The following is a 56579-nucleotide window of genomic DNA, read 5'->3' as shown; positions in this document are numbered from 1 at the left end:
CCTTCGATCGTCCGGGAGCCTCACTGACCTGGAACGGCGAACCCGACCTCGGCTTCCTCTTCTGAGGAAACCCGTGCGTTCTGGGTGGGGTGGGCAGGCCCTCGGAGGCGGGTGGGCGTCCGGGGGCCTGCGGGTGGGTGTCAGAGGACGGTGAACTGCTGGGTGGGCAGGCCGCTGCAGCGGAGCTGGACGAGGGGGATGTCGTCGATCGGGATGTTGCCCTTCATCGTCAGGCACTTGTGGGCGAAGGTGGTGATCGGGCCGATCACGTGGAGCGGGCCGAGGCGGAAGTGCTGGTTCCAGCGGCCGTTGCAGTGGTACTGGACGATGGTCGCGTTGTCGGCGTTCGAGCGTTGCCGCACGTCCAGGCACTTGCCCGCGAAGGTGCGGATCTGGACCCGGCCGTGAGCGAGGCGCCGGAGGTGGAACCGCTGGTTGTTCTGGCCGTTGCAGCGGTACTGGACGATGGGTGCGTCATTGTGGCGGGACGCGCCCTTGACGTCCAGGCACTTGCCGGCGAAGGTGCGGATGCTCACGGTCTGCGCCGCGTCGGCGGCCGGTGAACCGAGCGCGACGGGCGCGACGGCGAGGACGGCGGCAGCGGGCAGGCCGGTCGCCAGCCAGGCAAGCGGACGTTTCATGGCAACTCCTCCAGTGTTGGTACTTCGCCTGCCTTCTTCCCAAGTCGCACGCTCTGTAATCAGTTGAGTGCACATCGTCATGATGGTTCCAGCGTGCCGTGGAGGTGGTCGACGGCGATGTTCGCGTGGAGGCGGACGCCGGTGGCCAGGACCGTGTCGTCGGCGTAGAAGGCGGGGTTGTGGTTGAAGACCATGCCGCGTCCGCCCGGGGACGGGACGATCCCGTCGGCGGTGAGGTCCAGGTCCTGGCAGCCGAGCAGGACGTAGAGGCCGCCGTAGGCGTTGACGAAGACCGAGACGTCGTCGTACCCGAGGGTCGGCGGGGTCGTGACGACGTTCTGCGGGCCGGCCACGCGCCGGAGCGTCGGGAGGGCGGCGTCCACCCATTCCGGCTCGTTGTGGACGGCCGGGACGTCCTGGAGGAATTCGGTGGTCGCGGTGCAGCCGTAGGCCCGCGCGATGTTCTCGGCCGTGCGCCGGACGATGTCCTGCAATCGGGTCATGTCGGACTCGATCGAGCAGCGGAGCGTGCCGAGCAGCGCGACACGCCGGCCGATGATGTTGAAGCGGCCGACGTCCTGGACGTGCCCGATGGTGACGGTGAACGGGTGCGAGGCGTCCAGTTGCCGGTACATCTGGCCGGTGGCGGTGATGATCTCGGCCGCCGGGGGCAGCGGGTCGACGCCCTCCCAGGGGGTGGAGCCGTGCACCTGCCTGCCGGTCACGACGATCCGGACCACGCAGGACGCGCCGAACTGGTTGCCGACGCGGTAGCCGACGCAGCCCTTCGGCAGCGGGGCGACGTGCATGCCGTAGACCATGGTCGGGGACGGGTCGTCCAGCGCGCCCTCGGCCCGCATCTCGGCCGCGCCGCCCTTCTCGGCGGTGCCGTCGGCGTCGATCGGCGGCCCTTCCTCGGCGGGCTGGAAGACGAACAGGACGGTTCCGGGAAGCCGATCGCGGACGTCCGCCAGGACGGTCGCGGCTCCCATCAGCATCGCGGTGTGGCAGTCGTGCCCGCACGCGTGCGCGACCGGGAACGGGCCGCCCGGGTACGTCTCGTCCACGACGGTGGAGGCGAAGTCGACGCCCGAGGTCTCCTTGACCGGAAGGGCGTCGAAGTCCGCGCGCAGCGCCATCACCCGGTCGCCCGCCCGGCCGCCTTCGAGGACGCCGACGACACCGTGTCCCGCGATGCCGGTGCGGATCTCGTCCAGGTTCAGCGTTTCGAGGTGGTCGGTGATGAACCGGGCGGTGTTCTTCTCCCGGTTCGACAGTTCCGGATGCCGGTGCAGGTGGTGCCGCCACTCGATGACGCGCGGCTCGATGCGCGCGGCCAGCTCGTCCAGCGTGGCGTACAGCTCCGTCCCGGCCTGCGTCATCGCGCCGCTCCCCCCTCGGGGGGTGATCTTCCCCGCGGCCGGACTCCGGATCCTCCCGGGACGTCCTCGGACCGCCCGCCAATCGGCAAAGTGTTCCCGCTGCGCGGGAGGCGCGCGCCGGGCGGAACTCGCAGCTCGGCTCGCACGCTCGGGGTTTCTTGTTGGACGGGACGTCGGATAGGTTCCGAATCGGATTCTAGAGCGATGTGGAGGCGCGGTCGTGGCAGAGGACCAGTGGAGCACGCCCGAACGGGTGGCCCTGCGCAAGATGGTGCGGGACTTCACCGAGCGGGAGGTGCTCCCCCACCTGGACGAGTGGGAGGAGGCCGGGGAGCTGCCGCGCGCGCTGCACCGCAGGGCCGCCGAGGCGGGGCTGCTCGGGGTCGGGTTCCCCGAGTCGGCGGGCGGGCAGGGCGGGTCGGTGGTCGACGCGCTGATCGCGACCGAGGAGATGATCCTCGCGGGCGGCTCGGGCGGGCTGGTCGCGTCCTTGTTCACGCACGGCATCGCGATCCCGCACATCGTCCTGTCGGGCGACGCCGACCTGATCGCGCGGTTCGCCGCCCCGACGCTGGCCGGGGAGAAGATCGGCGCGCTCGGCGTCACCGAGCCGGACGCCGGGTCGGACGTGGCGAACCTGCGCACGACGGCCGTCCGCGACGGGGACTCGTACGTGGTGAACGGGTCGAAGCTGTACATCACCTCCGGTGTGCGGGCCGACTTCGTGACGACGGCCGTGCGGACGGGCGGGCCGGGTTTCGGCGGCATCTCGCTGCTGGTCATCGAGAAGGGCACGCCCGGATTCACCGTCTCCCGGTCGCTGCGGAAGATGGGCTGGCTCTGCTCCGACACCGCCGAACTGTCGTTCAGCGACGTCCGCGTTCCGGTGGCGAACCTCGTCGGCGAGGAGAACAGCGGCTTCGTGCAGATCGTGCAGAACTTCGTCGCCGAGCGGCTCTCCTTGGCCGTCCAGGCGTACGCGCACGCGCAGCGCTGCCTCGACCTGACGATGCGGTGGGTGCGCGACCGGGAGACGTTCGGGCGCCCGCTGTCGTCGCGGCAGCTCGTCCGGCACCGGATCGCCGAGATGGCGCGGCAGGTGGACGTCGCGCGCGTCTACACCCGCCACGTCGCCGATCGGCACGCGGCGGGCGAGGACGTCTTCACCGAGATGGCCTACGCCAAGAACACCGCCGTCCTCGCCTGCGAGAACGTCGTGAACGAGGCGGTGCAGCTGCACGGCGGCATGGGGTACCTGCGCGAGTCGGAGGTCGAGCGGCACTACCGCGACGTCCGCATCCTCGGCATCGGCGGCGGCACGAACGAGATCATGAACGAGATCGTCGCCAAGCGCCTCGGCCTCTAGAGCGGACGCTCGAAGACCACGCGGTCGACGCCGGGCCCGTCGTAGTCGGGGACGGGCCCGGCGACCGCGAAGCCGAGCGCGGTGTGGAAGGCGATGGAGCCCCGGTTCGCCGGTGAGGTGATCGCCTTGACACGCGTCCGCCCCTCGGACGCGGCCAGCTCGAAGAACCGCCGGTAGAGGCTTCGCGCCAGGCCGCCTCCCCGGAGCCGTGGCGCGACGCCGACGAAGTGAATGTAGGCGTCGTCCGGTTCGGACGGCGACAGGAAGCCGATGACGAACCCGGCCAGGCCGTCGCCGTCCTCGGCGACCAGGCTGGTCCGGTGGAAGTGGTCCAGGAACAGGCGCGGCAGGACGGCCGCGATGGGGCGCCCCCACCAGTCGTCCACCACGCCGATGATCCGTTCGTAATCGCCTGGTTCAGCCGGTCTCGTCCGTATGTCCACGGTAGGGAACCTAGTGCCCTCCTGGTGTGAACCCGGCAGCGGGGGCTACTATGAGTTTAGGCCTAAAGTCATATTCAGGAGGTGCGGTCATGGCACGGACGGTCGTGGTCAGCGGCGGCGGGACCGGCATCGGCAAGGCGGTGGCGCGGCGCTTCGCCGAGGACGGTGACCAGGTGGTCGTCATCGGTCGGCGGGAGGACGTCCTGGAGCGGGCGGCCAAGGAGATCGGCGGCACGGCCATCCGGGCCGACCTGAGCGAACCCGCCGACGTCGAGCGCGTGCGCGCCGAGCTGGCCGAGCGGTTCGGCGCCATCGACGTCCTGGTCAACAACGCGGGCGGCAACGTCGAACGGCACGGGGACACCGCGGACCTCGCCGAGCGCTGGACGGGAAACTTCCGCGCCAACGTGCTGACCGCGGTGCTGCCGACCGAGGCGCTGCGGGACCTCCTCAACCCGTCCGGACGCGTCGTCTTCCTCACCTCGATCGCGGCGTTCCGCGGGTCGGGCGGCAGCTCGTACGGGCCGATGAAGGCGGCGCTGCACCCGTACTCCGGCGACCTCGCCGCCGCGCTCGGCCCGCGCGGCATCACCGTGAACGTGGTCGCGCCCGGCTTCATCGACGACACCGAGTTCTTCCGCGGCACGATGGACGACGAGCGCCGCGCGATGCTCATCGGGCAGACCCACACCGGACGCGCCGGGACGCCGGAGGACGTCGCCGAGACCGTCCACTGGCTCGCCTCGCCGGGCGCCGGACACGTCACCGCGCAGATCATCCAGGTGAACGGCGGCGCCGAGCGTGGCCGCTGACCCACCCGCCTTCGCCCCCGTCCCCGGCGCCGCCGGACGCGACGGCACCGGACGCGACGGCACCGGACGCGACGGCACCGGACGCGACGGCACCGGACGCGACGGCGCGGAACGCGACAGCGCGGAACGCGACAGCGCGGAACGCGACAGCGCGGAACGCGACAGCGCGGAACGCGACAGCGCGGAACGCGACAGCGCGGGGCGCGACCGGGCCGACGACATCGCGGACGCCTGGCGGCGGGAGCTGCCGGGCGCCCCGGTGGAGTCGATCGGGGTCATCACGCGGATCTGGTGGGCGGCGAAGGCGTTCGGCGACGAGCGCCGCCGCCTGCTCGCCGACCTGGGCGTGGACGTCGCGACGCTGGACCTGCTCTCCACGCTCCGCCGCGCCGGCGCGCCGTACCGGATGAGCCCGGGCGAGCTGGCCGACGCCTGCATGGTGACGCGGGGCGCGATCACCCAGCGGGTGGAGCGGGCGGCGAAATCGGGCCTGGTCGAGCGGACCACCACCGGCTCCGGCTACCACGCCCGCGCCGTCACGCTCACCGCGGCGGGCAACGCGCTCCTCGACCGCGTCGTCGCCGACCTGCTCGCGGCCGAGGACCGGCTGATCGGCCACCTCTCCCCCGAGCGCCGCGGCCAGCTCGCCGACCTGCTCCGCGAGCTGCTGTCCGGCCTCGACACCGCACCGTCCACCGGCCAGGTCGGCGACTGACCCGGGCCGGCCCCTCGACGGGTCCGCGGGGCGTGCGAGACCATGCGCGCGCGACTTCGGCACCGGCGGCATGGATCGGGCCAAGCGTGGAATGGTTCAGGACGTTCTGGTTCGTCCTCCGGGCGGAGAGCCATGAGAGAGCCCGTCGACGGTGCGCCCGTCGACCCCGAGCTGGTCGCGCGGAGCCTGCACGAGCTGACCGCGCTGCTGCTCTACGCGGTCGACCTCGACGAGGCGCTGCGGCTCGCCACCGAGGTGACCAGCAAGGCGCTGCCCGGGCGTCCGGCCGTCGGGGTCACGCTGACCCGCGACGGGAAGCAGGAGACCGTCGCCTCCACCACGCGGATCCCCGCGCTGATGCAGGAGTTCCAGCGCCGCAGCGAGGACGGCCCGTGCGTGCGCGCGATGCGCGACGGCGTCCGGGCGGCCGTCCCCGACGCCTCGACCGAGTCGCGCTGGCGGGCGCTGGCCGAGCGGCTGCTGGAGCACCGCGTCCACAGCCTCTACTGCTTTCCGCTCAATCCGGAGGGGACGGCGCCGGGCACGCTGAACCTGTACTTCGAGAGCCCGGACGGCCTGGCGGGCGGCGCCGAGCACCTGGCCGCGCTGATCGCCGACCAGACCGGGCTCCTGCTCGCGGCGGTGGAGACGCGCGCCCGGGAGACGCGGCTGATCCACCAGATGCGGCACGCGCTGGCGTCCCGGACGGTGATCGACCAGGCCGTCGGGGTGCTGATGGCGCGCCGCAAGCTGCCCGCGCCCGCGGCCTTCGAGATGCTGCGCCGCGCGTCCCAGAACGGCAACCGCAAGCTCCACGACATCGCCGCGGCGGTCGTGGCGTCCACCGGCAACCCGCCGGCGCCGCCGCGGCCGTTCGCCGAGGAGTAGTTCCGGATGTCGATCACGACAGGTTCGCCGGAGAACACCTACCAATTCCGACCGATTGGCGTTATGTTCCGTCATGAAGCGGGTCCGGAGGTGGGCCCTCCCTGACGCGCGGGCGCGTGAGGAGGGTGCCTTCGACCCGCGTCCCTGGTTTTCATGCGCTCTGTTCTCGGGAAAAGCTCCGGCCCGGAACCTACCCGCCCCTGGTCCCAGGCCGGAACCGCCCGCTGCGGCGCTGCCGCGCGGGCACCCGGCGCCCCGGGTGACGGCCTCCCCCCACGGCCCTCGGGGCGCCGGGCCGTGCGCGCATCCACGACGCCGGCGTCCTCCCTCACGATGCCTCGGGCCGGACACGCTGACAACACCCTGAAAGGACGCCGGACCCGCCTCGTGGGACCAGCCCAGGTCACCGCCGCGGTCGCGAGGCGCGCTTCTACGGCTTGCGGCCGACCCCGCAGTACGCGTCCACCTCGCCGTGGTCGCCGGACGCGTCCGGACGCCACTGCTGAAGCGGCACGACGCCCGGTTCGAGCAGCTCGAGGCCGGTGAAGAACGAACGGATCTGGTCCGGATGCCGCAGCCGGTAGGGAACCGCGCCGGTCTCGTCGTAACCCTGCTGCGCCTCCAGGAACGCCTGGTCGGTCGCCGTCCCGTCGTACAGCACGAGGTAGCTGCCGGACGGCAGCGGCTCCAGCAGCTGCGCGACGATCGACCGCGCCTCCGCGTCGTCGTTCACGTGCCCGAGGATGCCCATCAGCATCAGCGCGACGGGCCGGGAGAAGTCCAGGTGCTCGGCCGCCCGCTCGGCGATGTCCTTCGGGACGTGCAGGTCGGCCTCGATGTAGTGCGTCGCGCCCTCCGGGCGGCTCGTCAGCAACGCACGCGCGTGCACGAGGACGAGCGGGTCGTTGTCCACGTACACGATGTGGCTGCCGGGCGCGACGCCCTGCGCGACCTCGTGCGTGTTCCCCTCGGTCGGCAGGCCGGTGCCGACGTCCAGGAACTGCCGGACGCCGCACTCCCCCGCCAGGTGCCGGACGGCCCGGCCGAGGAACGCGCGCGACGCCCGCGCCAGGTCCACGATCGCCGGGTACACGGCGGTGTAGTCGTCGCCCGCCGCCTGGTCCACCGGGAAGTAGTCCTTGCCGCCCAGCCAGTAGTTCCAGATCCGGGCCGAGTGCGGGACCGTGGTGTCGATGTCGCCCATCAGGTCCCGCTCGGCCGCCGCGAGGATCTCCTGCTCGTCGCCGGTCATGGTCCGCCCTCCTTGTGCCTCCATCACAGCAGAAGCGCCCGCCCGGCGACAGCGAACCGGTGACTGAACCCGGTCGGCACCTCCGCACGCCACCCGCGCGCCATTCCTCGCAGCCGAGGCCGTGCACGCGGCCGGAGCCGTGCACGCGGCCGGAGCCGAGCATGCGGCCGGAGCCGAGCGCGCCCCCGGGTGCCGGGCGTGCCGTTCTAGCCTTCGGCCAGCAGGGATCGCAGGAGGGGGAGCGTGCGCTCCGGAGGCTCCGCCTTGATCAGCAGCCGGCCGTGCTGCGCGACGAAATGGGAGATGACGTCGGGCTCGTCCGGGTAGATGGACGTGCCGGACTGCTCGACGCGCACCAGGTCGGGACGGTCCCGGTCCGGGAACCGCATCACCGTCACCGCGCCGTCCGCCACCGCGAAGCCCGCGTCCTCGTCGGCGAGGATCTGCACGGTCACCCCCGGACGGCCCGCCATACCGATCAGATGCCGCAGCTGCGCGCGCCGGACCGCGTCGTCGCCGACGTCCAGGGCCAGCGCGCGGCGCGTGATGATCGCCCACAGCCGGGGCGGGCGCGGCCCGAACAGGACGTCCTGCCGGAACTCCAGCAGTTCGACGCGGCGGCGCAGCCGGTCCGGGTCGGTGTCGGGGGTGTCGAGCACGAACAGGTGGCGCGCGTAGTCGGCGGACAGCAGCAGGTCGGGGACGCGCGCGGGCGCGAACACGCGGATGTCGGCGAGGTCCGGCTCCAGCGTCAGGTACCGCTCGGCGTCCGGCGGGACGACGTCGTCGTAGGGCCGCCACCAGGCGCGGCGTCCGCGCAGGCCGGCGTCGGCGAGCACCTGGCCGGGGGTCCGGCGGCGGCCCGGCACCGGACGCTCCGGAGCCTCGATCAGCGCGCCCGCCGCCGTCCGGGACGCCGCGGAGGACAGCCGTCCGGGCGTCCGGTGCACCGGCGGAGCGTGCGCCGCCCGGAGCGGCGGCGACCGGTCCACGTCGCGCGACGGAGCGGGCACCCCGAAGCCGGACGCGTCGTGGGCCGGGGACGCGTCCTCGGCCCCGCCCTCCGCCGGGACGCGCCGGTCGTAGAGGTCGCGCAGTTCTTCCAGCGACACCATCGCGGACACGTCCAGGCCCTTGTCGAGCGCGTAGGCGTAGATCACCGCCCACACCGACTCGACCTTCTCCCGGCGGGGCCGCCGCGCCGGGACGAGGTTGAACAGGTCGCTGAGCGTCGAGCGCGGGACGCCGACGACCGCGACGCCGTGGACCTCGCGTCCCTCCAGGCGGCGGGACAGCCGGTCCAGGGTGTTCAGCGTCGGCCTGCCGGCGAGGCGGAGGTTGCGGCGCAGGGCCTCGACGGCCCCGCCGCAGGGGTGGCATTGACGTTCGGGTGCGGACATTCGCCGGTCCATTCGGGTGAGACGGGCGGGCGCAGGCCCATGCTCTCATCCGTCCCGCCCGCCCTCCCGGTCACCTGACACATTCACCACCGCGTGCGGCGGCCGGTTTCCCGGATACCGGCGGAATCCGGGAAAGCACGCGCAGGCTGTCCGGGATTACCCGAATGCTGCGATTCGCGGCCGGATGATGCCGCAGAGTAAGAAGCGCCGGTTTCCCCGCACCGCACCGCAATCGGAGGTTCGCCCTTGAGCGCCGCACCCTCTACGGAGGCCCCGGCGACGCCCCGCCGCACCGCCTCGGCCGACGAGGAGCAGATGGCGCTGTCCCTGGTCACCCTCTGGGCGATGCGCACGGGCCGGACGCCACCGCCCGGCCCGTACCCCTCCCTGCCCGCCGCCGAGCTGATCGACTTCTGGGCCGACCCGCACATGCCCCACCCCTCCACTCCCGACCCGCGCGCGGACGCGAACCGACCCCGCCACGAGCGCGGCGACACGCGCGGCGCCGAGTCCGCTCGCCCACGGTCGTGACGGAGCCATTCGGTGGTCGTGAGAGAAACAGCCGGGGGTCGCGAGGGGTCAGTTGGTCCGGCCGGTGGCCAGGTGCGGGCCGAGGTAGCCGACGTAGATCAGGCCGGTCTTGTCGGAGTCGTCGTAGAAGTGCAGGCGCGGCGCGGGGGGCTTGCAGCGTTCGAGCTTGATGTGCGCCGTGAAGCAGGCCCGGCCGGACGGGTGCGTCGCCGGCCGCACCGGGAACATCCGCGCCTGCCGGAACTTCTCCTGGTGCTCCACCCGGTCCGACTCCGCCAGCGCGATGATGTTCGCGCTGATCAGCGCGCCCGGCGCGCCCGACCGGACGAACGCCAGCAGGTCGGCCAGGTGCGGGCCGGGCGGGGTCCCGGCCCGGCGGGCCCGCTGCTTGGCCCGCGCGTAGGCCTCCAGGGTGGCCAGCGCGTCCCGCGCCTTGCGCCGCCACGACGCCGCCTTCGGATGCGGGTCGAGCGCGGCGGCGACCGATCCGTCCAGGTCGTCCAGGACGAGCAGCGGGCACCGCGCGGCGGCCTCCGCGATGAGCGCCTCGAACGACCCGGGCACCCGGTCCGCGACCGCCGGGGGCGGCGCGCTCGCGACCGCCGGAGCGACGTCGGCGAGCCGCGCCGCCAGGACGCCCCGGTCCCGGACGGCCGCGTCGCGCTCGGCCTCCGCGTCGTCCAGGGCCTCGGCGAACAGGTCCCGCTCGGTCAGCGCCTCCGCGAGTTGCCGGGCCAGGTGGTCGGCGTGCTGCTCGGCCTGCGTCCGCGCCTGGTGCGCGGCGGACGCCTCGTCGCGCAGCAGCGTCAGCTGCGTCCTGGAACGGCGTTCGGAGTCGGCGAGCACCGCTTCCAGTTCGGCCAGCCGGATCCGGAGCCGGTCCGCCTCGGACGGCGCGGCGGTCTCGTCCGACGGCGGCTCGGCGGGCGGCGGGACCGGGGGTCGCGGGCGCCGGGGCAACTGCTCGTCGAGCAGCGCCGCCGCCTCGGCCGCCACGCCCGCCGGGGTGGCGCCGCACCGGGCGGTCAGCGCGTCGTCGAGCAGCGCGGTGAGCAGGCCGTGCCGGTCCCGGACGGCCGAACGCGTGAACGTCGTGTCGTCCTCGGGTCTCCCGGACGGCCCGAAGTACCGCGCGCCGCCCGCCGGGATCGCCCGCTCGGGCAGCAGCCCGGCCAGCACCCGGCGGCCCTGCTCGATCACGACCGCCACGCTCAGCAGCCCCGGCCAGTGCACCCGGAACAGGGTGTCGATGCTGGCCAGCGCCTTGCGGGAGTCGAGCGACACGACCAGCACGCCGACGCTGCGCTCCGGATGCTCCAGGCTGCCCGCGACCAGCGCGAGCCGCTCGTCCTCGGCCGCGTCGTCCGCCGGCACGCCGTCCAGGGGGAACAGCTTCAGCGGCTCGCCGGTCACCGGCAGCCCGCCGGAGTCGCAGATGTGCTGGCGGTCGATGCCGAGCCGGACGCACGGCGGCACCGCCCGGTGCGTCCAGCCCCGCTCGGCGTGCGCGGCCACGCCCCATTCCACCAGCCCGCGCGGCGAGTCGCGCAGCACGACCGCCGCCTGGACCGTCCCGGCGGCCGGGTCGCTCCAGCGGGCGGTGGTGCGGGCGATCAGGCGGGGTCTGCCGCCCTCGTCGTTCTCCTCTCGGTCGAACCGCCACGGCCTGATGCCCGCGTCGTCGCCGGTGACCGGCGAGCGGGGCGGCGGCAGCGGAAGGGTGGCGGCGCGCGAGCCGAGCAGGCGGCTCTGCGGGAGCGCCGTGGCGCGCGGCGCGCACGCCTGGAGCACGTCGGTGCGGGCCGCGCCCTTCCCGAACGCCTCGAACAGGGCGTCGGCGAACGTGCGGGTGGCCCGGCGCGGGCCGGCGTCGGCGATGCCGCGCATCCAGATCACCCCGGCGCAGGCGGGGTCCGCTGGGTAGTCGATCACGGTGTGCTGCCCTCTCGTCACGGGTTCGGCACACCCCTATCCAAACCCGTAGCGGGCCCTCGCCTCCGGCGAACGGCGTATGTCGCCGTTCTGAGAGTTTTCCGACGTTCTCCGGCAGCCGTCTTTACAAAGTAAGTTCGGTCCCGGGGCGAGGCCCGGTCAGTCCGCGCTCCGCGTGGAATGCCGCAGATGAACCGGTTCCCGGACGGCTCAGCCGTGCGGGAAGTTCTGCGTGTCGGTGCGGACGGCGTAGTCGGCCGTCTCGCCCTCGGCGCCGCCCCGGCGCCGGTCGCTCCGGTGGCCGAACAGCGAGTAGTCCACGATCTCCGGGATCACGCGCGGCGCGTCCACCACCACATCGGAGAACAGGTGCACGACGCCGCACGCCACCACTCCGACGACGATCACCACGGCGCCGATCACAAAGAGCACCCAGTTGGGTCCGAGGCACAGGGCGAGGCCGCCGAGCAGGAACCCCAGGAACACGACGGCGACCGCCGCCCACGAGCCGGGACGGCCCGCATGGCTCCCGCCGCCGCCCGTATGCCCCTTCCCCGCGTCGCTTTGCCGGGCGCCGCCGTCCGGCACATCGCCCGCTTTTGAATCCGACATGACGCAACCCCCCGGTCGTTCCTGACATTCTTCCCGCGCGGTCGCGCCGCGTAACCATGGACGGCCCGCCCGCGCGGCCCTAGCATCGCCCCGTGCTTCTCTCTGGTGCCCTGCATTACTTTCGTGTCCTGCCCGAACAGTGGACGCAGCGTCTGTCGATGCTGCGCGCGATGGGCCTCGACACGGTCGAGACCTATCTCGCCTGGAACCTCCACGAGCCGGAACCGGGCCGGTTCGAGTTCGGCGGACGCGCCGACGTCGGCCGGTTCCTCGACCTCGCGGCCGAGGCCGGGCTCGACGCGATCGTCCGGCCCGGCCCGTACATCTGCGCCGAGTGGGACAACGGCGGCCTGCCGTCCTGGCTGCTGGCCGACCGGTCCGCGCGGCTGCGCTGCCACGACCCCGAGTACCTCGCGCACGTCGCGCGGTACTTCGACGCCGTGCTGCCGCCGATCGTGGAGCGGCAGCGGACGCGCGGCGGCAACGTCGTGATGGTGCAGGTCGAGAACGAGTACGGCTCGTTCGGCACCGACCGCCGCTACCTGGAGTGGGTGCGCGACGCGCTGCTCGAACGCGGCGTGGACGTGCCGCTCGTGACCTCCGACGGCCCGACCGACCACATGCTGACCGGCGGGAGCGTGCCCGGCGTCGCGGCGACGGCGAACTTCGGCTCCGACCCGGAGACCGCGTTCGCGACGCTCGCCCGCTACCGGCCGGACGACCCGCCGATGTGCATGGAGTTCTGGAACGGCTGGTTCGACCACTGGGGCGAGCGGCACGTCACCCGCGACGCGGCCGACGCCGCCGACGTGCTCGACCGGATCCTCGCGGCGGGCGCGTCGGTGAACCTGTACATGGCGCACGGCGGGACGAACTTCGGCACGACGGCGGGCGCGAACCTGGGCGGCGCCGAGTCGACCGGCGCGTACCAGCCGACCGTGACGTCCTACGACTACGACGCGCCGATCGACGAGCGCGGCGCGCCGACCGCGAAGTTCCACGCGTTCCGCGAGGTGCTCGCGAAGTACCAGCGGCGGGAGATCCCGGAGCCGGAGCCGCTGCCGCCGCTGCTGCCCGCCGGGTCCGTCCGGCTGGACGAGACGCTGCGGCTGCTGGACGTCCCGGCCGCGTCCGTGGTCGAGACGGCCGAGCCGCCGACGTTCGAGGAGATGGGGCTGCACCACGGCCTGGCGCTGTACCGGACGGAGATCCCCGGCCCCCGCCAGGCCTACGACCTGCACCTGGACGGCCTCGCCGACCGCGCGCACGTGTACGTGGACGGCTCGCTCGCCGCCGTGTTGGAACGGTCCGGCGAGACGTCCACGCCGGTGGCCGTCGAGGGCGGCAGCGCGTCGGTGGAGATCCTCGTCGAGTCGATGGGACGGGTGAACTACGGACCGCGGATCGGCGACCGCAAGGGCCTGGTCGGCGGCGTCCGGCACGAGCGGCAGTTCCTGCACGGCTGGACGACCGCGACCTACCCCGTGGACGACGTCTCCGGGCTCCCCTGGGGGGCGCCGGACACCGCCGGGCGCGGGCCGGTGTTCCATCGCGGCGTCCTCACCGTCGACGAGCCGCGCGACGGCTACCTCGTGCTGCCCGGCTGGACGAAGGGCTACGTCTGGGTCAACGGGTTCTGCCTCGGCCGCTACTGGGACCGGGGTCCGCAGCGGACGCTGTACCTGCCGTGGCCGCTGCTCCGCGCGGGCGGCAACGAGCTGGTCGTCCTGGAGCTGGACGGCGTCGCCGACCCGGTCGCCGAGATCAGGACCGCGCCCGAGCTCTGACACCCACCCGTTTCGGCGAAGCCCGCACCGGACGGTCATCTCGTGACTACGCTTCGTGCGTCATGAGGACCACGCACGGGCTCAGCGAGATCATCGTCGGCGAGGCGCTCGAACGCCGCTCCCCCGCGAGGGGGACGGGCTACCTGACGGGGGCGGGCCCCTTCCCGGACGCGCACGTCCCGCCCGTCCTCGTCGCGCCCGTCCCGGAGCTGGTGGCCGCGCTCCGCGACTGCCAGATGTACCGGATGGTGAACGCGCACATCGACTGGGCGCGGCGGGGGCGTCCGCTGGTCGCCGACGGCGACCCGCTCCCGGACGACGTGCTGGCGATCATCCGGGAGCGGCTCTCCGACGACGCGCCGCGCGGCGAGGCCCTGCGCCGGGCCGCGCGGGTGTTCTGGGACATCCTGATCAGGGCGGACATCCTGCGCCCCGACCCGTCCGCCGGGCTGCTGCGGCCCGGCGCGACCGCCGAGGCGCTGACCGGCGCGGACGAGGACGCGGCGCTCGCGGCCTGGCACCGCACGGTGATCGCCATGCTGGACGAGTGGGGCGGCGTCGGCCGGGACCGGCCCGCCGAGGCCCAGGGGCTCGCCGGCAACCTGCTGATCTCGATCTACACCTACGACCAGCCGATCCCGCGCACGAGCATCACGCCGTGGCTCGACGCGGACGGCCAGAACACCATGCGGCACCACCTGGACGCGCTGACGGAGTGCGGCCTGGTCGAGCAGGCCGCCGGGCGGGTCGGGATCACGCCGCTCGGCCGGTCGGTCGGCCGCGTCCTGCTGGAGGACGCGACCGGGATCCGGGTGCCGATGGTCGGCGACCACGCCGGCGACGACGCGGCCGGGCTGCTGGAGGCGCTGCCGTTCTACCCGTCGTTCATGGTGGACCCGGAGGCGCGGCTCTGGCTCGCGCGCGGCGGCCGGACGGCCGAGGACGGCGCGGCCGGGTTCGCGGCGGCGCTCCGGGACGTCTCCCCCAGCGCCCGCCGGGCCGGGCTGGACGTCCTGTCCGGCAAGTACGGCACGGCGTTCGGCCTGGCCGGCATGGAGGCGCTGGCGAGCCTTGCCGACGACCCCGCGCTCGGCTCGCTGGCCCGCAACCGGCTCGGCGACATGGAACGCGCCGCCCTGCCGGAGCCCGCGCCGGACGGGTCCGACATGTGGGCGCTGATCGACATGGTCGCGGCGGGGATGGAGAGCGGCGAGCACACCCCGCTCGCGATCATCACCGAGCTGGGCTACACCGGCTGGCCGGCGGACAAGTTCGCCCGGCTGCTCGGGCTGTTCGCCGAGTCCGACCATCCGTGGCGGGACCGCGTCCTGACGCTGATGGCCGAGCACCACCCCGAGCCGCCCGCCGCCGCTGCCGCCCGCGCCCTGCTCGACGAGCCGGCCTGAACCTCCGGGCGTCCCGCGGTCACAGCAGGCGGACCAGGGCCTCGACCTCCTTCCCGGTCGTGGTGAAGTTGGTGATGCAGGCCCGCAGCGCCGGACGCCCCGCCGGCCGCGTCGTCGAGATCCAGGCGCGACCGCCGCGGACGATCCGGCCGGCGATGCCTTCGAGGTCCTCCGCCGTGGCGTCCGGGCGGGTGAAGCAGACGACGGGCAGCGGGGTCGGGGCGAGGATCGTCCAGCCGGTCTCGGCGAGGCGGCGGCGCAGCAGGTCGCCGAGGGCGGTCTGGTGCTCGATGAGGTCGGCGTATCCGGTGCGTCCGGCCGCGGCGAGGGTCAGGAACAGCTTCACGCCCATGGCGCGCCGCGACCACTGCACCGAGCTGGAGTAGGGGTCGACGGTGCCGGGGAGCTCGTCCGGCATATAGGCGGTGTGGACGGAGAACGCCTCGCGCAGCCCGGACGCGTCGCGGGTCAGGAACGTTCCCGCGCCCATCGGCATCGCGAGCCACTTGTGCGCGTCGAGCGTCACCGAGTCGGCGCGTTCGATGCCGTCCAGGAGCGGGCGCAGGCGGTCCGAGAGGGCGACGGCGCCCGCCCACGCGGCGTCCACGTGGAAGCTCAGGCCCTCGGCCGCGGCGAGATCGGCGAGTTCCGGGAGCGGGTCGATGACGCCCGCGCTGGTCGTCCCGGCCGTCCCGACCAGGAGGAACGGCAGGTGGCCCGCGCGGCGGTCGTCCGCGACGAGTCCGGCGAGCGCCGCCACGTCCATGCGCAGATCAGGATCGACGGGGACGAGCCGGACGGCGTCCCGGCCCAGCCCGCACGAATGCGCGATCTTCAGCCAGGCGAGGTGGCTCTCGGCGCTCGCGTACAGGACCGGACGGCCCGGAAGGGCGCGGAGCCCGTCGCGTCCGACCTCGGGGAACGCGCGGGTGAGGGCGAGCAGCACCCCGGTCAGGTTCGCCTCGGCCCCGCCGGTGGTGAAGTGGCCGGCGGTCCCGCCGGCGTCCCAGCCGAGCCGCGCGCCGAGGAAGCCGAGCACGTGCCGCTCGATCTCGGCGGCGGCGGGCGCGTGCGACCAGGCGGCGAGCTGCGGGTTGAACGCGGCGGCCAGGGCCTCGCCGAGCACGCCCATCAGCGCCGGCGCGGGGTTGAACAGGCCGAAGTAGGACGGGTGGGCGGTGTGCACGATGCCGTCCCGCAGCATCCGGGCGGTCTCGGCCAGCGCCTCGCCGGGGTCGATCCCGTCCTCGAAGTCGAACCGCTCGAGGCCGGCGCGCAGCGCGCCCGGGGTGACGTCCGGGGTGACGCGCAGCCCGGCGAGCCCGTCCAGATGCTCCTGGACGAGCCCGACGAGCGTGTCGAACAGGTGCTGCCGCTGGTCGCGATCGGCCGCGAAGGCCGTGCCGGGAAGGATCATGGCCCGGAAGCTATCCCGATCGTTCCGGTCGGCGGCAGACGAACTTTAAGGTACTGAGCGGCTCGGACTTTAAATCTCAAGGTACGGTCGGCACATGAGTATGGACGCCACGGACTGGCGGATCCTCGCCGAGCTCCAGGAGGACGCGCGGATCAGCTTCACCGAACTCGGACGGCGGGTCGCGCTGACGTCCCCGGCGGTCGCCGAGCGGGTCCGGCGGCTCCGGGAGCGCGGCGTCGTCGAGGGGTTCACCGCGCGGGTGAACCTGGAGGCCGTCGGGCTGCCGATCCTCGCCTTCGTGCGGGTGAAGTTCCCGGGCAGCGACCACCGCGAGTACGTGGCGCGGATGCGGGCGGTGCCCGAGGTGGTCGAGTGCCACCACGTCACCGGCGAGGACTGCTTCATCGCCAAGGTCGCCGCCCGGTCGATGCGGCACCTGGAGGAGGCGGTCGCGGGCCTCGCCCGGTTCGGCACGACCGCGACGACCGTCGTCTACTCGACCACGGTCGCGGGCCGCCCGGTCACCCCCGACCTGCTCGGCGGGGCCGGCCCGGCGGAATCATGATGCTCGTTTGACCTAGGCCGGACCCCGGCGCGGGCATGAAACGATCATGGACAATCCGGAGCGGCGCGCACCCCTTCCCGGCCTCGACCCGGCCGCCTCCCGGCCGCCCGCCGGCCCGCCCGGGCGCGCCGGCGCGGGGAAACGCGGGAGGTGGCGTCCATGAACCCGGTCTTCTCCCCCGACATCGCCCTCGACCTCGGCTCGCGCAGCGTGCGGGTGCGCGTCCGGGGACGCGAGGAGGTCATGGCGCAGCCGCCCCTGCTGGCGACCTGCGTGCGCACCGGCCGGGTGCTCGCCGCCGGGGAGTCGGCCGCCGAGATGCGGCGGCGCGCCCTGCCGTGGGTGCGGTTCCAGCGGCCGTTCGAGGCGGGCGTCCCGATCGACACCGAGCCCGCCGCGCGGCTGCTGCGCCGCCTGGTCCGGTTCGCGCAGGGACGGCGTCCGTACCTGGTGAAGCCGCGGCTGGCGGTGGCCGTGCCGACCACGCTGACCGACGTGCAGGAGCGGGCCGTCCGGGAGGTGCTGTACTCGGTCGGCACGCGGCAGGCGCACCTGGTCCCGACGCCGCTGGCCGCCGCGCTCGGCGCGGACCTCCCGGTGGACGGGCCGCTGGCGACCATGGTCGTGGACGTCGGCGCGACCGCGACCAGCGTCGCCGTGCTCGCCTGCGGCGGGATGATCTGCGCGCACCACGTGCGGGTGGGCGGGGACGACCTGTCCCGCGCGATCGCGGCGCTCGTCCGCCGCCGCGACGGGCTGCTCATCGCCGAGCAGACCGCCGAGGAGGCCAAGCTCTCGGTCGGCGCGCTGCGCCCGCGCGGCCGCCAGCGCACCCGCCGGATCGTCGTGCACGGCCGCAACCTCGCGACCGGCCTGCCGGGCACGACCGTGCTGTCGGCCACCGACGTCGAGCGCGCCGTCGCGGCCCCGCTGGAGGAGATCATCGGGACGGTCCGGACCGCGCTGGCCCTGTGCCCGCCGGAGCTGTCGGCCGACATCATCCCCACCGGCATGCTGCTCACCGGCGGCGGGGCGCGGCTGAAGGGCCTGCCCGGCGTGCTGCGCGAGGCGACCGGTCTCCCGGTCTACCTCGCCGACGACGCCGAGCACGCCGTGGTCACCGGCGTGGCCCGCTACCTGGAGATCCTCCCGGCGTCGCTGCGCCGCACCAGCGCCACGTCGCCCCGGCTGTTCCGGCCCGGCTCCGAGCCCTGCTGGCTTCCGGTCTCCTGACGCCTCCCGACACCGCGCCGGCGTCGGACCAGGCGTTCCAGCAGCGTGATCGGGTTCCTCAGCCGTACTGGCGTCCGACGCGGTGCGCGCCGGCCCGCTCGCCCAGCCTGCGCAGCCGGAACGCCGCGCCGATCATCATCGCGCCCGTCACGATCGCGAACAGGCCGATCAGCCACACCACCGCGAGGGCCCCCGACGCGGGCCACACGAACAGCAGCACGCCGAAGACCACCGACACCGCGCCGGACACCCCGAACAGCCACGCGTCGTCGATCGTCCGGCGCATCCGGACCGCGCCGACGATCTCCAGGACGCCGGTGACCACCGCCCACGCCGCGATCAGCATGAGCAGGACCAGCGCGGTGGCGCCCGGCCACGCGAACGCCATCAGGCCGAGCAGGATGCCGCAGATCCCGGCGACCGCGAGCCAGGCGCGCGACTGCCCCGGCACCCCCTGGAACGCCCCGGCCAGCGAGAACACGCCGTCGACCAGCGCGTACGCGCCGAACAGGACGGTGAGCGCCCAGACCGTGATGCCGGGCCAGAAGAGGGCGAGCACCCCGAACAGCACCGCCACCGCGCCCCGGACGAGCAGGACCCACCAGTGGCGGCTGAGTTGACCGATCATGTCCGGGACACTCTCCGCGCGGGGCTCCGGCGAAGACCATGCCCGCGCCCCGGCTGAGCAAAATCCTCTGGAGCCGCCCGAGGCGCGCGGGGTCAGGCGCCGCCGGCGCCGAGCAGGTGGCCCGCGAGGTAGGTGACGGCCATCGCGATGAGGCCGCCGAGGACGTTGCGCACCACGGCCCGGCCGGGCGGCGCGTTCCCGAGCCGCGCGCTCGTCCAGCCGCACAGCGTCAACCCGAGCACCACCGCCACGACGGTGACCGGCACCCGCGCGGACGGCGGCGGCAGCACGATCGCCAGCAGCGGCAGCAGCGCGCCGACCGTGAACGCGACGAAGCTCGCGAGCGCCGCCTGCCACGGGTTGATGAGCTCCTCCGGATCCACCCCGGCCTCGACCTCGGCGTGCGCGGCGAGGGGGTCGCGGGCCGTCAGCTCGACCGCGACCTGCCTGGCCAGGCCGGCCGAGAGGCCCTTGTCCACGTAGGCCCGGGTCAGCTCGTCGAGTTCGGCGTCCGGGTCGTCCGACAGCTCGCGGCGCTCGGTGGCGAGGAACGCCCGCTCGGTGTCGCGCTGGGCGCTGACCGAGACGTACTCCCCCGCCGCCATCGACAGCGATCCGGCGAGCAGCCCGGACAGGCCCGCGAGCAGCAGCGTCCCCTCGTCGGTGGTCGCGCCGGCGACGCCGACCACGATCCCCGCCGTCGAGACGATGCCGTCGTTCGCGCCGAGCACCCCGGCGCGCAGCCAGTTGAGCCGGCCGCTGAAGCTCTCGTTCCCCACCTCGTCCTCCGCTCCGGCCGCGTCCAGGCTAGGCCGCGGGCGCACCGGCCGACCGGCCCGCGGCGTGCACGGTCGTCCGGGTGAGGGACGACCCGACCAGCACGCCGAGCGCGATCGCCACGACCGTGACCAGCGCGTTGACCAGTGTGAGCAGGCCGGTGGCCGCGTCGCTGGTCCCCGTCACCAGCGACGACACCCCGGTCAGCCCGAGCGCGCCCGGCACCAGCAGCCAGAACGCGGGCAGGAAGCTGACCTGGGCGGGCGGTCCGCCGAGCCGGCCCTGCACCGCGTAGGCGGCGGGCGTGAGCACCGCGCCGCCGAGGAAGGCGCCGAGCAGGGTGCTCCCGAAGGAGTTTCCCGCGAGCTGGACCGACCACACCACGTACATCACGAGCAGGAGCCACAGCAGCGATCTCGTCGGAGCGGCGGCGTTCAGGGCCATGCCGAGTCCGAGCACCGCGACGCCGAGCAGCGGGGCCCAGCCGCCGAGCGCCGGGACGCGGCCGCCGACCTGCTCCGGCCCGGCGAGCTGGAGCCCGGCGGCGATGCCGAACGCGAGCAGCAGCAGGGTCATCATGGCCGCGACCAGGCGGCACGCGCCGGACACGATCGCGCCGCCCGCCAGCTCGATCGTCGCGTTCGTCAGCGCGGCGCCCGGCAGGAAGGTGACCAGCGCGGGCACCAGCAGCTGGCTCGTGTCCCCCGCCGCGACGGCCCCCGACACCGCGGCGGCGATGATCGACGCGGCCATCGAGGCCGCCACCGGCAGGCTCGGCGCGAATCCGGGGAACCGGTGCGCCAGCAGCCGCAGCCCGCCGGCGACGCCGCCGAGGGCCAGGTAGCCGAACATCGCGGTCGGCACCGGGTTGCGGATCAGCCCGAGCCCGAGCGTCATCAGGATGTTCGCGGCGAGCGTCGCCCACGGCGCGAACCGCGGCGGCGACGCGAGGATCTTCTGGAGCCTCGCCTGGCCCTCGAGCGGTGACATCCGCGTCCGCTCGGCCTCGGCGACCAGGCCGTACAGCTGCGCGATCTGGTCGAGGCGCAGGTCGCCGCCCGAGATCGGCGCGAAGTCGACGGCGGAGTCCTCGCCCTCGCCGACCCGCACGAACAGGCCGGTCGGCAGGATGATGAACTTCACGCCCGGCGCGCCGTACTGCTTCGCCAGCTCGTCCAGCCGCTCGGCGATCCGGTTGGACGCGTCGCCGCTGCGGCACAGCGCCGCGCCCACGTCCCGCAGGAACACGACCAGCTCGCGGGACGGCGGCGGCGGACCGTCCGGCCCGGGCTCGGGCTCGGGTTCGGCCACGGCCCGCCCGCCGCGGAGCAGGGCCCACACCGACGCGGACCGGTGCGGACGGTCGCCGCCGCCATGCCGCCGACGCACGGGCCCGGTCAGCTCGTGGCCCGCCTGGCGTCCGGCGACGGCCCGTTCCCCGGCGCGGACGAGCCGGACGACGCGGACGACTCGCCCGTTCCGGCGGGCGGCATCGGCATCGTGCTGGAGTGTTCGCCGCCGCGGGCGACGCGGAAGTCGAGGCGGCCGTCGACGTGGTCCACGGTGACCGTGTCGCCCTCGCTGAGCTCGTCGCTCAGCAGCATCCGGGAGAGCTGGTTGTCCACCTCGCGCTGGACGGTCCGCCGCAGCGGCCGCGCCCCGAACTCGGGTTGGTGGCCCTGCTCGGCGAGGTACTCCTTGGCGGCGGTGGTGACGTCGAGGGCGACGTCCTGGCCGCGGAGCCTGCGCCGCGTGTTCTCCAGCAGCAGGTCCACGATCTGCAGCAGCTCGCCCCGGCCGAGCCGGTCGAAGATCACGACCTCGTCGATGCGGTTGAGCAGTTCGGGACGGAGCGTGTGCTGGAGCAGGTCCATGAGCCGGCCGCGCAGGGCGTCCTCGCCGCCAGTGTCGTCCAGGATGAGCTGCGCGCCGATGTTGCTGGTCATGATGACGAGCGCGTTGGAGAAGTCGACCGTGCGGCCCTGCCCGTCGGTCAGGCGGCCGTCGTCGAGGACCTGGAGCAGGATGTTCGCCACGTCCGGGTGCGCCTTCTCGATCTCGTCGAAGAGGATCACGCTGTGCGGGCGCCGCCGGACGGCCTCGGTGAGCTGCCCCGCCTCGTCGTAGCCGACGTAGCCGGGCGGCGCGCCGACCAGCCGGGCGACGGTGTGCTTCTCCTGGTACTCCGACATGTCGATGCGGATCATGTGGTCGACGCCGCCGAACAGCACGTCCGCGAGGGCGCGCGCCAGCTCGGTCTTGCCGACGCCGGTCGGGCCGAGGAACAGGAAGCTGCCGATGGGCCGGTTCGGGTCGGACAGTCCCGCGCGGGACCGGCGCACCGCCTCGGCGACCGCGTCCACCGCCCGGTCCTGGCCGATGACCCGCTCGTGCAGGTGCTCCTCCAGCCGCAGCAGCCGGTCCCGCTCCTCCTCGGTGAGCTGCGCGACCGGGATGCCGGTGCGGCGCGACACGACCTCGGCGATGTCGGTCGCGGTGACCTCCGGCGCGTCGTCGTGGCCGTGCCGGGCGTTCTCCAGTTCGGGCCGCACCCGCTCGATCTCGGCGGTCAGCTGCTTGGCCCGGTCGTAGTCCTCGGCGGAGACGGCCTGGTCCTTGTCGCGGTGCAGCCGGTCGAGCCGCTCCTCCAGCTCCCGGACGTCCTGCCGGGGCACCGCCGAGCGCAGCCGGACCCGCGCCGCCGCCTGGTCCATCAGGTCGATCGCCTTGTCCGGCAGGAACCGGTCGGAGACGTAGCGGTCGGACATGGTCGCGGCGGCGTCCAGCGCGTCGTCGGTAATCTTCACCTGGTGGTGCGCCTCGTAGGCGTCGCGGAGCCCGGCGAGGATCTCCACGGTCTGCCCGACGGTCGGCTCGGCGACCAGGACGGGCTGGAACCGGCGCTCCAGCGCGGCGTCCTTCTCGATGTTCCTGCGGTACTCATCGATCGTGGTGGCCGCGACGACGTGCAGCTCGCCGCGCGCCAGCGCGGGCTTGAGGATGTTCGCGGCGTCCATGCCGCCCTCGGCCGAGCCCGCGCCGACCAGGGTGTGCACCTCGTCGATGAAGATGATCAGGTGGTCGGAGGCGGCCCGGATCTCGTCGACGACCTTCTTGATCCGCTCCTCGAACTCGCCGCGGTACTTGGACCCGGCGACCATGCCGGTGAGGTCGAGCGCGACGACCCGCCTGCCCTTCAGCGTGTCCGGGACACTGCCGTTCACGATCCGCTGGGCGATGCCCTCCACGATCGCGGTCTTGCCGACGCCGGGCTCGCCGATCAGGCAGGGATTGTTCTTGGTGCGCCGGGACAGCACCTCGACGGCCTGCTCGATCTCGTCCTCGCGGCCGACGACCGCGTCCAGGTTCCCCTGGCGGGCCTCCTCGGTGAGATCGCGTCCGTACTCGTCCAGGGTGGGCGTCTCACCGCCGCCCCGCTGTGCCTGCCCGCCTCGCTGCGTCTGCCCGCCGGACGCGCCGGACGCGCCGGGCGATCGCTGCTGCTCTCCGGCCAGCGCGTTCTGGAGGTCGTCCACGGTGACGCCCTGCGACGCCAGCAGCTTGGCGGCGGCCCCGTCGGAGTTCGCGGCGAGCGCGAGGACTAGGTGCTCGGGCCCGATGTAGGACGATCCGAGCACCCGGGAGATCCGCTGCGCGTCCAGCAGGGCGCGCTTGGCGGACGGCGTGAACGTCGTGGGCGGCGCTCCCGGGGACCCGGCGAGCGCCTCGTCGACGGCCTTGGTCAGGCCGTCCGGGTCGGCCCCGGCCGCGCGCAGCAGCGTCCGCGCCGGGTCGGCCTGCGCGGCGGCGTTCAGCATGTCGAGGGTGTCGAGGTCGGGCGCGCCCCGCTCGGCCGCGTTCTGGACCGCGCGGACCAGCAGTTCGCGCCCCTGCTCGCTGAGCAGCCGGCCGACGTCCACGCGCTGCACGCCGGGCCGCGCGGGCGGCCACGACTCGCCCCCGAAGATCCGGCTGCCGAGCGCGTCGAAGCCGCGGAAGGGGTCGTCGAAGAACGATCCGAACGGCGAGCTGGTCACGAGGTCCTCCCCTGGACGGCGGCAAGGGGGACGTTTCCGGCGGCGACCTGCCGTAAGACCAGGTCGCGCTCCCGGTTGGGTAAACGCCCGGCATCACCGGCCAGACCAGGACGAACCGGAAGCCGCCGGGCTCAGTCCCGGGCGGCGCGGCGGCGCGAGCCCTTCGCGCGCGCCTTCTGCTTCGCCTTGTCGGCGGCGGCGCGGGCCTTGCGCAGCGCGTGCCGCGCCCAGGCGAACTCGGTGGCGAGGATCGCCAGGCCGAGGACGATGCCGAGGATGCCCGGCCCCGGCGTGACCATCATGACGATGCCCACCACCAGCACCGCGCCGCCGACGAGCAGCACGCCGCCGCGCCAGGCGAGGTGCGTCGCCCGGTTGCGGCGGACGCGGGCCTGGAAGCGCTCCAGGCGGGACGGCCGATCCTTTTCCGAGTCAATAGCCACGCTTTTACCCAAGGTCAGGGGGCGATGGCCATGATGCGCATCATGCCCGTTTTATTCGGTCCGGACGGGCCCTCTCGATCGTCACACGGCCGAGCGGGGTCCGTCGGTAGAACACAACGAACGGGGAGCGCGAAATGATCCAATTGCCCAGGTCAGCAGGCGTTTGCCGCAACGTGATTTTGATCACACGAGAGCGAGCCGGCGGAATGTTCCCACAACTCGGCCCAGTTACGCGTCATAGATCGCGGGGACATCCGTGAGAGGAGTGAAGTTCCCACCCAACGCCCGCCGCACCGCGGGACCGACGTCCGAAGGAATGGCCATGAACAGCAGCAGCACCACCGTCTCAGCAGAGCTGGGCCTCCGCCTCGTCGTCCCCGACCGCACGACCGTCCCCCTCCTCGCCGGCCTGTCCTACGCGGCCGACGACCCCTACGCGATCCGCATGGCCTTCTACGTCGGCGACGACGAGCCGGTCGAGTGGATCTTCGCGCGCGAGCTGCTCACCGTCGGCATCGTGCGCCGCGTCGGGGACGGCGACGTGGAGGTCTGGCCCTCGGCCGACGACGACGAGACCCTCGACATCGCGCTCAGCTCGCCGTTCGGCGACGCGCTGTTCGAGGCGCCGCTCAGCCCGCTCGCCGACTTCCTGCACCGCACCTACCAGGTCGTCCCCGCCGGGCAGGAGCCGCGCTTCATCGACATCGACGCGGAGCTCGCCACGCTGCTCTGGTCGTCCTGACGCGCGCCGGGACGGCCCCGTCCGCCGTTCCCGGCACGACGCCTCCGCCGACGCGGCGGGACTTCACTCCCCCGGTTCCCCGCCTTCACCGGCCGCCCCCGCGGCCGGTCCGCCGGTCAGCTCGGTCAACCGCGCTATCTGACGCATCTTGTTCATCGCGTCCAGCGCGGCGACCTTGTACGACTCGGCCAGGGTCGGATAGTTGAAGACCGCGTTGACCAGGTAGTCGACGGTGCCGCCGCAGCCCATCACGGTCTGCCCGATGTGCACCAGCTCGGTGGCGCCGGTGCCGAACACGTGCACGCCGAGCAGCGACCGGTCGTCCGGCGCCACCAGCAGCTTCAGCATCCCGTAGGAGTCGCCGATGATCTGGCCGCGGGCCAGCTCGCGGTACCTCGACACCCCGACCTCGAACGGGATCTTCGCCTCGGTCAGCTCGTCCTCGGTGCGCCCGACGAAGCTGATCTCGGGGATGGTGTAGATCCCGATGGGCTGCTGGTCCGGCATCCGGGCGGCCGGCTCGCCGCACGCGTGGTGCGCGGCGAGCCGGCCCTGCTCCATCGAGGTCGCGGCGAGGGACGGGAAGCCGATCACGTCGCCCACGGCGTAGATGTGCGGGGTCTCGGTGGCGTAGTCGCCGTCCACCCGGATCCGGCCGCGCCCGTCGGCGGTCAGGCCGGCCGCCTCCAGGTTCAGCTCGGAGGTCATCCCGTGCCTGCCGGCGGAGTACATCACGGTGTCGGCCGGGATGCGCTTGCCGCTCTCCAGCACGGTGATCGCGCCCCGGCCGCGCCGCTCGACGGCCGCGACGGTCTCCCGGAACCGGAAGGTGACCGCGAGGTCGCGCAGGTGGTACTTGAGCGCCTCGACGATCTCCAGGTCGCAGAAGTCGAGCATCCGCTCGCGCCGCTCGACCACGGTGACCTTGGTGCCGAGGGCGGCGAACATCGAGGCGTACTCGATCCCGATCACGCCCGCGCCGACCACGACCATCGACTGCGGGATGCGCTCCAGGTGGATGATCCCGTCGGAGTCGATCACGGTCCGGTCGTCGAACTCCACCGAGTCCGGACGGGCCGGGCGGGTGCCGGTGGCGATCACGATCCGCTCGGCGGTGACCCTGGTCTCCCGGCGCGCCGGATCGGCGCCGGTCCCGGACGCGACGCCGATCGTGTGCGGGTCGAGGAACCGCCCGGTGCCGGGCAGGACGGTCACGTGGTTGCGGGCGAGCTGGCTGCGCACCACGTCGATCTCGCGGCCGACCACGTGCCGGGTGCGCATCCCGAGGTCGGCGACGGTGATGTCCTCCTTGACCCGGTAGCTCTGCCCGTACAGCTCGCGCTGGCTGAGCCCGGTGAGGTACAGGACCGCCTCGCGCAAAGTCTTGGACGGGATCGTCCCGGTGTTGATGCAGACGCCGCCGATCATGTCGCGGCGGTCCACGACCGCCGCCCGGCGGCCGAGCTTGGCCGCGGCGATGGCGGCGCGCTGCCCGCCGGGGCCCGACCCGAGCACGAGGATGTCGAAGTCGTACACATCCCCAGTGTGACGACGGCCGGGGGTTTCCATAAGGTCCGGCTTGGAATGATCTTTAGGCTGGACCGGGACGAGCGGGGGTAGGCAGAGAGCATGGAGATGCTGGGCATCGACATCGGAGGATCGGGCATCAAGGGCGCGTCGGTCGATCTCAGCACGGGCGAGCTGACCTCGGAGCGGCTGCGGGTGGCGACGCCGGCCCCGTCCCGTCCGGACGCCGTCGCGAGCGCGGTCGCCGACGTCGCCGCGCGCCTCGGCGGGGACGGCCCGATCGGGATCACCTATCCCGGCGTGGTGGTCAACGGGACGACCACGACCGCCGCGAACGTGGACCGCGCCTGGATCGGGACGGACGCGGCGGCGCTGTTCTCGGAGGCGACCGGGCGGCGGGTGACCGTCCTCAACGACGCCGACGCCGCCGGGGTCGCCGAGATGACGCACGGGGCGGGCCGCGGACGGCCGGGGACGGTCGTCCTGCTCACGCTCGGCACGGGCATCGGCAGCGCGCTGTTCACCGACGGCGTGCTCGTGCCGAACACCGAGTTCGGGCACATCGAGATCCGCGGCAAGGACGCCGAGAAGCGCGCGTCGGCGCGGGTCCGCGACGAGAAGAACCTGGGCTGGCACGAGTGGGCGGAGCGGGTGAGCGAGTACCTCACCCGGCTGGAGGGGCTGGTCAACCCGTCGCTGTTCATCCTCGGCGGCGGCGTGAGCCGCAAGGCGGACCGGTTCGTCCACCTGATCGAGGGCGTGCGGGCGCCGATCGTGCCCGCCGCCCTGATCAACAACGCCGGGATCGTGGGGGCCGCGATGGCCGCGGCGGGGACGCACGCCCCGTCCCCGGCCCACCACGGCCCGCAGCCCCCGACCCACTGAGCCGCCGGCGGGCCGGGGGTCTGGCGGTCTGGCGGATCAGCCGAGCGCCAGCGTCGCGATCTCCCAGGGACGCAGCGGCAGGACGCAGCGGCCCGTCGTGGCGTCCAGCGGCTCGGTCGGACGGCCCGCGAGGTCGCAGCGCGTCGCCGAGGTGAAGTCGCCGGTCATGACCGCCTCGGACGGTTCGGGCCGCTCGTTGACCATGCGCAGTTCGAGGATCCCGTCCCGGCGGCGCAGCGACGACAGGACGACGCCGTCCCCGGCGACGTCCAGACCCGAACGCGGTTCGGGGCCGGGCGTCCCCTCGGGCGCGGTGCCCCGGACCGCCTTCGGCTCGTGCCCGAACAGCTCGGCCGCCGCGATCACCTCCGGACCCGGCCGGTCGCCCTCGTAGCGCATCAGCGCCAGCTCGAAGCCCTGGCGGCCGAGGCACTGGGCGTCCGGGGTGAAGACCTGCGGCCCGGCGGGCTCCTCCCGCAGCCCGTTGTCGTCGCGCGAGAGCATCTCCACCGAGCGCAGCAGCGTCAGCGCCAGCTCGGTCCCGTCGTTCACGACCTCGTACTCGGTGACGTGCCGGAGCAGCACCGCGAGGCCGCCCGCCGCGACGAACGCGTGCGCGGTGAACGTCGGGATCGGGAACTCGCCGTGGCCGCCCTCGCCGGTCAGCCCGCGCTCGACCACCGCGAACTGACCTTCCCCGAACGACCGGTCGGCGCGGCGCGGCAGCGGCAGGTGCAGCCGGACGCGGTGGTCGCGGCACGGGTTGTCGAACGCGATGAACAGCCGGGCGTACGGCTCGTCCGCGTGCACCTCGGCGAGCGTGTGGACGGCGACCTTCGCGGTCGTCGCCGAGCGCGTGTCCGCGCCCGCCTCGACGGGCCACCGGTACTCGCGGTTCAGCGCCACCGACGCCACGACCGGACCCGTCTCGCAGATCTGGAGGTATTCGGACACCGGCTCGTCCACCACGGCGTCGGTCTTCGGCGGCGCGTAGTTGTAGGTGTCGCCGACGTCGCCGCCGTCCACGATCCGGCCGAAGTCGCGGAGCTCGGCCAGGCCGTTCGCCGGACGGTCCCCCACGATCCGCGCGGGACGCCGCGGCTGGACGGCCGCCGACCGCGCGGTCGCGTAGCCGAGCGCCGGGACCTCGACCAGCACCGGGTCGCCGCCGATCCGCACGACCCCGCGCCGACGCGCCGGCGACGGGTTCACGACCAGATGGTCGCTGCGATCGACTCCGGCGGCGAGACGGCCCGTGGCCAGGTCGAACACCGCGTGGCCGAGCTGCTCTGCCTCGGCCATCCGGGCCGCGACCTGCTGCGCGGTGGCGTCGCTGCCGCAGCCGGTGACCGAGTCGTGGCAGCTCACCTCGATCAGCTTGCGCCACGCCAGCTCCAGGAACCGGTCGGCCGAGCCGTCCGGGAGCCAGAGCGCGGCGAGCGGTTCGGCGTAGCGGGCGACGCGGCGCTCGGCCGCGCCCATCGCCGCCTTCAGCGGGATCCGCACCGAGAACACGCCGGGCAGGATGTTCGCGCGCGCGTGCGAGCGCATCTCGCCTTCGACTACGGGCAAGCCCTCGACCGACGCGTCGGTGAGGAACTCGCCCAGCGTCGCCAACCGCATGGGCAGCGACGCGCGTTCGACCTGCTCGGCCAGGTCGGCGGCGGGCGCGGTGTGGTCCGAGCCGTACATCGCGAGGCACTCGCCGCCTTCGGGACGCCACTGGCGCAGCCACGCCGCGACGTCGTTCGCGCGGTCGTCGAGAAGCCCGTCGTCGTCGAACATGTGGACGGCGTTGCCGTACCCGCCGGGCAGGTACTCGGTGCGGACGGCGGAGCCGTCCGGGGCCCGCCAGGCGAACGCGTGCGTCGTCACGCGCTCCGGGACGCCGCGCCACACGCACGCCCGGTCGATCCCGAAGCCGCGCAGGATCTGCGGCATCTGCGCGACATGCCCGAACATGTCGGGCAGGTAGCCGACCCGCATCGCGCCGCCCAGGTCGTCCGCGCGGCGCAGGCCGAGCTCCAGGTTCCGCACGATCGTCTCGCCCGAGCACAGGAACTCGTCCATGAGGATCTGCCACGGGCCGACCGCGAGCCGCCCGTCCCGGACGAGCCGGGCGACCAGCTCCGCGCGCTCCGGACGGATCTCCAGGTAGTCGTCCACGGCGGCCATCTGGCCGTCCAGCGTGAACCGCAGCCGGGGGTCGCGGTCCATCCGGGCGAGCACGTCGTCCAGCAGCCCGACCAGCCGCAGCCGGAACCGCTGGAACGGCAGGTACCACTCGCGGTCCCAGTGGGTGTGGGGAACCACCACCAGGCCATCCTCGTTCAACCGCATAGCGCGATCACCTCGTTCCTGTCCGTTTCGAGGCGGTGTGTTCCGGTGCCGGACGCGGGCAGCGCCACCCGGTCGCCGCGCACGGCCGTCCGCCGCCCGTCCGGCCCGCACAGGACGGACCCGTCGGCGTCGAGCGCGTGCAGCTCGTCGCCGACGCGCAGCAGGATCGGCCCGGTGCGGCCGTTCGTCACGGCCGTCCTCCCGGCGGCGATCGCGGCGACGACCGCCTCCGGGGACGCGTCCTCGGCGAGCACCCAGGTGGTCGGCTCGCCGAGCGACTTGTGCTGGGCGGGGTCGTGGAAGTCGCTGCCGCCGAGCGCGACCGTGTCGTCCCGCCAGAGCGCGGCCCAGGCGAGCGGCGCGCCCCACGTCCGGTCCCACCAGGACGAATGCCACAGCTCGACGTGCCGGGCGCGCCGTCCGGGCGGGACGGGATGCCGCCACGCGCAGTCCCCGGACAGCGGATGGTTGATCGACAGGACGCCGCCGGGCGCGTCCCACTCGTCGGCCGGACGCCGGAAGTCGACCCACCCGGTGTCGCCGAACACGTTGGCGTGCCCGTAGTCGGTCGTGACCTCCTGCCCCGGCACCAGGACGATCCCCGCGCGCTTCGCCACTCCGGGCAGTTCCGGATGGTGGCTGACGGTGTTGTGGTCGGTGACGGCGAGGAAGTCGAGGCCCTGCCTCACCGCGAGGTCGGCCAGCTCGGGCACCGTCAGCGTCCCGTCGCTGTGCACGGTGTGCGCGTGCAGATCTCCGGCCAGCCACCGCATACCGGACGGCGCGGGAAGTCCGCCCCGCCGCGCCGGACGGTCCGAAACGACAGGCGGCAGCGGATACTCCGGACGTTCCGGCACGCGGTCGTGCAACTCGACCGTCACCTCGTACGGCACGCCCTCCGGCGGGACGCGGTGCAGCCGCAGCCACACCTGCCACTCCCCCGGCTCCAGCTCACCGGGCAGGTAGCCGGGCGTCGCCCAGTCGGCGGCGATCGTGTAGGTGTCGCGCGCGCCGCCCGACCAGCCCCGGAACCCGTCCGGCCCGCCGCAGCCGAGGTCGATCACCCCGCCTTCGAAGCGCAGCCGGACGGTCAGCGCGGCGGTCCCCGGCGGCACCTCGAACGGCACCTCGCGCATGATCCGTTCGAGCCGGTCCTCCAGCGTCCACACGCCCTCGAACCGGATCATGCCGCCGCCGCCACGTCGTCCGTCATCAGCGTCCCCTCGCGGTAGAGCAGTGACCGGCCCGGGCGCGGGCTCGCCCAGCCCACGTCGCCCGGTCCGGGTTCGGCGCCCTCCGGGACGACGACGTGCACGAGCGCGCCGCCCTCCGTCTCGAGGGTCACCAATGAGCTGGTACCCAGGTTCTCCACCACGACGACCCTTCCGCGGAACGCCTCGTCCACCGGGGACGGCGAATAGTCGAGATATTCGGGCCGGACGCCGTAGACGACCGGCTCGCCGTCCGCGACGCGGACGGGCGGGCGCAGCCGCGCTCCGGCCGCCTCCACCAGGCCGTGCGCCACGCGGCCTTCCAGGAGGTTCATCGGCGTCGAGCCGATGAACGACGCGACGAACAGGTTCGCCGGACGCCGGAACACCTCGGCGGGCGTCCCGACCTGCCTGATCCGCCCGGCCTCCATGACCGCGATGCGGTCGGCCATCGCCAGCGCCTCGGCCTGGTCGTGCGTCACGAACAGCGTCGTCACGCCCAGCTCGTGCTGGAGCTTCTTCAGGAACGTGCGGGCTTCGAGGCGGAGCCGCGCGTCGAGGTTGGAGAGCGGCTCGTCCAGCAGGAACACCGTCGGGCGGGCCGCCATCGCGCGGGCGAGCGCGACCCGCTGCTGCTGCCCGCCGCTCAGCTCGGCCGGACGCCGCTCCAGCAGGTCGGACAGGCCGAGCGAGCCCGCCACCTCGGCCGCGGCGGCGCGCCGCTCCGCCTTGGTGACCTTCTTGATGCGCAGCGGATAGGCGATGTTGTCGGCCACGGTCATGTGCGGGAAGAGCGCGTAGTCCTGGAACACCATGCCGACGTCGCGGCGTCCGGGCGGCAGCCGCGTCACGTCGCGGTCGCCGATCCGGACCGTCCCGGACGTGGCGGTCTCCAGCCCGGCGATCGTGCGCAGCAGCGTCGTCTTCCCGCATCCGGACGGCCCGAGCAGCGCGAAGAACGCGCCGTCCGGGACGGCCAGGTCCAGGCCGTCCACCGCCCGGACGCCGCCGGGGTACTCCTTGGTCAGCGCGCTCAGCGCGACTCCGGTCACCGCTTGATACCTCCGTGGAACCGGAACCCGTACCGGCGGCTGACCAGCAGGTACATCGCCACGACGGGCACCGAGTAGAGCAGCGAGAAGGTCGAGATCAGGGCCAGGTCCGGCTGGCCGCCCTCGGTGTAGAAGGTGTACATGATCACCGAGGCGGGGGCCTTGTCCGGATCGCGCAGCAGCAGGAACGGCATGAGGAAGTCGCCCCACACCTGCGCCACCGTCCAGATCCCCACCATCGCCAGGCCCGGCCGGATCACGGGGACCACCACGTGCCGCAGCGTCTGGAGCGGCGACGCGCCGAACACCCGCGCCGCCTCCTCGTACGACGCCGGCGTCGCGTCGGTGAAGTCCTTGAGCAGGAAGATCGCGGTCGGCAGCAGCCCGCCGGACAAGACCAGCACCACGCCGAGGTGCGAGTCGACCAGGTGCAGCTGGGTCGCCAGCAGGAAGATCGGCACCATCGCGGCCGTGCCGGTGATGATCGACGACAGCAGGAGCAGCAGGTAGAGCAGCACGTCCCGGCCGGGCAGGCGGACCCGGCTGAGCGCGTAGGCGGCGAGCGCGGCGAGCACCACCACGATCGCCGCCGTCCCGACGGCGAGGATCAGCGAGTTGCGCAGCGACTTCAGCGCGTACGGGTCGTCCATCAGGACGCGGAAGTTCTCCAGGGTGAAGCTCGGGAGCGACACGTTGATCTTCGGGTTCGCGTTGAACGGCGCGCTCGCCAGCCACAGCATCGGCAGGGCGAAGAACGCCAGCACGAGCGACACGAACGTGGTCGCGGCGATCCGCCGCAGCGCCGACCTCATGCGCGCCTCCTTCGCAGGGCTTGCAGGTAGGCGAAGGCGATCAGCAGGTTGATCAGCAGCATGACCAGGGAGATCGCCGCGCCGAAGCCGAGCCGCCCCTCGCCGAGCGCGGTCCGGTACACGTAGGCGGACATGACCTCCGAGCGGTTCTCCGGGCCGCCCGCGGTGATCAGGAACGGGGTGAAGTCGTTGAACGTCCACAGGCTGACCAGCAGCAGGCTCGTCAGCACGTGCCCGCGGATCTTCGGCAGCACCGCGTCCCGCAGCGTCTGCCAGGTGGACGCGCCGGCCAGCTTCGCCGTCTCCAGATGCGACGGCGGAACGTTCCCGAGCGCGGCCGTGTAGAGCATCATCGAGAACGCCGTGCCGCGCCAGACGTTGAACACGATGACGCAGGCCATCGGATGGTCGAGGAGCCAGGCGGTGCCGGGCGTGCCGAGCATGGCGTTCAGCGTCCCGCCGTCCCGGTCGAGCAGCGCGAGCCACAGGAACGCCACGACCGAGCCGGGCAGGATCCACGCCAGCAGCACCAGCGCCTCGACCGTCCGCCGGACGGCCATCGGACGCTCCCGCATCACCCACGCGATCGAGAACCCGAGGAGGGTCTGCCCCAGCACCGCCGATCCGCCGACGAACTCCAGCGTCAGCCACAGCGAGTTGCGGAAACGGCCGTCCGCCAGCACGTCGGTGTAGTTCTTCGCGCCGAGGAAGTGCGGGTGCGTCGCGGCGAGCCCGGTCAGCCGGTAGTCGGTGACGCCGAGGTACAGCGTCCACAGCGCCGGGAACACGAGGAACACGACGATGAGCACCAGCGCCGGGGCGACGAACGCGGCCGCGCGCCGCCGCCCCAGGCCGACGACGTCCGTGGCGTCCGCCGCGGCGCTCCTGGTGGGCTCAGCCCGCGTTGACGTGGGCAGGGCCACCGACGATCCCCTCCAGCTTCTTGCCGTACTGCGCCGCCGCGTCGTCCGGGGAACGGCCGGCGACCACGCTCGCCGTCGCCTCCTGGAGCGCCGTCGAGACCTGCGTGTACGCCGCGAGTCCCGGCCGGAACAGCGTGATCGGCAGCACCTTCTGCGCGACGTACGACAGGAACGGGTCGCCCTTCAGCGCCTCGGCGTTCACGTCGTTCCGCGAGGTGACCTCGGGGTTCCCCGCGATGCGCGCCTTCACGACGTCCGGCCGGTTGAGGTAGGCGAGCAGGTCGAACGCCTGCTGCGGGTACTTGGTGTGCGGATTGATCGTCGCGATCGACCCGCCGGACATGCTCACGAACGACTGCCCCTTGACGCCCTTGCCGGGGGCCATCGCCGGGATCAGCGCGTAGCCGACCGCCTGGTCGCGGTCGGGCATCTTGGCGATGCCGTCCTTCGGGTTGAGGACCGCGCGCCACAGGTAGACGCCCTCCAGCAGGACGCCGATCTTGTTGGACGCGAACTCCTCGAACGACTTGTCCCGCCCCTTCGCCTCCTCCTGGAGCTTGCGGTCCCCGAGCCCGGACGGCCCGTAGATCTGCTGGTAGAGACCGAGGACCTGCTTCATCGCGGTCCCGCCGCCGGTCCACTTCCCGTTCGCGTAGATCTCCGCGCCCGCCCCGGCGAGCAGCGGCAGGACGCCCTGGGTCGTGGTCGCCTCGCCCATCGCCGTCCCGGCGTTGATCTGGAGCGGGGTGACGCCGGGCAGCTTCTTCAGCGCGCGCCCGGCGGCCAGGACGTCGTTCCAGCTCGTCGGCTGCCACGTCGCCGGGAGCCCGGCCTGGGCGAACAGCTTCCTGTTGTAGAACAGCACCCGGCCGTCGGTGCTGGGCGGGATGCCGTACCGCTTGCCTTGGAACGATCCCAACTGCTGGACCGACGGACTGATCTGTCCCCATCCGTCCCAGCCGTCCGCGCGGGCGCCGACCACGTCGGACAGCGGCTTGATGTACCCGGCCTGCGCGAACTCGCCGACCCAGATGCCGTCCAGGCTGACGATGTCGGCCCCGGCCTTGGACTTCAGGTCGAGCGCGGTCTTGGTCTTGTACGCCTCGTCGTCCACGCCGTAGCCGTGGTAGACGACCTTGACGTGCAGGCCCTTGGCCTTCTCGGCGGCGGTGAACCCGGGGATGACGGTCTTGGTGAGCCACTCGGCCTCGGCGTCGTTCTTGCCGCCGACGATGGCGTTGCGGGCGATGGTGAGGGTGAGGGTCTTGGCCTTGGCGTTGCGCTGCGGATCGGTCGAGGACGAACCGCCCCCGCAGGACGAGAGAGCCGCGCCCGCCGTCATGAGGGCGAGCGCGGCCGGGAGCAGGGAGCCGGGTCGGGAGCGTGCAGGTCGGGAGCTTGCAGGTCGGGAGCGTGTGGGCCGTCCGGAGATGTCCACGGTGACCTCCAAAAGGGCGTCACCGCTAACGTGACCGATGAGACGAACGGCGTAAAGACCTAAGCGATCATCGATTCGTCCGCGCCGGGGTCACGGGCGCGCGATCACTGGTCCCGCGCGCGATCACGCACCGGCCCGCGGCCATCCGGCCCGGGGTCAGGCGTCAGGGGTCAGGCGTCAGGGGTCGGAGCGCTCGGCGGAGCGGTCGGCGAAGATCTCCATCGCCTTGCGGGTCACCGGGCCGGGCGCGGCGGGCAGGACCGTGTCGTCCACCTTGCGGATGGGCTGCACGTCCCTGGTCGTGGACACCAGGAACGCCTCCTCGGCGCGGTACAGCTCCGGCAGCGGCAGGTCGCCCTCGACGCCGCCGCACCATTCGAGGACGAGCTCGCGCGTGACGCCCGCCAGGCAGCCCGACTCCAGCGTCGGCGTGACGAGCTCGCCGTCCAGGACGACGAAGACGTTGCTGCCCGTGCCCTCGCACAGGTTCCCGGCGAGGTTCCCGAAGATCGCCTCGCCGCCCCCGCGCTCCTTGGCGTAGGCCAGCGCGAGGGCGTTCTCGGCGTAGGACGTCGTCTTCAGCCCGGCCAGCGCGCCGTGCTCGTTGCGCTTCCACGGGACCACGACCACGTCGGCGGTCTCGGGGAACGGGTGCTGCTCGGCCACGATGATCGTCACCGTCGGGCCCTCGTCGCCGCGCGCGGAACCGAGCGGGCCGGGACCGGAGGTGTAGGTGATCCGGATCCGGGCGAGCGGCCAGTCCGGCGCGGACGCCAGCGCCTCGCGGGCGCCCTCGGCCAGCGCCGCCTCGTCCGGCGCGGGCAGGCCGAGCCCCGCGGCCGACCGCGCCAGCCGCCGCAGGTGCCGGGTCAGCGCGAACGGCTCCCCGCGCACCGCCTTGACCGTCTCGAACACGCCGTCCCCGACCAGCACGCCGTGGTCGAAGACCGACACGACCGCCTGCTCGGGGTCCAGCAGGGCCCCGTTGACCCACACCTTCGCCCGTTCACCGCTCACCTGATGCCACCTCCAGTAGCCGGGCCGCCTTCAGCTCGGTCTCACGCCATTCTCCCAGCGGGTCGGACCCCCAGGTGATCCCGGCCCCCGTCCCGAACCGGAGCAGGCCGTCCTCGGCCCAGAACGTCCGGATGCCGACCGCCAGCGCGCCGTGTCCCGCGTCCGCGTCCACCCAGCCGACGGCCCCGCAGTACGGGCCGCGCGGCACGGGTTCGAGCTCGTCGAGCAGGGACAGCGCGCTGCGTTTCGGGGCGCCGGTCACCGAGCCGGGCGGGAAGGTCGCCTCGATCAGCTCCGGCCAGCCCGCGCCCGGCTCCAGCTCCGCCCGGACGGTCGAGACGAGGTGCACCAGCCCCGGATGCTCCTCCAGCGCGAGCAGCTCCGGCACCTTCACCGACCCGACCGCCGCGACCCGTCCGAGATCGTTGCGGACGAGATCGACGATCATGACGTTCTCGGCGCGGTCCTTGGGCAGCAGGTCGGCCTCGGTACGCCCGGTGCCCTTGATCGGCTTGGACGTGACCGTCCGGCCGTCCCGCGCCAGGTACAGCTCGGGCGACGCGGACGCGATCGCCATGCCCGGAAGGCTCGCCGTCATCGCGTAGGGCGCCGGATTGCCTTCGGCCAACCGCGCGCCGAGGCCCGCGATGTCGGCGCCGTCCGCGAGCGGCGCGGACAGCACCCGGCAGAGGTTCGCCTGGTAGACGACGCCGTCCGCGATCTCGGCCCGGATCCGCTCGACGCCGCGGACGTACTCGTCCCGGTCGAGCGACGAACGCCACTCCCCCGGCGGACGCCACGGGCCGTCCGGGTGCGGCGCGGGCCGGACGTCCTCGAACCGCGCGCAGGTGACCTTGCCCTCGTAACTGACGACGACCGCCCACCAGCCCCGCGAGTCCAGCGCCGCCGGATCGCTGGTCACCTCGGCGAGCCCGGTCGCCAGCATCCCTCCGACGTGCGCGAACATGCCCCTAGTGTGCCGTCAGCACGCAACCGAAGGAGTCGGCGAGCCCCCGCAGGCCGTCCTCGGTGACGGTCAGCGCCCGCCGCTCCCGGCCGCGCTCGAACCAGCCCAGCTCGATCAACCGGCCGGTCAGGGCCGCGCCGAGCGCCCCGTTGAGGTGCGGACGGCGCTCGGTCCAGTCCAGGCAGGCCCCGGCGAACCGCCGCCGCCCGCGGCGCAGCGCGGGCACGTCCAGCCCGATCTCCTCGAACCGGTGCTCGCCCTTCTCGGTCGTCGCGTACGGGACGCCCGTCCCGACCGGCCGGCCGCCGTCCGGCTCGATCATGCCGCCGTCCACCAGCGCCGCGAACAGCGCGACGCCGGCCTCCCCGGCGAGATGGTCGTAGCAGGTCCGGGCCGTGTGCAGCCGCCGCGCGAGCCGCGACTGCCGCAGCCCCCGCACCTCGACGTCCGGGCTGATCCGGCTCAGCGCCTCGATCACCGCGGCGACCTCGTCCCCGGCGAGCCGGTAGTAGCGGTGGCGGCCCTGCGCGACCACGCTCACCAGGCCGCCGTCCAGCAGCTTCCCCAGGTGCGCGCTCGCCGTCTGCGGGCTCACCCCGGCGACCCGGGCGAGCTCCCCGGCGGCCAGCGGCCGCCCGTCCAGCAGCGCCGTCAGCATCGCCGCCCGCGCCCGGTCGGCCATCAAGGCGGCCACCGGCGCGATGTCGGAGTCATAGGCCAAGCTCATGCCCCCGAGCCTAGGCCGACGACGCTTCCACGCCCGTCGAAGCGTCCTTCGGTAATCCGGTTTGGGGAAGCGGCGCGGACACGCTAATGTTCTCTTGTCGCCGGGGGAACCCGGAGGGCACGCGGAAGTGGCTCAGGGGTAGAGCATCACCTTGCCAAGGTGAGGGTCGCGGGTTCAAATCCCGTCTTCCGCTCTGAGAGGCCGAGCACGGCCTCGCTCTGGTGGAGTGGCCGAGAGGCGAGGCAACGGCCTGCAAAGCCGTGTACACGGGTTCAAATCCCGTCTCCACCTCTGCGGGCGATTAGCTCAGTGGGAGAGCGCTACCTTGACACGGTAGAGGTCACTGGTTCAATCCCAGTATCGCCCACGTGACGGGCCATCGTGGCCGGCGTATACGCGCCGTCGCGGTGGCCCGCAGTGTTTTTCGGGGACGGGTGCCCGGCGTTTTCCAGGGACTTCCCGGTGCCGGGCCGGGCCTCGCTCCGCACGGGTGCGCTGGTCGCGACGGTAGCGTTTGCGGTGTGAGTGCCACTCTTGTCGCCAAGGACCTTGCCGCCGGGCATGGGGACCGGCTCCTTTTCTCCGGGCTCGATCTCGTCGTGGCTCCCGGCGATGTCGTCGGGCTGGTCGGCGTCAACGGGGCCGGAAAGTCGTCCTTGCTGCGGCTGCTCGCCGGGGTGGACGCGCCGGAGGGCGGGTCGGTGCGGCTCAGCCCGCCGAACGCGCTGGTCGGGTACCTGCCGCAGGAGCCCGAGCGGCGTCCCGGCGAGACCGTCGAGGCGTTCCTCGGACGCCGGACGGGCGTCACGCAGGCCCAGGCCGACCTCGATGCGGCGACCGAGGCGCTCGTCGGGCAGGCCGAGGGCGCGGACGACGCGTACGCCGAGGCGCTGGAGCGGTGGCTGGCGCTCGGCGGCGCCGATCTGTCCGATCGGGCCGGCGAGGTCGCGGCGGAGCTGGGGCTCACGGTCGAGCTCGACCGTCCGATGACGGCCCTGTCGGGCGGGCAGGCGGCGCGGGCCGGGCTCGCCTCGCTGCTGCTGAGCCGGTACGACGTGTTCCTGCTGGACGAGCCGACCAACGACCTGGACCTGGACGGCCTGGAGCGGCTGGAGCGGTTCGTCTCCGAACTGCGGGCCGGGACCGTTCTGGTCAGCCATGACCGCGAGTTCCTGGCCCGGACCGTCACGCGCGTCCTGGAACTGGATCTCGCGCAGCAGCAGGTCAACGCCTTCGGCGGCGGGTACGAGGCTTACCTCGCCGAGCGGGAGGTCGCGCGGCGGCACGCGCGGGCCGACTACGAGGAGTACGCCGGCAAGCTCTCCTCGCTGAAGGAGCGGGCGCAGACGCAGCGGGCGTGGATGGACAAGGGCGTCAAGAACGCACGCCGGAAGGCGGGCGACAACGACAAGATCGGGCGGAAGTTCCGGTCCGAGGCGAGCGAGAAGCAGGCGGCCAAGGCGCGGCAGACCGAGAAGGCGATCGAGCGGCTGGAGGTCGTCGCCGAGCCGCGCAAGGAGTGGGAGCTGCGGATGGAGATCGCCGCGGCCCCGCGTTCGGGCGCCGTCGCGGCGACGCTGCGCGGCGCGGTCGTGCGGCGCGGGTCCTTCACGCTCGGGCCGGTCGATCTGGAGGTCAGCTGGGCCGACCGGGTGGCGATCACCGGCGCGAACGGCGCGGGCAAGACGACGCTGCTCGGGGCCTTGCTGGGACGCGTCCCGGTGGACGAGGGCCACGCCGCGCTCGGGCCGGGCGTGCTCGTCGGCGAGATCGACCAGGCGCGGGGGCTGTTCCTCGGCGACGCGGCGCTGCTCGACGCGTTCGGCGCGGCCGTGCCGGAGATGACGGTCGCCGAGGCCCGGACGCTGCTCGCGAAGTTCGGGCTGCGCGCCGAACACGTCCTGCGGCCGGCCGGAACGCTCTCGCCCGGCGAGCGGACGCGGGCGGCGCTCGCGCTGCTCCAGGCGAAGGGCGTCAACCTGCTCGTCCTGGACGAGCCGACCAACCACCTCGACCTTCCGGCGATCGAGCAGCTCGAATCGGCGCTCGACTCCTACACGGGCACGCTGCTGCTCGTCACGCACGACCGCCGCATGCTCGACGCCGTCCGCACGACGCGGCGGCTGCGCGTCGAGGACGGCAAGATCGCCGAGTTGTGACCCGGTGATAGTTTCGAGTGCATGGTCGACGAAGATCCCCTGATGGGCGGGCTGCTCAGGGCGGTGGAGGCCGATCCCGGCAACGCCGCGCTGCGGGTGCACGTCGCCGAGATGCTGCTCCAGCGGGGACGCGCGGCCGAAGCGCTGGAGCACTGCACGAGGGCCGTCTCCGCCGACCCCGCGAGCCCCGAGGCGCTGCGGCTCCTCCAGGAGATCACCGCCGCGCTCAACGGCGCGTCCGCCCCGGCGGAGCCGCCCGCGCCCGCTTCTCCTCCTCCCGCTCCCGCGGAGCAGCCGTTCGACTGGGCGTTCGCCGAGCGCCAGCTGGGCGGCGACGCGTTCGAGGACGACCCGGTCGACGAGCCCGAACGCCTCCGGCTCGACGACGTGGCGGGCATGGACGACGTCAAGCGGCGGCTCAACATCTCCTTCCTCGGCCCGCTGCGCACACCCGAACTGGCCGGCGCCTACGGCAAGAACCCCTCCGGCGGCCTGCTGCTCTACGGACCGCCCGGATGCGGCAAGACGTTCATCGCGCGGGCGCTGGCCGGAGAGATGAACGCCAGCTTCTACCCCGTCGAGATCGCCGACGTGCTCGACGCCTACGTCGGGCAGGGCGAGCGGCACGTCCGGCAGTTCTTCGAGACCGCCCGGCGGAACGCGCCGTGCGTGCTGTTCTTCGACGAGCTCGACGCGCTCGGCCAGAAGCGTTCGCACCTGCGGAACAGCAGCTGGCTGCGGACGATCGTCAACTCGCTGCTCGCCGAGATGGACTCGGTGCGCGGACGCAACGACGGCGTGTTCGTCCTCGGCGCGACCAACCACCCGTGGGACGTGGACAGCGCGCTGCGCCGTCCCGGACGGTTCGACCGGATGGTCCTGGTCCTCCCGCCGGACGACGAGGCCCGGGCGGCGATCCTGCGGTCCGGGCTCCGGGACCGTCCGGTGGGCGACGTCCGCATCCCCCTGCTGGTCAAGGCCACCGACGGCTTCTCCGGCGCGGACCTGGTCCACCTGGTCGACTCGGCCGCCGAACTCGCCCTGGCCGACGCGATCAGCTTCGGCGAGCGCCGTCCGATCACCGAACACCACTTCCGCACCGCCCTCGCCGAGATCCGGCCGAGCACCGGCCCCTGGTTCCAGACGGCCAAGAACGTCGCGATGTTCGGCAACGCCGACGGCACCTACGACGAACTACTCGCCTACCTGAAACGCACCCGCCAGCTCTGATGCCACCCCTCGGACGGTCGCGCTCGGCCGTGCGACTCCGGCGCTCACGGGCTTCGGTTCCCATGCGGCTTTCTCTGATCCCGCATGCCAGCTGTTCGCGGGCCTCAGCGGTTCGAGTGCAGACGTTCGCGCACCTCCTGGCGTTGCGCGGCGGCCTTCTGCTTGCGGGCCTTCCTCGCCTGGCGGGCCGAAAGACGCAGGCCCGGCACGAGCAGCGTGACGGCGCCCAGGAGGAGCAAGGCCTCGAACGGGACGGGCACGAACGCGAAGACGCGCATGACCGGCGTCGGCGCGAATCCGAAGACCAGCAGGAAGACGAGGGAGAACGAGCCCACCGCGAGCGACGTCCGGCCGTTGTCCCTCCGGATGAACGCGCGCAGGACGTGCGCCCTGACACTCGCATCGAGCTGCGCGACCCGCGCGCCGATGGCCGTGCCCAGCAGCATCAGGATCCCGAGGGACACCCAGGCCACGACCCGCACGGCTCCGAGGGCCTCCGGACCCGGCGTCCACTTGGCGAGGAACCAGATCTGGAGCGCGATCGTGCTCAGCGCGGCGAAGAGCACCACCCAGCCGGTCGGGTTGAGCACCGCGCTCTGCATCCTGGCCGGGATCTCGGCGTCGCGGGGGTCGGCGACCGTGGCGTCCCGCAGCCGGTGGATGCCCGTCACCATCCGGCCGGCCTCGATCTCGGCCTCGCCGAGCAGCCGCAGCGCGTCCGCGTCCTGCGGGTCGATCGCCAGCGAGCGCTGCAACGCGGCCCGCGCCTCCTGCGGCTTCTGGGCGCGCAGCAGCGCCTCCCCGAACACCGCGTGCGGGACGGCCTCCTCTGGGGCGAGCGACGCCGCCGTTCCCGCCACGTCCAGCGCTTCGGCCTCCATGCCGCGCACCTTGAGCAGCGCCCGGGCCAGCTCGACGTGCGGCTGCCACATCTCCGGCGCGACGCGGACCGCCTGCCGCAGGAACTCGGCCGCCTGGACCGGCCGGTCCTGGAGGCTGTGCAGGTAGCCCCTCATGATGTAGCCGTCCGGATGCTCCGGGGCGAGCTCGATCACCCTCTGCGCGGCGGACGCGGCGAAGTCGAACTGGCCCAGAAGCAACTGCGCGTGGGCGATCCGGTGCCACACGGGCATCGCGTCCGGATACTCGGCCACCGCGCCCCGCAGCAGCTCGGCCGCCTCCGCCGCCCGCCGAAGTTCGAGCAGTCCGTCCACCCGCGCACAGATCGCCTCAAGCTCCATGATCCAACACCGTATTGGCTGACCAGGCCTGCCGCGTTCACCACCACCCGCCACCGCCCGAACGCCCCACCCCACTCCGAGAACTCCCAGCCCCCGACCAGCGCTCCCGCACGCCACCCCACACTCACGCCCGACACCCGGCCTCGCCGGTGCCATGCCTCGCTACCGACCGCCGCCCCAGCTTTACGGCCGACACCCGGCGCTCACAGCCCCCCCTGCCGCACTCGAGTCACCGGCTGCGCAAGGTCACCGTGCTGCGTCCACGAACGCCGCCACGCGCTGACGAATGAAGCGCCGGGTTCACGACGCGCCGCACTCGCGGGCACCGACCACACCGTGGACGACGACCGCGTCCCAGGCACGCCTGCACTCACAGAGGCCGAGGCGCCGGGCTCACGGGCGCCACGCCGCCCTCGCGAACGCCGCGTCGCGGTCTCGAAGCACCGCCGAACCCTTGGAAGCTCGTAATGGGTTCAGGGGCGGGTTGCTCGGGCGGCCAGGCGGAGGATCCGGGTGCGGGTGTCGCCGTCCGGCCAGATGGAGAGGCGGTCGGGAGGCCAGGCGTAGCTGGGGAGGCCGTCGTGGTGGAGGTCGGCGATCCTCGGCTCGTGCAGGGACGCGGCGGAGAAGCGGTACAGGGCGGCGGCGCGCTGGTTGATCACGCCGTAGTCGAGGAGGCGCGGCAGGCCGCCTTCGCTGTGGATCAGCGTCTCGGCGGTCAGGCCGGTGAGGGGGTAGCGCTCGGGGAAGCTCCGGCGCAGGTCGAGGAAGAAGCCGACCGTTCCCTTGCGCGGATCGCCGAGGAGGGGACCGAGCGGGGCCAGCGTGCCGAGGGCCAGGCGCGGCCGGGCGACCATGGCGTGCGTGTAGAGGACGCGCATGAGCGCCACGTTCATCATGAAGCGCTCGGCGGGCAGCTCGGCCAGGGCTAGATGCAGGTTCTCCAAGTATCCGGCGACGACGCTGGCATTGTGGGCGCGGTACCAGGCTGCAGGGGACGGCCTGCGCAGGAACCGTTGCCAGAGCGCGACGCGGGGATTGGCCGCCGGGGTGCCGTCGAGAAGCGCGGCTTCGGTCTTGTCGCGGAGCAGGTGCTCGTTGACGGCGCGCCACCACGGGCTTCCGGGCGGGTCGCCGTCCGGCGGGTTGAGGACGCCGCGGGCGATCGTCCAGCGCAGGAAGCTCAGTTCGGCGCGGCCGTAGCGCGCGTGGCGGCCCCGGTAGAAGGCGGCGGCGAGGCGCAGACGGGCGCTCGGGGGCCCGTTCCGGACCGTGCCGATCCTCGCCGCCGCCTCGGCGGCCGCGTCGCTGTCTCCCACACCCCCAGTGTGGCAAAGCGCGCGGCCCGCGATTCGGGTGAGGGTTTTTCGGGTTTTTGTTCTTCGGCATTCGAGACCTGTTCTTCCGCTCGTGCCCCATACGTGGCGATACTCCTCAGGCGGTCCGGTGAGTGGAGGGAGTCCCATGGGCATCGACGACCTGACGCGGCGCGGGTTCCTCGCGGGGACGGCGGGCGCCGCCGCCGTGCTGGCGGCGGGCGGGACCGAGGCCGGGGCGTCGGCCTCCACCCGCGCCCCCGTCGCGGCACTGCCCGCGCCGGAGAAGTCGGGCATCGACCACATCGTCGTCGTGATGATGGAGAACCGCTCCTTCGACCACTACCTCGGCTGGCTGCCCGGCGCGGACGGCAGGCAGGAGGGCCTGACCTTCACCGACGCCAAGGGCGAGAAGCACGCCACGCACCACCTGACCGTCCCGTGGGGATGCGGGTTCAACGACCCCGACCACTCCTACGCGGGCGGACGCACCGAGTACAACGGCGGCGCGTGCGACGGCTGGCTGCGCGCGGGGAACAACGACGTGTTCTCCATCGGCTACTTCAAGGGCCCGGACCTCGGCTTCCACGGCCACGCCGCCCGCGACTGGACGGTCTGCGACCGCTACTTCCCGGCGGTCATGTCCTCCACCTTCCCGAACCGGATCTTCCAGCACGCGGCGCAGACCGACCGGATCTCCAACACCTTCACGATCTCCCAGCTCACCACCATCTGGGACCGGCTGAAGGCGAAGCGGGTCTCCTGCCGCTACTACTTCAGCGACGTGCCGTTCACCGCGCTCTGGGGCCTGAAGCACCTGGACATCAGCCGCAACATCGCCGAGTTCTACGCGGACGCGAAGGCCGGGCGCCTGCCCGCCGTCAGCTTCGTCGAGCCCGGCTTCCTCGGCGAACTGCTGCCCGGGATGTCCGAGGACGAGCATCCGCTCGCCGACATCCGCCTCGGCCAGCACTTCCTGAACAACGTCTACACGGCCGTCACCACCTCCCCGAACTGGCCCCGCACCCTCTTCGTGATCAACTACGACGAGTGGGGCGGGTTCTTCGACCACGTCCCGCCGCCCGCCGGCCCGGACCCGCGCCCCGACCTCGGCACCGGCCTGCGCGGCTTCCGCGTCCCCTGCCTCCTGATCTCCCCGCGCGCCCGGCGGCACGCGATCGCGCACGAGGTCTACGACCACACCTCGGTCCTGAAGGCGATCGAGTGGCGCTGGGGCCTCGCGCCCCTGTCCGTCCGGGACGCCGCGGCCCGCAACATCGCCGAGGTGCTCGACTTCCACGCCGAGCCGAACACGCACGCCCCGCAGTACAAGGTCCCGAGGCCGGACACGCGCGGCTGCCTGGAGCCCCACCCGCACACCGGCGACGACTGGCACGACCTCGCCGCCTACGCCGCCCGCAACGGCTTCACCACCGGACGCCGCCGGCCCGGCCCCCGCTGATCGCCCCCCTGATCGACACGCCCACTGTTCGACACGTCCCGCTGATCGACACGTTCCGCTGATCGACGCGGATCCAGTGATCGGCGCGGCGCCGCCGGCCAGCGCGCCCCCGCTGATCAACACGGCCCCGATGTCACATCCACTCGGAATCCACGCTAATCTTTTCCCTGTCGCCGCGAGGGACCGCCCCGGAAGGGAAGGCCCGAGCAGCACACGCGGAAGTGGCTCAGGGGTAGAGCATCACCTTGCCAAGGTGAGGGTCGCGGGTTCAAATCCCGTCTTCCGCTCTCCGGCCCACCCTCTGGGGTGGACGTTCCGGGCGATTAGCTCAGTGGGAGAGCGCTACCTTGACACGGTAGAGGTCACTGGTTCAATCCCAGTATCGCCCACCAGCAGCGCGTTTCACCGAAGCCCGTCTCCTCGCGAGGCGGGCTTCGCGCTTTCCGCGCGAGGTGCCCGCGATCGCGGATCAGGGTGTGAGTTCGGCGATCACCTGCCTGACGTGGGACGCGGCGGCGGGGGCGAGGTCGATGGGGCGGTGCAGCATGGAGTTGTCCACCGGCGTCGTCACCTGGCGGCCCGACCGCTCCAGCGCCTCCGGCCCGTGGTCGATGACGTGCGCCTCCCACGAGCACGTCACATACGCCCGCACCCCCGCGCCACCTCCGCCTTGCGCACCACCCGCGCCCTGCACGCCACCCCCGTCCTGCACGCCGCTCTTGCCCTGCACGCCACCCCCGCCCCGCACGTCGCCCCCGCCCCCTCAGGCCACCCCCGCCCCGCACGAACTCGCCGACCGTCCGCAGGTCGGCCGGCACCTTGAGGGTGCGGGGCGCGCGGACGGCCGCCGGGTCACCGCCCAGCGCCGCCACGATCTCGCCGAGGCCGTCGTAGGCCCACTCGACCCGCCAGCCGGGCCAGGTGCGGGCCGGCACGGCGAGCGCGGCCTCGCGGAACGCGGCGTCCCCGTGCACGTCCCCGAACCACAGCAGCCGGCGCTCGTCGTGGTCGATCAGCGCCGCCCCGTCGCACATGGCGTCGTCGGTCCACCCTTCGGTCTCGGCCTGGAGCCCCGCGAACCGGGTGGCCTCGGCGGGGCCGGGCAGTAAGTCGGCCGCCATCGAGGCGCCGCCCCACTGCGAGTAGTGCCGCGTCCAGGCTCCGGCCTGCTTGATCACGTAATGCGCTCGATCTCCCATGCCACTCACCGTAGTCGTTCGATTGCAGTGCGAAGGCACGATCGAGGGGCGCTTCTCGCACAAACGGTGGCCGCATCCGGCCAACCAGCGGGTTGGGGTGGCGCACAAGTCCGAAAGGCTGGCCAGCGGCCAACCAACCCTCCATTCTTCGGTTTGAAGACATCCAGCAGAAGGAGAAACATGGCGGGCATCACTCGGCGGTCGGAGAGGGAACCGTTGCTGAAGACGCGGTTCCTGTCGCACGGGACGCTGGAGGTGGTGGACCTCCAGGCGTCGCGGCGGTTCTACGAGGAGGTCCTCGGGCTGGAGGTGATCCAGCACGCGCCGATCGCGATGATGGTGCGGCTGGGCGGCGACCACGTCTACGTGTGCGTCGAGACGCCGAAGGCCGCGCAGCACGAGATGCCCCTCCTCGGGCACAACGGCATCGACCTCGCCACCCGCGAGGAGGTGGACGAGGCGCACGCGAAGATCTCGGCGGTCAAGGACGAGTACGGCATCCGCAAGATGACCAAACCGGTCGACCAGCACGGCACCTACGCCTTCTACCTGCAGGACCTCGACGGCAACTGGTGGGAGATCTGCCACCTGCCGGCCGGCGGCTACGCCTTCCGGTTCCGCGACGCGCGCCACGACCTGACCGGCCGCGACGTCTCCAAGGACGAAGCCGACCGCGTCTTCAAGAAGGGTCTGGAAGAGATCGGCTGATCGCGCCGCCCGCCCGTCCCGAGCCGGGCCGGGTGGTTCCCGTGCGCGTGCCTGACGGGCCGTCCGCGGCCTCTCTGAAGGCCCGAGCGAGAAGGGCGAGTCCTGCGGGCACACGGTCGGTCGGGATGGCGCCGTAGCCGAGCACGATTCCCGAGGGAGAGCCGTCGTCGCCGTAGCTCATCAGGCTTTCGGCGGCGACGCCCAGCCGCCCCGCCCTGGCCAGCACTGACGGAACATCGACCGGAACGTCCGGCTTGAGCAGCGCGCACAGGTGAAGCCCGGCGGTCGAGGGCACCGGATCGAGCCAGGCGGACAGGTCGCCGTCCAAGGCTTGGACGATCAGTTCGTGTCGAGCAGCGTAGATCCGGGTCGCCTTCCGGACGTGACGGGGCAATTCTCCCGAGTCGATGAACCGCGCGAGGGCCGCCTGGGCGACGGGGTCGCCGTGCCAGTCGGAGAGCCGTCGAGCCGTCCGCAACGCCGGTTGCAGCGAGGCGGGCGCGACGAGAAAACCGACGCGCAGCATCGGCAGAAGGGTTTTCGAGAAGGTTCCGACGTAAACGACGCGTCCGGCGCGGTCGAGACTGTGGAGCGGATCGAGGGGCCGGTCGGAGAAGCGGAACTCGCTGTCGTAGTCGTCCTCGATGATCACGGCGTCGTGGCGCCCGGCCCAGTCGAGCAGGGCGGCTCGACAGGCCAGGGACATCGGCGTACCGAGAGGGAACTGGTGCGAGGGCGTCACGTGGACCAGGCGCGCGCCGTCCGGAAGAGCTGCCACGTCGATGCCTTCGCTATCGACGGGGACGGGCACGACGCGGGCGCCGAGCGAGCGAAACAGGCGCCGGACCGGCGGGTAGCCGGGATCCTCGACGGCCGCGACGTCGCCGGGTTCGAGCAGGACGCGTCCGATGAGATCGAACGCCTGCTGAGCTCCCTGGGTCACCAGCACATCCTCGGCGCGTGCGCGAACCGATCGCGAGAGGCCCGTGTGGCGAGCGATCGCCTCGCGCAACGCGGGATGCCCGGCCGGGTCACCGTATCCGGCGGCCCCGATGGTCGAGACGCGCCACTCCGCCGTGACCAGCCGCCGCCAAACCGGGAGAGGGAACAGCGCCGCATCGGGCGTGCCTACACGGAAGTCGTAGGCGGGCGTTCCCGGCTCGCCCGGCGGCTCGGCGAGCGCCTCCCAGATCGGACGCGCCCGGACGGCGTCGCCCTCGGGAACCTCGCGGACGCGTCCCACCGGAGCCTGCCCGACAAAGGTGCCGGACCCGACGCGGGCGACGAGCAGGCCCTCGGCGGTCAACCGTTCGTAGGCGATCGAGACGGTGTTGCGCGAGACGTCCAGGCGGCGGGCAAGTTCGCGGGTCGGCGGCAGGCGCTCGCCCGGACGCAGGCGTCCGTCCAGGATCGCGTCCAGGAGCTGCCGGTGGATGCGGGACGCGAAGTCTCCGGGGCCGTCCAGGCTGATGTGCAGGTCGATCGCGATTGGCCTGTCGAGATGGGCGGGAATTGGCACTACTGGACGCCGATCGTAGGGCGTTGACTGGCGGCACCGAGAATCTGGACGATCTGGAGCACCCCTTTGACCACCGTCGACATGTGGTTCGACCCGAAGTGCCCCTGGGCATGGAACGCCTCGCGCTGGCTGCTGGAGGTGGAACGCGTCCGCGACGTGCAGGTGCGCTTCCACGTCATGAGCCTCTGGCTGCTGAACGACGGCCGCGAGGACCTGGAGGACTGGTACCGGACGTGGCTCACCGACACCCTCGGTCCGGTCCGCGTGGCGATCGCCGCCGAGCAGAAGTACGGACCGTCCGTCCTGCGCGACCTCTACAACGCGCTGGGCAACCGCATCCACCACGAGAAGACGCCGATCGGCCGCGACCTCTATGTAAGCGCGCTGGACGAGGTCGGTCTGGACCGCGGCCTGGCCGAAGCCGCCGACACCAGCGATCACGACGAGACCCTACGGGCGAGCCATCACGCAGGCCTCGACCCGGTAGGCGAGAACCTCGGCACTCCCGCAATCCACGTTCCCGGACCGGACGGCAACGTCAACGCGTTCTTCGGTCCGGTCGTCACGCCGGTCCCCCGCGGCGAGGACGCAGGCCGCCTCTGGGACGGCGTCCTCCTCGTCTCCGCCACGCCGGGCTTCTACGAACTCAAACGCGGCCGCACCGAGTCTCCCCGAGTCGACTGACCCTCGCCGTCCGCCGACAGCCGACGAGCCCGTCCCGGCGTCCGGGACGGGCTCGTGGCGTAAGTGAGGCCGCGTGGCTGGATCAGTGGGCCGGGACGGTGTCCACTGCGGTCTCCTCGGGCGTCTCGGACTTCTTGGCGGGGGCCGAGCCGCGGAGCGGGACCTCCTTGATGAACCAGGCGGCGACGAAGGCCAGGGCCGCGAGGATCGCGCCGCCGATGGCCACGCCGTGCAGGCCGCTGGTGACGCCCGCCTCGAACGCCTCGCGGACGGGGGCGGGGAGCTTCGGCAGCAGTTCGGGGGTGATGTGCGCGCCGCCCGAGGCGATGCGGTGGCCCTCCGCCGGGGTGAGGCGGTCGGAGACGACGTTCTCCAGGCGGTGGGTGTAGATCGAGCCCAGCAGGGCCACGCCGAGGGAGCCGCCGATGGTGCGGAACAGGGTGACCGCGCCGCTGGCCGCGCCCATGTCGCGCAGTTCGACGCTGTTCTGCGTGACCAGCATGCTGATCTGCATGATGAAGCCCATGCCGAGGCCGACGCCGAGGGTCAGCAGCGAGCTGGTCGCGGTCGAGGTGTGGACGGTCAGCATCAGCAGGACGAGCATCCCGCCGGTGAGCACCGCGCCGCCGATGATCGGGTAGATGCGGTAGCGGCCGTTGCGGGTGATGAGCTGGCCGGTGGTGAGCATCACCGCGAGCATGCCGAACATCAGCGGGAGCAGCAGCAGGCCGCTGTTGGTCGGGGAGGCGCCCTGGACGTTCTGCATGTATTGCGGCAGGAAGTTCACCGCGCCGAACATCGCGGCGCCGACCAGGAAGCTGAGGATCTGCGCGGCGGTGAAGTTGCGGCTGCGGAACAGCCGCATCGGCAGGATCGGCTCGGGCACGCGGTTCTCGGCGAAGACGAAGGCGATCAGCGAGATCACGCCGACGACGCCGAGGCCGATGATCTGGGACGAGGCCCAGGGGTACTCGCTGCCGCCCCAGCTCGCGACCAGGGTGATGCAGACGACGCCGACGGTCAGCAGCGTGGCGCCGATGAAGTCGATCTTGGCCTTGAGCCGGCGCGAGTGCAGGTGCATGCCGAAGCCGGTGACCAGGAGCGCGACCGCGCCGATCGGGACGTTCACGTAGAACGCCCAGCGCCAGCTCAGGTGGTCGGTGAGGAAGCCGCCGAGCAGCGGGCCGCCGACGAACGCGACCGGCATCATGCCGCCGATCATCGCCTGGAACTTGCCGCGCTCGCGCGGCGGCACCAGGTCGCCGATGATCGCCATCGCGCCGACCATCAGGCCGCCGGCGCCGAGGCCCTGGAGCGCGCGGAAGCCGATCAGCTCGTTCATGTTCTGCGCGAGGCCGGACAGCATCGAGCCGACCAGGAAGATGACGATCGAGGACATGAACATGCCCTTGCGGCCGTACAGGTCACCGAGCTTGCCCCAGATCGGCGTCGCGGCGGCGGCCGCCAGCGCGTAGGCGGTGACGACCCACGACAGGTGGGCGAGGCCGCCGAGGTCACCGACGATGGTCGGGAGGGCGGTCCCGACGATCAGGTTGTCGAGCATCGCCAGGAACATGCCGAGCATGAGCCCGAAGATGCCGATGTAGATCTGGCGCTGGCTGTTGGCGTCGCTCCCCGCGGCGGGGGGCGTCCCCGGCCCGCCCGCGGCGGGCGGCGCGGCCTGCCCGTTTCCTGCCTGCGACATCGCTAGTCTCCCCTGGAGGACGGGTTCTCACTTACTTGCCGTCCGGCTAGTTTGCTTACCTGTCGTACGGTAGGCTCTGAACTAGCCGGTCGTCAAGTAAGTTTCAGGGCATGGGAGTGATCATGGGCGGACGACGAGGCGACACCCGGGAGCAGATCCGCAGGGTCGCCCTGGAGCTGTTCGCCGAGCAGGGCTACGAGAAGACCTCGCTCCGCGAGATCGCCGAGCGGCTCGGCGTGACCAAGGCGGCCCTGTACTACCACTTCAAGACCAAGGAGGACATCATCTCCAGCCTCTTCGACGAGTTCGGAGAGAAGGTCGACGAGCTGCTGGAGTGGGCGAGCTTCGAACCGATGACCCGAGAGCGCCGGGTGGAGATCCTGGACCGCTACGCCGACCTGCTGCGCGGCCCGGCGGGCGACCTCATGCGCTTCATGTCGCAGAACCAGCAGGAGATCCGCGACCTGAAGCCGGGCGAGGACGCGCGGCAGCGGTTCCGCAGGCTCGCGCGCGTCCTGGCGGACGACCGCGACCCGGTGATCGACCAGCTCCGCGCCCGGCTGTCCATCATGTCCCTGCACATGAGCGTGTTCCTGACCGGCGACATGAAGATCGCCGACGAGGAGCGGCACGAGGCCGCCCTGGAGATCGCCATGGACCTGATCGGCGGACGCCCGTCCCGCGACGACGACGGACAGAACGCGCCGCACGACGCGTCGCAGAACGCGCCGCACGACGCGCCGCAGGGCGACGGACAGGACGCGTCGCAGGGCGACGGACAGGACGCGTCGCAGAGCGCGTCGCTGCGGGAGAAGTCCGCTAGTTGAACCGAACGGCCTGGATGCGCGTCACGGGCGAAGGCTGACGATCTGGGTCATGCCTTCGTCCTGGATCGCCTGCGGCGGCGGACGGCGGACGCTGTCGCTGATCCGCACCAGGACGGCGATCAGGATCCAGTTCGCCATCAGCGACGATCCGCCCTGCGTCATGAACGGGGTCGTGATGCCCGCGAACGGGATGAGTCCGGTGACGCCGCCGACGATGACGAAAAGCTGGAGCGCGAACACGAACGCGACGCCGCCCGCGAGCAGCCGGTTGAAGGCGTCCTTGGAGGCGACCGCGATGCGGAAGCCGCGCTGGACCAGCAGCAGGTAGACGGTCAGGATCGCCATCGCGCCGGTCAGGCCGAGCTCCTCGCCGAGCGAGGTGAAGATCTCGTCGCTGAACGCCAGCGGCGTCAGGAACGGACGGCCCTGGCCGAGGCCGGTGCCGAGGATCCCGCCCTGGCCCATCGCGAACAGGCCCTGTTCGAGCTGCGAGCTGTCGGAGTACTGGCCGCCCATCGCGGTGCAGTCGGCGATCGGATGGGCGTGCCCGACGCCGAACTGGCGCAGGATCTGGCCGTTCTTCAGCTGGCAGCCGCCGTTGAAGTAGGGGCCGGGGTCCTTCCAGATCTCGACCCGCTGCACCAGGTGCTCCAGCGGGCCGTGCACGGCGACGCCGAGGTAGTAGACCGACACCGAGCCGAGCGCGAACAGCAGCACGCCGATGACGACGTAGCCGCCGCGTCCGGTGCCGAGGTACAGCATGCAGACCAGCAGGCCGAAGAACAGCAGCTGGAAGCCGAAGTCGTTCTGGATCAGCAGCACCCCGATGCTGAGCAGCCAGATCACCACGATCGGCATCAGGTGCCGGGCGCGCGGCAGCGCGATCGGGCCGACCCGGCGTCCGGTGACGGCCATCGCCTGGCCGTTCTTCGCCAGGTAGCCCGCGAACAGGGTGATCAGCGCGAGCTTGGAGAACTCGGCGGGCTGCACCGAGAACGGGCCGAGCCGGATCCACACCCGCGCGCCGTTGATGGACGCGCCGATGCCCGGCACGATCGGCAGCACCAGGAACAGCAAGCCGGCGAACCCGAGCGTGTAGTGGTAGCGGCGCAGCGTCCGCGGGTCCCGCAGGAGCAGGACGAACACGGCGAACAGGCCGAGCGACAGGGCCGTCCAGAGGAGCTGGCCCGCCACGTTCGCGCCCGCGCCGTACGGGACGTAGTGGCCGCCGGGATGGTCGTGCTCGTACTGGAGCTTGCCCTGGAGGTAGTCGGCGGCGGTGGTCTGGTCGATCCGGTAGATGATCGCCAGCCCGACGCCGTTGAGCAGCATCGCGCACGGGACGAGCAGGGGGTCGGCGTGCGGCGCCCATCGCCAGACCACGCCGTAGGCGACCAGGGACAGCGCCACGATCGCCGCGCCGTAGCCGAACAGCGAGCTCGGCAGCCTGCCGTCCCGCGCGAGCCCGATCTGCGCGAACGCCGAGACGGTCACGATGAGCGCGAACACCAGCAGCGCCAGGGAGGCCGCGCGCCGCGGCCCCGGGAACCGGTGCGGCGGCGCGCCGTCGGACGCGCTCACAAGGCCGCCTTTCGGACGGAGCTCGGGGGCGTCTCGCGGAGGGGACGGGAGGAGAACACACCCAGATGTTTGCACATTTGCGCAACGAATAAATACGATGGTGCGCATTCGGGACGGGGCGTGCCGTGGACGCCGGCCGCTGACCCGCGGCGTCCACGGCACGCCCCGTTTCCGGAGAAGGCCGCCGTCCGGGCCTCTCGTGACCAGGCCCGGACGGCCGGCCCCCGGCGCGGCGCGGCGCGACCGCGGTCGCGGTCGCGCGGCGAGGGGGCCGTCAGGCGGCCCCGGTCCCGGAGGACCACCCGATCCGTCCTCCGGGGCCGGGGTCACGGGCGCCCGGGCGTTTCCGCACCGGACCGCCGCGCGGCCCGGACCGAGCGCCCCAGCTCCCCGTCCGCACCGGGGGCGGTCGCGGGGCGGTCCGGACGGGAACGCTCCAGGCGATGCCGCCGTCCGTCCGACCGGACCCCACCATCCCGGTCGGCCGGACGGTCCCGGACGCCGGTCCTAGACGTTCGCCAGGTAGGAGTCGGCCGCCCAGCCGCGACCGCCGCCGGCGCGCAACTGGACCCAGCCGTGCTGGGACGAGCACGCGCCGTCCACCCGGGCGTTCGGGGGGAGCTTGGCCACGACGCCGTACCGCGCGCCGGGGCCGGACCGGACGTGCAGCGTGCCTCCCGGGTGGACGCCCACCACCCGGTAGTGGCAGGCCCCCGAGGGCCCGGTCGCGGCCGACGTGTTCGCGGTGACATGTCCGGATCCGAACGACGAGAACGTGAGCAGGGGAACGGCCACCGCGGCGACCTCCCAGAGCGTCATGAGAACCCTCCTTAACGCATCGCACTGTCAGTTGATTAAATGCAACACGCGCTCGGGGGCGCCTCAAGAAAGCTCTTGGTCTCCCGGACGCCATGTAACGTTCCAGAGAGTCGAATACCGGCAGGTAGGTGACTTTCCGGCGCGGCCGTCCGCCGCAACTTAGGCATGCCTTACTCACCGTGCGGTGAGCCGGCACGGGCGGGTTCCCCCGCCACCGCGCCAGCTCCCCGAAGGACGCCGGCTCAGTGCACCCGGCTCGCGGTCCGGGCGGCCGGCTCGGCGTGCTCGTCGTGGACGAACCGGCTCCCGCGCAGCAGCGACGCGACGGCCGCGACCAGCGACATCGCGATGGCCAGCGAGAACACGATCACCAGCCCGTGGTGGAACGGCCCGGAGATCAGGTGCGGGAAGTAGGAGCGGCCGGTGAGCTCGGCGGCGTCCTTCGGCGGCAGCGAGGCGAGCACGCCGCCCTGGCCGAGCAGGTTGCCGATCGGGTTGTAGCCGAGGAACGCGGCGAACAGCGTCCCGACCGGCGGCAGGCTCGCCACATGGCCGGCCGCCGGCGCCGGGACTCCGTGCGCGGTCAGCCCGCCGGACAGCGTGGTCGGCAGCCGGTCCGCCAGGCCCGCGATCATCAGCGAGAAGAACACGCCGATCGACAGCACCATCCCGGCGTTCATGAAGGTGGCGCGCATCCCGGACGCCACGCCGCGCTGGTCCGCCGGGACGGAGTTCATGATCGCGGTGGTGTTGGGCGCGGCGAACAGCCCCGAGCCCAGCCCGTTCAGGAAGATCAGCAGCGCGAACAGCCAGTACGGGAAGTCGGTCGGGATGAGCAGCAGGCCCGCGAAGGCCGCCGCCGACAGCAGCAGCCCGCCGGACGCGAACGCCCGCGCGCCGTGCCGGTCCGACAGGTGTCCCGACAGCGGCCCGGCGACCAGGAACCCGAGGGTCAGCGGCAGCAGGTAGATCCCGGCCCACAGCGGCGTGTCGGCGAAGTCGTAGCCGTGCAGCGGCAGCCAGATGCCCTGGAGCCAGACGATCAGCATGAACTGCATGCCGCCGCGCGAGACCGCGGCGAGCAGCCCGGCGGCGTTGCCCGCGGCGAACGCGCGGATCCGGAACAGGCCGAGCCGGAACATCGGCTCGGCGACGCGCGTCTCGACGACGCAGAACACCGCGAGCAGCGCGATCCCGCCGATGATCCCGGCGAGCACCCACGGGTTCGTCCAGCCCATGACGTGCCCGCCGTAGGGCTGGATGCCGTAGGTGATCGCGGCGAGCAGCGCGGTGAGCCCGGCGGCGAAGGTGAGGTTGCCGAGCCAGTCCAGGCTGATCTTCGTCGCGCGCTGGCGGGTCTCCACCAGGCTGCGGTAGGCCCAGACCGTCCCGAGGACGCCGATGGGCGCGGAGGCGAAGAACACCAGCCGCCAGTTCACCTCGCTGAGCAGGCCGCCCGCGACGAGCCCGAGGAAGCTCCCGGCGATGCCCGCGACCTGGTTGACGCCCATCGCCATGCCGCGCCGGTGGGCGGGGAACGCGTCGGTGAGGATGGCGGCGGAGTTGGCCATGAGCATCGCGCCGCCGATGCCCTGGAAGATCCGCCAGGCGATGAGCCAGACCGCTCCCCCGGTGCCGTGGAACGGGTCGAGCGCCAGCACGACGGTGCCGACCGTGAACACCGCGAATCCCGCGTTGTACATGCGGACGCGGCCGAACAGGTCGCCGAGGCGGCCGAGCGTCACCACGAGGACGGCCGACACCAGCATGTAGCCCATCAGGATCCACAGCAGGTAGCTAACGTTCCCCGGCTGGAGCGGGTCGAGGTGGATGCCCCGGAAGATCGCGGGCAGCGAGATGATGACGATGGACGAGTTGACGGTGGCCAGCAGCATGCCGAGCGTCGTGTTGCTCAGCGCGATCCACGAGTAGTGGGGGGACGTGCGGGCGGTGCCCAACGCGGACCTCCGGGAGGGCGAGGACGGACGGACGCGGACGGGGCCGAATAGTTGCTTATGCTAACTAACCTACGCCGAAAGGGTGGCATACGTCACGTGGGGGTAGGAGTGCGGCGAAGGAGGCGCCGCCCGTGACCGACTTCCATCTCGCCCGCGACCTGGCCGACGCCGTCCTGCTCGCGGCAGGGCGCCCGCGCCGCGCCCTCGCCCCGCCCGGACCCGGCGGCGCGTCCCGCGTCCGCGCCGACTGCCTGCTGCGCGCC

The 56579-nt window shown here is 72.7% G+C and carries 50 protein-coding genes and 5 tRNA genes (2 of these 55 cut by a window edge); 24 read left to right on the top strand and 31 right to left on the bottom strand.

Annotation, left to right across the window (positions count from 1 at the left end):
• On the top strand, positions 1–65 hold the 3' end of the coding sequence (locus ACFPCY_RS22550; RefSeq protein ID WP_378258158.1) for a DUF6968 family protein. Its footprint begins 220 nt before the window's first position; the window shows 65 of its 285 coding nt (coding positions 221–285); its start codon lies off the left edge, out of view; its stop codon occupies positions 63–65.
• 75 nt (positions 66–140) lie between these two features.
• Here the strand turns inward: ACFPCY_RS22550 and ACFPCY_RS22545 are convergent, their stop codons facing one another.
• Together ACFPCY_RS22545 and ACFPCY_RS22540 are read right to left on the bottom strand one after the other, a co-directional pair.
• On the bottom strand, positions 141–641 hold the full coding sequence (locus ACFPCY_RS22545; RefSeq protein WP_378258157.1) for an RICIN domain-containing protein: 501 nt from the start codon (positions 639–641) through the stop codon (positions 141–143).
• A 77-nt stretch (positions 642–718) separates the two neighbouring features.
• The gene (locus ACFPCY_RS22540) at positions 719–2023 is read right to left on the bottom strand and encodes a M20 metallopeptidase family protein (protein ID WP_378258156.1); all 1305 of its coding nucleotides are present in this window, start codon (positions 2021–2023) and stop codon (positions 719–721) included.
• Positions 2024–2243: 220 nt separating this feature from the next.
• On the opposite strand from ACFPCY_RS22540, the gene ACFPCY_RS22535 reads away from it, so the two are divergent.
• Positions 2244–3389, top strand: coding sequence for an acyl-CoA dehydrogenase family protein (locus ACFPCY_RS22535; RefSeq protein ID WP_378258154.1), 1146 nt, complete (start codon positions 2244–2246; stop codon positions 3387–3389).
• On the opposite strand, the gene ACFPCY_RS22530 is transcribed toward ACFPCY_RS22535, so the two are convergent.
• The gene (locus ACFPCY_RS22530) at positions 3386–3775 is read right to left on the bottom strand and encodes a GNAT family N-acetyltransferase (RefSeq protein ID WP_378258151.1); all 390 of its coding nucleotides are present in this window, start codon (positions 3773–3775) and stop codon (positions 3386–3388) included. The genes ACFPCY_RS22535 and ACFPCY_RS22530 overlap by 4 nt on opposite strands.
• 146 nt (positions 3776–3921) lie before the next feature.
• Here ACFPCY_RS22530 and ACFPCY_RS22525 point away from each other — a divergent pair, with 146 nt between their 5' ends.
• The 3 genes from ACFPCY_RS22525 (at position 3922) to ACFPCY_RS22515 (ending at position 6247) form a co-directional block, all read left to right on the top strand.
• On the top strand, positions 3922–4644 hold the full coding sequence (locus ACFPCY_RS22525) for an SDR family NAD(P)-dependent oxidoreductase (protein ID WP_378258149.1): 723 nt from the start codon (positions 3922–3924) through the stop codon (positions 4642–4644).
• Positions 4634–5359, top strand: coding sequence for a MarR family winged helix-turn-helix transcriptional regulator (locus tag ACFPCY_RS22520; protein ID WP_378258148.1), 726 nt, complete (start codon positions 4634–4636; stop codon positions 5357–5359). The genes ACFPCY_RS22525 and ACFPCY_RS22520 overlap by 11 nt, the downstream gene beginning before the upstream one ends.
• Positions 5360–5491: 132 nt before the next feature.
• Positions 5492–6247 carry a GAF and ANTAR domain-containing protein gene (locus ACFPCY_RS22515; RefSeq protein WP_378258146.1) on the top strand — a complete coding sequence of 252 codons (756 nt, stop codon included), beginning with the start codon at positions 5492–5494 and terminating at the stop codon, positions 6245–6247.
• Between the two features lie 430 nt (positions 6248–6677).
• Here the strand turns inward: ACFPCY_RS22515 and ACFPCY_RS22510 are convergent, their stop codons facing one another.
• Both ACFPCY_RS22510 and ACFPCY_RS22505 read right to left on the bottom strand, forming a co-directional pair.
• The gene (locus ACFPCY_RS22510) at positions 6678–7499 is read right to left on the bottom strand and encodes an SAM-dependent methyltransferase (protein WP_378258145.1); all 822 of its coding nucleotides are present in this window, start codon (positions 7497–7499) and stop codon (positions 6678–6680) included.
• Between the two features lie 206 nt (positions 7500–7705).
• A complete protein-coding gene (locus tag ACFPCY_RS22505) occupies positions 7706–8899 on the bottom strand; it encodes a DUF5753 domain-containing protein (RefSeq protein ID WP_378258143.1) in 1194 nt (397 codons plus the stop codon).
• Between the two features lie 246 nt (positions 8900–9145).
• Between ACFPCY_RS22505 and ACFPCY_RS22500 the strand changes: the two genes are divergently transcribed.
• Entirely contained in the window at positions 9146–9430 is a 285-nt protein-coding gene (locus ACFPCY_RS22500) for a hypothetical protein (protein WP_378258141.1), read from the top strand.
• A gap of 48 nt (positions 9431–9478) precedes the next feature.
• Here ACFPCY_RS22500 and ACFPCY_RS22495 read toward each other — a convergent pair whose 3' ends face one another.
• Both ACFPCY_RS22495 and ACFPCY_RS22490 read right to left on the bottom strand, forming a co-directional pair.
• Entirely contained in the window at positions 9479–11362 is a 1884-nt protein-coding gene (locus ACFPCY_RS22495) for a hypothetical protein (protein WP_378258139.1), read from the bottom strand.
• 210 nt (positions 11363–11572) lie between these two features.
• A complete protein-coding gene (locus tag ACFPCY_RS22490) occupies positions 11573–11974 on the bottom strand; it encodes an HGxxPAAW family protein (protein WP_378258138.1) in 402 nt (133 codons plus the stop codon).
• Between the two features lie 92 nt (positions 11975–12066).
• Between ACFPCY_RS22490 and ACFPCY_RS22485 the strand changes: the two genes are divergently transcribed.
• Positions 12067–13761, top strand: coding sequence for a glycoside hydrolase family 35 protein (locus ACFPCY_RS22485; RefSeq protein ID WP_378258136.1), 1695 nt, complete (start codon positions 12067–12069; stop codon positions 13759–13761).
• Positions 13762–13823: 62 nt separating this feature from the next.
• Entirely contained in the window at positions 13824–15167 is a 1344-nt protein-coding gene (locus tag ACFPCY_RS22480; protein ID WP_378258134.1) for a hypothetical protein, read from the top strand.
• A gap of 19 nt (positions 15168–15186) precedes the next feature.
• On the opposite strand, the gene ACFPCY_RS22475 is transcribed toward ACFPCY_RS22480, so the two are convergent.
• The gene (locus ACFPCY_RS22475; RefSeq protein WP_378258132.1) at positions 15187–16584 is read right to left on the bottom strand and encodes a pyridoxal phosphate-dependent decarboxylase family protein; all 1398 of its coding nucleotides are present in this window, start codon (positions 16582–16584) and stop codon (positions 15187–15189) included.
• Positions 16585–16678: 94 nt separating this feature from the next.
• Between ACFPCY_RS22475 and ACFPCY_RS22470 the strand changes: the two genes are divergently transcribed.
• Entirely contained in the window at positions 16679–17149 is a 471-nt protein-coding gene (locus tag ACFPCY_RS22470; protein ID WP_378258130.1) for an Lrp/AsnC family transcriptional regulator, read from the top strand.
• 159 nt (positions 17150–17308) lie between these two features.
• Positions 17309–18382 carry a rod shape-determining protein gene (locus tag ACFPCY_RS22465; RefSeq protein ID WP_378258128.1) on the top strand — a complete coding sequence of 358 codons (1074 nt, stop codon included), beginning with the start codon at positions 17309–17311 and terminating at the stop codon, positions 18380–18382.
• A 58-nt stretch (positions 18383–18440) separates the two neighbouring features.
• Here ACFPCY_RS22465 and ACFPCY_RS22460 read toward each other — a convergent pair whose 3' ends face one another.
• From ACFPCY_RS22460 to ACFPCY_RS22440, 5 genes are all read right to left on the bottom strand, one after another.
• The gene (locus ACFPCY_RS22460) at positions 18441–19010 is read right to left on the bottom strand and encodes an HdeD family acid-resistance protein (RefSeq protein ID WP_378258126.1); all 570 of its coding nucleotides are present in this window, start codon (positions 19008–19010) and stop codon (positions 18441–18443) included.
• 92 nt (positions 19011–19102) lie between these two features.
• Positions 19103–19789 (bottom strand): VIT1/CCC1 transporter family protein, encoded by a 687-nt coding sequence (locus tag ACFPCY_RS22455; RefSeq protein ID WP_378258124.1) that lies wholly within the window; start codon positions 19787–19789, stop codon positions 19103–19105.
• 28 nt (positions 19790–19817) lie between these two features.
• On the bottom strand, positions 19818–21176 hold the full coding sequence (locus ACFPCY_RS22450; protein ID WP_378258122.1) for a threonine/serine exporter family protein: 1359 nt from the start codon (positions 21174–21176) through the stop codon (positions 19818–19820).
• A gap of 8 nt (positions 21177–21184) precedes the next feature.
• Positions 21185–23824, bottom strand: a complete 2640-nt coding sequence (locus ACFPCY_RS22445; RefSeq protein WP_378258120.1) for an ATP-dependent Clp protease ATP-binding subunit — start codon at positions 23822–23824, stop codon at positions 21185–21187.
• A 131-nt stretch (positions 23825–23955) separates the two neighbouring features.
• Positions 23956–24267 (bottom strand): PGPGW domain-containing protein, encoded by a 312-nt coding sequence (locus ACFPCY_RS22440; protein ID WP_378258119.1) that lies wholly within the window; start codon positions 24265–24267, stop codon positions 23956–23958.
• Between the two features lie 322 nt (positions 24268–24589).
• Here ACFPCY_RS22440 and ACFPCY_RS22435 point away from each other — a divergent pair, with 322 nt between their 5' ends.
• Entirely contained in the window at positions 24590–25009 is a 420-nt protein-coding gene (locus ACFPCY_RS22435) for an SsgA family sporulation/cell division regulator (protein WP_378258117.1), read from the top strand.
• A 63-nt stretch (positions 25010–25072) separates the two neighbouring features.
• Here ACFPCY_RS22435 and sthA read toward each other — a convergent pair whose 3' ends face one another.
• Entirely contained in the window at positions 25073–26545 is a 1473-nt protein-coding gene (gene sthA / locus ACFPCY_RS22430) for a Si-specific NAD(P)(+) transhydrogenase (RefSeq protein WP_378258115.1), read from the bottom strand.
• Between the two features lie 93 nt (positions 26546–26638).
• Between sthA and ppgK the strand changes: the two genes are divergently transcribed.
• Positions 26639–27421 (top strand): polyphosphate--glucose phosphotransferase, encoded by a 783-nt coding sequence (ppgK, locus tag ACFPCY_RS22425; RefSeq protein WP_378258113.1) that lies wholly within the window; start codon positions 26639–26641, stop codon positions 27419–27421.
• Positions 27422–27457: 36 nt separating this feature from the next.
• Here the strand turns inward: ppgK and ACFPCY_RS22420 are convergent, their stop codons facing one another.
• The 9 genes from ACFPCY_RS22420 to ACFPCY_RS22380 all read right to left on the bottom strand — a co-directional run bounded on the left by ACFPCY_RS22420 (position 27458) and on the right by ACFPCY_RS22380 (position 37908).
• Entirely contained in the window at positions 27458–29737 is a 2280-nt protein-coding gene (locus ACFPCY_RS22420) for a glycoside hydrolase family 38 N-terminal domain-containing protein (protein ID WP_378258112.1), read from the bottom strand.
• A gap of 14 nt (positions 29738–29751) precedes the next feature.
• Entirely contained in the window at positions 29752–30948 is a 1197-nt protein-coding gene (locus tag ACFPCY_RS22415; protein ID WP_378258110.1) for a CehA/McbA family metallohydrolase, read from the bottom strand.
• Positions 30945–32024 (bottom strand): ABC transporter ATP-binding protein, encoded by a 1080-nt coding sequence (locus ACFPCY_RS22410; RefSeq protein WP_378258108.1) that lies wholly within the window; start codon positions 32022–32024, stop codon positions 30945–30947. Before ACFPCY_RS22410 ends, ACFPCY_RS22415 begins: the two co-directional genes overlap by 4 nt.
• On the bottom strand, positions 32021–32836 hold the full coding sequence (locus ACFPCY_RS22405; RefSeq protein ID WP_378258107.1) for a carbohydrate ABC transporter permease: 816 nt from the start codon (positions 32834–32836) through the stop codon (positions 32021–32023). The genes ACFPCY_RS22410 and ACFPCY_RS22405 overlap by 4 nt, the downstream gene beginning before the upstream one ends.
• Positions 32833–33759, bottom strand: coding sequence for a carbohydrate ABC transporter permease (locus ACFPCY_RS22400; protein WP_378258106.1), 927 nt, complete (start codon positions 33757–33759; stop codon positions 32833–32835). Before ACFPCY_RS22400 ends, ACFPCY_RS22405 begins: the two co-directional genes overlap by 4 nt.
• On the bottom strand, positions 33731–35101 hold the full coding sequence (locus tag ACFPCY_RS22395) for an extracellular solute-binding protein (RefSeq protein ID WP_378258104.1): 1371 nt from the start codon (positions 35099–35101) through the stop codon (positions 33731–33733). The genes ACFPCY_RS22400 and ACFPCY_RS22395 overlap by 29 nt, the downstream gene beginning before the upstream one ends.
• Positions 35102–35374: 273 nt before the next feature.
• Entirely contained in the window at positions 35375–36214 is an 840-nt protein-coding gene (locus tag ACFPCY_RS22390; protein WP_378258102.1) for an aminotransferase class IV, read from the bottom strand.
• Positions 36204–37181, bottom strand: coding sequence for a chorismate-binding protein (locus ACFPCY_RS22385; RefSeq protein WP_378258100.1), 978 nt, complete (start codon positions 37179–37181; stop codon positions 36204–36206). The genes ACFPCY_RS22390 and ACFPCY_RS22385 overlap by 11 nt, the downstream gene beginning before the upstream one ends.
• 4 nt (positions 37182–37185) lie before the next feature.
• Positions 37186–37908, bottom strand: a complete 723-nt coding sequence (locus ACFPCY_RS22380) for an ArsR/SmtB family transcription factor (protein WP_378258099.1) — start codon at positions 37906–37908, stop codon at positions 37186–37188.
• 121 nt (positions 37909–38029) lie between these two features.
• On the opposite strand from ACFPCY_RS22380, the gene ACFPCY_RS22375 reads away from it, so the two are divergent.
• The 5 genes from ACFPCY_RS22375 (at position 38030) to ACFPCY_RS22355 (ending at position 41297) form a co-directional block, all read left to right on the top strand.
• Positions 38030–38101 (top strand) — tRNA-Gly (locus tag ACFPCY_RS22375).
• Between the two features lie 27 nt (positions 38102–38128).
• Positions 38129–38199 (top strand) — tRNA-Cys (locus ACFPCY_RS22370).
• A 4-nt stretch (positions 38200–38203) separates the two neighbouring features.
• A tRNA-Val gene (locus ACFPCY_RS22365) sits at positions 38204–38275 on the top strand.
• A 154-nt stretch (positions 38276–38429) separates the two neighbouring features.
• Entirely contained in the window at positions 38430–40067 is a 1638-nt protein-coding gene (locus ACFPCY_RS22360) for an ABC-F family ATP-binding cassette domain-containing protein (RefSeq protein ID WP_378258097.1), read from the top strand.
• A gap of 21 nt (positions 40068–40088) precedes the next feature.
• Positions 40089–41297 (top strand): AAA family ATPase, encoded by a 1209-nt coding sequence (locus ACFPCY_RS22355; RefSeq protein WP_378258095.1) that lies wholly within the window; start codon positions 40089–40091, stop codon positions 41295–41297.
• Positions 41298–41401: 104 nt separating this feature from the next.
• Here the strand turns inward: ACFPCY_RS22355 and ACFPCY_RS22350 are convergent, their stop codons facing one another.
• On the bottom strand, positions 41402–42538 hold the full coding sequence (locus tag ACFPCY_RS22350; RefSeq protein WP_378258093.1) for a tetratricopeptide repeat protein: 1137 nt from the start codon (positions 42536–42538) through the stop codon (positions 41402–41404).
• A 473-nt stretch (positions 42539–43011) separates the two neighbouring features.
• On the bottom strand, positions 43012–43857 hold the full coding sequence (locus tag ACFPCY_RS22345; RefSeq protein ID WP_378258091.1) for a hypothetical protein: 846 nt from the start codon (positions 43855–43857) through the stop codon (positions 43012–43014).
• Positions 43858–44002: 145 nt separating this feature from the next.
• Between ACFPCY_RS22345 and ACFPCY_RS22340 the strand changes: the two genes are divergently transcribed.
• From ACFPCY_RS22340 to ACFPCY_RS22330, 3 genes are all read left to right on the top strand, one after another.
• Positions 44003–45316 carry an alkaline phosphatase family protein gene (locus tag ACFPCY_RS22340; RefSeq protein ID WP_378258090.1) on the top strand — a complete coding sequence of 438 codons (1314 nt, stop codon included), beginning with the start codon at positions 44003–44005 and terminating at the stop codon, positions 45314–45316.
• 215 nt (positions 45317–45531) lie between these two features.
• Positions 45532–45603: transfer RNA gene (locus ACFPCY_RS22335), tRNA-Gly, on the top strand.
• A 30-nt stretch (positions 45604–45633) separates the two neighbouring features.
• Positions 45634–45708: transfer RNA gene (locus tag ACFPCY_RS22330), tRNA-Val, on the top strand.
• Positions 45709–45785: 77 nt separating this feature from the next.
• On the opposite strand, the gene ACFPCY_RS22325 is transcribed toward ACFPCY_RS22330, so the two are convergent.
• Positions 45786–45968: a hypothetical protein gene (locus tag ACFPCY_RS22325; RefSeq protein ID WP_378258089.1), complete on the bottom strand. Its 183-nt coding sequence runs from the start codon at positions 45966–45968 to the stop codon at positions 45786–45788.
• A 727-nt stretch (positions 45969–46695) separates the two neighbouring features.
• Here ACFPCY_RS22325 and ACFPCY_RS22320 point away from each other — a divergent pair.
• Complete coding sequence (locus tag ACFPCY_RS22320) at positions 46696–47223, top strand: VOC family protein (protein WP_378258087.1); 528 nt, start codon at positions 46696–46698, stop codon at positions 47221–47223.
• Here ACFPCY_RS22320 and pdxR read toward each other — a convergent pair.
• On the bottom strand, positions 47195–48742 hold the full coding sequence (pdxR, locus tag ACFPCY_RS22315) for a MocR-like pyridoxine biosynthesis transcription factor PdxR (protein WP_378258086.1): 1548 nt from the start codon (positions 48740–48742) through the stop codon (positions 47195–47197). The two genes, ACFPCY_RS22320 and pdxR, sit on opposite strands and share 29 nt — an antisense overlap.
• An 81-nt stretch (positions 48743–48823) precedes the next feature.
• On the opposite strand from pdxR, the gene ACFPCY_RS22310 reads away from it, so the two are divergent.
• Positions 48824–49426, top strand: coding sequence for a mycothiol-dependent nitroreductase Rv2466c family protein (locus tag ACFPCY_RS22310; RefSeq protein WP_378258446.1), 603 nt, complete (start codon positions 48824–48826; stop codon positions 49424–49426).
• An 82-nt stretch (positions 49427–49508) separates the two neighbouring features.
• Here the strand turns inward: ACFPCY_RS22310 and ACFPCY_RS22305 are convergent, their stop codons facing one another.
• The gene (locus ACFPCY_RS22305) at positions 49509–51131 is read right to left on the bottom strand and encodes an MDR family MFS transporter (RefSeq protein WP_378258085.1); all 1623 of its coding nucleotides are present in this window, start codon (positions 51129–51131) and stop codon (positions 49509–49511) included.
• 110 nt (positions 51132–51241) lie between these two features.
• On the opposite strand from ACFPCY_RS22305, the gene ACFPCY_RS22300 reads away from it, so the two are divergent.
• Complete coding sequence (locus ACFPCY_RS22300; protein WP_378258083.1) at positions 51242–51958, top strand: TetR family transcriptional regulator; 717 nt, start codon at positions 51242–51244, stop codon at positions 51956–51958.
• A 21-nt stretch (positions 51959–51979) separates the two neighbouring features.
• Here ACFPCY_RS22300 and ACFPCY_RS22295 read toward each other — a convergent pair whose 3' ends face one another.
• From ACFPCY_RS22295 to ACFPCY_RS22285, 3 genes are all read right to left on the bottom strand, one after another.
• Positions 51980–53539, bottom strand: coding sequence for an FtsW/RodA/SpoVE family cell cycle protein (locus ACFPCY_RS22295; protein WP_378258081.1), 1560 nt, complete (start codon positions 53537–53539; stop codon positions 51980–51982).
• A gap of 507 nt (positions 53540–54046) precedes the next feature.
• Positions 54047–54358, bottom strand: coding sequence for an SH3 domain-containing protein (locus ACFPCY_RS22290; protein ID WP_378258080.1), 312 nt, complete (start codon positions 54356–54358; stop codon positions 54047–54049).
• 242 nt (positions 54359–54600) lie between these two features.
• Positions 54601–56316 (bottom strand): MFS transporter, encoded by a 1716-nt coding sequence (locus ACFPCY_RS22285; RefSeq protein WP_378258078.1) that lies wholly within the window; start codon positions 56314–56316, stop codon positions 54601–54603.
• 131 nt (positions 56317–56447) lie between these two features.
• On the opposite strand from ACFPCY_RS22285, the gene ACFPCY_RS22280 reads away from it, so the two are divergent.
• On the top strand, positions 56448–56579 hold the start of the coding sequence (locus tag ACFPCY_RS22280) for a hypothetical protein (RefSeq protein ID WP_378258076.1). 546 nt of this gene lie beyond the right edge of the window; only the first 132 of its 678 coding nucleotides appear in the window; its start codon is at positions 56448–56450; its stop codon lies beyond the right edge, outside the window.

Source organism: Actinomadura gamaensis, assembly GCF_042652125.1.
In the GTDB taxonomy this organism is placed as follows: domain Bacteria; phylum Actinomycetota; class Actinomycetes; order Streptosporangiales; family Streptosporangiaceae; genus Spirillospora; species Spirillospora gamaensis.
Note: the sequence above shows the minus strand (reverse complement) of the source record. Positions and strands in the feature narration are given on the sequence as shown.

What these genes read in the sequence shown, in the direction of transcription:
- ACFPCY_RS22305 (WP_378258085.1), bottom strand. Translation starts at nt 51,131, where the DNA reads ATGTCGCAGGCAGGAAACGGGCAGGCCGCGCCGCCCGCCGCGGGCGGG.
- ppgK (WP_378258113.1), top strand. Translation starts at nt 26,639, where the DNA reads ATGGAGATGCTGGGCATCGACATCGGAGGATCGGGCATCAAGGGCGCG.
- ACFPCY_RS22505 (WP_378258143.1), bottom strand. Translation starts at nt 8,899, where the DNA reads ATGTCCGCACCCGAACGTCAATGCCACCCCTGCGGCGGGGCCGTCGAG.
- ACFPCY_RS22460 (WP_378258126.1), bottom strand. Translation starts at nt 19,010, where the DNA reads ATGATCGGTCAACTCAGCCGCCACTGGTGGGTCCTGCTCGTCCGGGGC.
- ACFPCY_RS22515 (WP_378258146.1), top strand. Translation starts at nt 5,492, where the DNA reads ATGAGAGAGCCCGTCGACGGTGCGCCCGTCGACCCCGAGCTGGTCGCG.
- ACFPCY_RS22475 (WP_378258132.1), bottom strand. Translation starts at nt 16,584, where the DNA reads ATGATCCTTCCCGGCACGGCCTTCGCGGCCGATCGCGACCAGCGGCAG.
- ACFPCY_RS22310 (WP_378258446.1), top strand. Translation starts at nt 48,824, where the DNA reads ATGTGGTTCGACCCGAAGTGCCCCTGGGCATGGAACGCCTCGCGCTGG.
- ACFPCY_RS22380 (WP_378258099.1), bottom strand. Translation starts at nt 37,908, where the DNA reads ATGAGCTTGGCCTATGACTCCGACATCGCGCCGGTGGCCGCCTTGATG.
- ACFPCY_RS22470 (WP_378258130.1), top strand. Translation starts at nt 16,679, where the DNA reads ATGAGTATGGACGCCACGGACTGGCGGATCCTCGCCGAGCTCCAGGAG.
- ACFPCY_RS22405 (WP_378258107.1), bottom strand. Translation starts at nt 32,836, where the DNA reads ATGAGGTCGGCGCTGCGGCGGATCGCCGCGACCACGTTCGTGTCGCTC.
- ACFPCY_RS22415 (WP_378258110.1), bottom strand. Translation starts at nt 30,948, where the DNA reads ATGATCCGGTTCGAGGGCGTGTGGACGCTGGAGGACCGGCTCGAACGG.
- ACFPCY_RS22525 (WP_378258149.1), top strand. Translation starts at nt 3,922, where the DNA reads ATGGCACGGACGGTCGTGGTCAGCGGCGGCGGGACCGGCATCGGCAAG.
- ACFPCY_RS22480 (WP_378258134.1), top strand. Translation starts at nt 13,824, where the DNA reads ATGAGGACCACGCACGGGCTCAGCGAGATCATCGTCGGCGAGGCGCTC.
- ACFPCY_RS22350 (WP_378258093.1), bottom strand. Translation starts at nt 42,538, where the DNA reads ATGGAGCTTGAGGCGATCTGTGCGCGGGTGGACGGACTGCTCGAACTT.
- ACFPCY_RS22385 (WP_378258100.1), bottom strand. Translation starts at nt 37,181, where the DNA reads ATGTTCGCGCACGTCGGAGGGATGCTGGCGACCGGGCTCGCCGAGGTG.
- ACFPCY_RS22395 (WP_378258104.1), bottom strand. Translation starts at nt 35,101, where the DNA reads ATGACGGCGGGCGCGGCTCTCTCGTCCTGCGGGGGCGGTTCGTCCTCG.
- ACFPCY_RS22510 (WP_378258145.1), bottom strand. Translation starts at nt 7,499, where the DNA reads ATGACCGGCGACGAGCAGGAGATCCTCGCGGCGGCCGAGCGGGACCTG.
- ACFPCY_RS22300 (WP_378258083.1), top strand. Translation starts at nt 51,242, where the DNA reads ATGGGAGTGATCATGGGCGGACGACGAGGCGACACCCGGGAGCAGATC.
- ACFPCY_RS22290 (WP_378258080.1), bottom strand. Translation starts at nt 54,358, where the DNA reads ATGACGCTCTGGGAGGTCGCCGCGGTGGCCGTTCCCCTGCTCACGTTC.
- ACFPCY_RS22490 (WP_378258138.1), bottom strand. Translation starts at nt 11,974, where the DNA reads ATGTCGGATTCAAAAGCGGGCGATGTGCCGGACGGCGGCGCCCGGCAA.
- ACFPCY_RS22465 (WP_378258128.1), top strand. Translation starts at nt 17,309, where the DNA reads ATGAACCCGGTCTTCTCCCCCGACATCGCCCTCGACCTCGGCTCGCGC.
- ACFPCY_RS22355 (WP_378258095.1), top strand. Translation starts at nt 40,089, where the DNA reads ATGGTCGACGAAGATCCCCTGATGGGCGGGCTGCTCAGGGCGGTGGAG.
- ACFPCY_RS22320 (WP_378258087.1), top strand. Translation starts at nt 46,696, where the DNA reads ATGGCGGGCATCACTCGGCGGTCGGAGAGGGAACCGTTGCTGAAGACG.
- ACFPCY_RS22435 (WP_378258117.1), top strand. Translation starts at nt 24,590, where the DNA reads ATGAACAGCAGCAGCACCACCGTCTCAGCAGAGCTGGGCCTCCGCCTC.
- ACFPCY_RS22540 (WP_378258156.1), bottom strand. Translation starts at nt 2,023, where the DNA reads ATGACGCAGGCCGGGACGGAGCTGTACGCCACGCTGGACGAGCTGGCC.
- ACFPCY_RS22340 (WP_378258090.1), top strand. Translation starts at nt 44,003, where the DNA reads ATGGGCATCGACGACCTGACGCGGCGCGGGTTCCTCGCGGGGACGGCG.
- ACFPCY_RS22545 (WP_378258157.1), bottom strand. Translation starts at nt 641, where the DNA reads ATGAAACGTCCGCTTGCCTGGCTGGCGACCGGCCTGCCCGCTGCCGCC.